This window comes from Streptomyces lacrimifluminis (assembly GCF_014646095.1).
GTDB lineage: Bacteria > Actinomycetota > Actinomycetes > Streptomycetales > Streptomycetaceae > Streptomyces > Streptomyces lacrimifluminis.
On sequence record NZ_BMMU01000021.1, the window covers coordinates 1 to 57671 of the forward strand.

The 57671-nt window shown below is 70.9% G+C and carries 53 protein-coding genes; 33 read left to right on the plus strand and 20 right to left on the minus strand.

The features are described 5' to 3' along the window. Positions 1-250: 250 nt before the first annotated feature. A complete protein-coding gene (locus IEY89_RS27085) occupies positions 251-1366 on the minus strand; it encodes a mechanosensitive ion channel family protein (RefSeq protein WP_189150123.1) in 1116 nt (371 codons plus the stop codon). A 126-nt stretch (positions 1367-1492) separates the two neighbouring features. Here IEY89_RS27085 and IEY89_RS27090 point away from each other — a divergent pair, with 126 nt between their 5' ends. After that, positions 1493-2062, plus strand: a complete 570-nt coding sequence (locus IEY89_RS27090; protein WP_189150124.1) for a dienelactone hydrolase family protein — start codon at positions 1493-1495, stop codon at positions 2060-2062. Between the two features lie 41 nt (positions 2063-2103). On the opposite strand, the gene IEY89_RS27095 is transcribed toward IEY89_RS27090, so the two are convergent. From IEY89_RS27095 to IEY89_RS27110, 4 genes are all read right to left on the minus strand, one after another. Then, positions 2104-3777, minus strand: a complete 1674-nt coding sequence (locus IEY89_RS27095) for an alkaline phosphatase D family protein (protein ID WP_189150125.1) — start codon at positions 3775-3777, stop codon at positions 2104-2106. Between the two features lie 136 nt (positions 3778-3913). Next, positions 3914-4762 (minus strand): thioredoxin domain-containing protein, encoded by an 849-nt coding sequence (locus IEY89_RS27100; RefSeq protein ID WP_189150126.1) that lies wholly within the window; start codon positions 4760-4762, stop codon positions 3914-3916. A 99-nt stretch (positions 4763-4861) separates the two neighbouring features. Beyond that, positions 4862-5554: a hypothetical protein gene (locus tag IEY89_RS27105; protein ID WP_189150127.1), complete on the minus strand. Its 693-nt coding sequence runs from the start codon at positions 5552-5554 to the stop codon at positions 4862-4864. 83 nt (positions 5555-5637) lie between these two features. Beyond that, entirely contained in the window at positions 5638-6987 is a 1350-nt protein-coding gene (locus IEY89_RS27110) for a DUF2252 domain-containing protein (protein WP_189150128.1), read from the minus strand. A 236-nt stretch (positions 6988-7223) separates the two neighbouring features. Here IEY89_RS27110 and dnaE point away from each other — a divergent pair, with 236 nt between their 5' ends. Further along, positions 7224-10763 carry a DNA polymerase III subunit alpha gene (gene dnaE / locus IEY89_RS27115; protein ID WP_189150129.1) on the plus strand — a complete coding sequence of 1180 codons (3540 nt, stop codon included), beginning with the start codon at positions 7224-7226 and terminating at the stop codon, positions 10761-10763. A gap of 103 nt (positions 10764-10866) precedes the next feature. Here dnaE and IEY89_RS27120 read toward each other — a convergent pair whose 3' ends face one another. Continuing rightward, a complete protein-coding gene (locus tag IEY89_RS27120; protein ID WP_189150130.1) occupies positions 10867-11040 on the minus strand; it encodes a hypothetical protein in 174 nt (57 codons plus the stop codon). Positions 11041-11288: 248 nt separating this feature from the next. On the opposite strand from IEY89_RS27120, the gene IEY89_RS27125 reads away from it, so the two are divergent. The 4 genes from IEY89_RS27125 to IEY89_RS27140 all read left to right on the plus strand — a co-directional run bounded on the left by IEY89_RS27125 (position 11289) and on the right by IEY89_RS27140 (position 15286). Further along, positions 11289-12509 carry an NYN domain-containing protein gene (locus IEY89_RS27125; protein ID WP_189150131.1) on the plus strand — a complete coding sequence of 407 codons (1221 nt, stop codon included), beginning with the start codon at positions 11289-11291 and terminating at the stop codon, positions 12507-12509. Positions 12510-12629: 120 nt separating this feature from the next. Continuing rightward, positions 12630-13601: an ABC transporter ATP-binding protein gene (locus IEY89_RS27130; protein ID WP_189150256.1), complete on the plus strand. Its 972-nt coding sequence runs from the start codon at positions 12630-12632 to the stop codon at positions 13599-13601. A gap of 94 nt (positions 13602-13695) precedes the next feature. After that, complete coding sequence (locus IEY89_RS27135; protein WP_189150132.1) at positions 13696-14523, plus strand: ABC transporter permease; 828 nt, start codon at positions 13696-13698, stop codon at positions 14521-14523. A gap of 34 nt (positions 14524-14557) precedes the next feature. Next, complete coding sequence (locus IEY89_RS27140; protein ID WP_189150133.1) at positions 14558-15286, plus strand: hypothetical protein; 729 nt, start codon at positions 14558-14560, stop codon at positions 15284-15286. A gap of 127 nt (positions 15287-15413) precedes the next feature. On the opposite strand, the gene ybaK is transcribed toward IEY89_RS27140, so the two are convergent. The 4 genes from ybaK to IEY89_RS27160 form a co-directional block, all read right to left on the minus strand. Continuing rightward, on the minus strand, positions 15414-15911 hold the full coding sequence (gene ybaK, locus IEY89_RS27145) for a Cys-tRNA(Pro) deacylase (RefSeq protein WP_189150134.1): 498 nt from the start codon (positions 15909-15911) through the stop codon (positions 15414-15416). Between the two features lie 18 nt (positions 15912-15929). Beyond that, the gene (locus IEY89_RS27150; protein WP_189150135.1) at positions 15930-16670 is read right to left on the minus strand and encodes an LON peptidase substrate-binding domain-containing protein; all 741 of its coding nucleotides are present in this window, start codon (positions 16668-16670) and stop codon (positions 15930-15932) included. 11 nt (positions 16671-16681) lie between these two features. Then, on the minus strand, positions 16682-17758 hold the full coding sequence (locus IEY89_RS27155) for a hypothetical protein (protein WP_189150257.1): 1077 nt from the start codon (positions 17756-17758) through the stop codon (positions 16682-16684). 96 nt (positions 17759-17854) lie between these two features. After that, positions 17855-19453, minus strand: coding sequence for an oxidoreductase (locus tag IEY89_RS27160; protein WP_189150136.1), 1599 nt, complete (start codon positions 19451-19453; stop codon positions 17855-17857). Between the two features lie 224 nt (positions 19454-19677). Between IEY89_RS27160 and hisD the strand changes: the two genes are divergently transcribed. Genes hisD through hisF form a run of 8 tightly spaced genes read left to right on the plus strand, consistent with a single transcriptional unit; the run spans position 19678 to position 25405 of the window. Next, positions 19678-21000: a histidinol dehydrogenase gene (gene hisD, locus IEY89_RS27165; protein ID WP_189150137.1), complete on the plus strand. Its 1323-nt coding sequence runs from the start codon at positions 19678-19680 to the stop codon at positions 20998-21000. Positions 21001-21014: 14 nt separating this feature from the next. Beyond that, entirely contained in the window at positions 21015-22124 is a 1110-nt protein-coding gene (locus tag IEY89_RS27170) for a histidinol-phosphate transaminase (RefSeq protein WP_189150258.1), read from the plus strand. Next, positions 22121-22714: an imidazoleglycerol-phosphate dehydratase HisB gene (gene hisB / locus IEY89_RS27175; RefSeq protein WP_006377508.1), complete on the plus strand. Its 594-nt coding sequence runs from the start codon at positions 22121-22123 to the stop codon at positions 22712-22714. Before IEY89_RS27170 ends, hisB begins: the two co-directional genes overlap by 4 nt. A 3-nt stretch (positions 22715-22717) precedes the next feature. Beyond that, positions 22718-22882, plus strand: coding sequence for a CG2302 family histidine operon protein (locus IEY89_RS27180; protein WP_189150138.1), 165 nt, complete (start codon positions 22718-22720; stop codon positions 22880-22882). Then, the gene (gene hisH, locus IEY89_RS27185; protein WP_189150139.1) at positions 22873-23529 is read left to right on the plus strand and encodes an imidazole glycerol phosphate synthase subunit HisH; all 657 of its coding nucleotides are present in this window, start codon (positions 22873-22875) and stop codon (positions 23527-23529) included. The genes IEY89_RS27180 and hisH overlap by 10 nt, the downstream gene beginning before the upstream one ends. Before the next feature lie 3 nt (positions 23530-23532). Beyond that, a complete protein-coding gene (gene priA, locus IEY89_RS27190) occupies positions 23533-24258 on the plus strand; it encodes a bifunctional 1-(5-phosphoribosyl)-5-((5-phosphoribosylamino)methylideneamino)imidazole-4-carboxamide isomerase/phosphoribosylanthranilate isomerase PriA (RefSeq protein WP_189150140.1) in 726 nt (241 codons plus the stop codon). After that, positions 24255-24653: a RidA family protein gene (locus IEY89_RS27195; protein WP_189150141.1), complete on the plus strand. Its 399-nt coding sequence runs from the start codon at positions 24255-24257 to the stop codon at positions 24651-24653. Before priA ends, IEY89_RS27195 begins: the two co-directional genes overlap by 4 nt. Next, positions 24650-25405 carry an imidazole glycerol phosphate synthase subunit HisF gene (hisF, locus tag IEY89_RS27200; protein WP_189150142.1) on the plus strand — a complete coding sequence of 252 codons (756 nt, stop codon included), beginning with the start codon at positions 24650-24652 and terminating at the stop codon, positions 25403-25405. Before IEY89_RS27195 ends, hisF begins: the two co-directional genes overlap by 4 nt. Positions 25406-25513: 108 nt before the next feature. Here the strand turns inward: hisF and IEY89_RS27205 are convergent, their stop codons facing one another. Further along, complete coding sequence (locus tag IEY89_RS27205) at positions 25514-26149, minus strand: TIGR03085 family metal-binding protein (protein ID WP_189150143.1); 636 nt, start codon at positions 26147-26149, stop codon at positions 25514-25516. A gap of 139 nt (positions 26150-26288) precedes the next feature. On the opposite strand from IEY89_RS27205, the gene hisI reads away from it, so the two are divergent. The 11 genes from hisI (at position 26289) to lgt (ending at position 35401) form a co-directional block, all read left to right on the plus strand. Beyond that, positions 26289-26714 carry a phosphoribosyl-AMP cyclohydrolase gene (gene hisI, locus IEY89_RS27210; protein WP_189150144.1) on the plus strand — a complete coding sequence of 142 codons (426 nt, stop codon included), beginning with the start codon at positions 26289-26291 and terminating at the stop codon, positions 26712-26714. Between the two features lie 11 nt (positions 26715-26725). Beyond that, positions 26726-28204 carry an anthranilate synthase component I gene (locus IEY89_RS27215; protein ID WP_189150145.1) on the plus strand — a complete coding sequence of 493 codons (1479 nt, stop codon included), beginning with the start codon at positions 26726-26728 and terminating at the stop codon, positions 28202-28204. Positions 28205-28274: 70 nt separating this feature from the next. Next, a complete protein-coding gene (locus tag IEY89_RS27220) occupies positions 28275-28922 on the plus strand; it encodes a TIGR02234 family membrane protein (protein ID WP_189150146.1) in 648 nt (215 codons plus the stop codon). A gap of 133 nt (positions 28923-29055) precedes the next feature. Then, positions 29056-29310, plus strand: coding sequence for an HGxxPAAW family protein (locus IEY89_RS27225; RefSeq protein ID WP_189150147.1), 255 nt, complete (start codon positions 29056-29058; stop codon positions 29308-29310). A 93-nt stretch (positions 29311-29403) separates the two neighbouring features. Beyond that, positions 29404-29853, plus strand: coding sequence for a DUF2752 domain-containing protein (locus IEY89_RS27230; protein ID WP_189150148.1), 450 nt, complete (start codon positions 29404-29406; stop codon positions 29851-29853). 166 nt (positions 29854-30019) lie between these two features. Next, positions 30020-30829 carry an indole-3-glycerol phosphate synthase TrpC gene (gene trpC, locus IEY89_RS27235; RefSeq protein ID WP_189150149.1) on the plus strand — a complete coding sequence of 270 codons (810 nt, stop codon included), beginning with the start codon at positions 30020-30022 and terminating at the stop codon, positions 30827-30829. A 43-nt stretch (positions 30830-30872) separates the two neighbouring features. Next, on the plus strand, positions 30873-31025 hold the full coding sequence (gene trpM, locus IEY89_RS41990; protein ID WP_373287300.1) for a tryptophan biosynthesis modulator TrpM: 153 nt from the start codon (positions 30873-30875) through the stop codon (positions 31023-31025). Positions 31026-31281: 256 nt separating this feature from the next. Then, positions 31282-32568, plus strand: a complete 1287-nt coding sequence (trpB, locus tag IEY89_RS27240) for a tryptophan synthase subunit beta (RefSeq protein ID WP_189150150.1) — start codon at positions 31282-31284, stop codon at positions 32566-32568. Further along, positions 32565-33383, plus strand: coding sequence for a tryptophan synthase subunit alpha (gene trpA / locus IEY89_RS27245; protein WP_189150151.1), 819 nt, complete (start codon positions 32565-32567; stop codon positions 33381-33383). Before trpB ends, trpA begins: the two co-directional genes overlap by 4 nt. An 89-nt stretch (positions 33384-33472) precedes the next feature. Beyond that, entirely contained in the window at positions 33473-34249 is a 777-nt protein-coding gene (locus IEY89_RS27250; protein ID WP_189150152.1) for a DsbA family protein, read from the plus strand. Positions 34250-34387: 138 nt separating this feature from the next. Next, positions 34388-35401 carry a prolipoprotein diacylglyceryl transferase gene (lgt, locus tag IEY89_RS27255; RefSeq protein ID WP_189150153.1) on the plus strand — a complete coding sequence of 338 codons (1014 nt, stop codon included), beginning with the start codon at positions 34388-34390 and terminating at the stop codon, positions 35399-35401. A gap of 64 nt (positions 35402-35465) precedes the next feature. On the opposite strand, the gene IEY89_RS27260 is transcribed toward lgt, so the two are convergent. Genes IEY89_RS27260 through IEY89_RS27290 form a run of 7 tightly spaced genes read right to left on the minus strand, consistent with a single transcriptional unit; the run spans position 35466 to position 43369 of the window. Beyond that, positions 35466-36302, minus strand: a complete 837-nt coding sequence (locus IEY89_RS27260; protein WP_189150154.1) for an HpcH/HpaI aldolase/citrate lyase family protein — start codon at positions 36300-36302, stop codon at positions 35466-35468. Beyond that, a complete protein-coding gene (locus IEY89_RS27265; protein WP_229695435.1) occupies positions 36299-37531 on the minus strand; it encodes a CaiB/BaiF CoA transferase family protein in 1233 nt (410 codons plus the stop codon). Before IEY89_RS27265 ends, IEY89_RS27260 begins: the two co-directional genes overlap by 4 nt. Beyond that, entirely contained in the window at positions 37528-38424 is an 897-nt protein-coding gene (gene rbsK / locus IEY89_RS27270) for a ribokinase (RefSeq protein ID WP_189150155.1), read from the minus strand. Before rbsK ends, IEY89_RS27265 begins: the two co-directional genes overlap by 4 nt. Continuing rightward, the gene (locus IEY89_RS27275) at positions 38421-39803 is read right to left on the minus strand and encodes an ADP-ribosylglycohydrolase family protein (RefSeq protein ID WP_189150156.1); all 1383 of its coding nucleotides are present in this window, start codon (positions 39801-39803) and stop codon (positions 38421-38423) included. The genes rbsK and IEY89_RS27275 overlap by 4 nt, the downstream gene beginning before the upstream one ends. Further along, on the minus strand, positions 39791-40996 hold the full coding sequence (locus IEY89_RS27280) for an ADP-ribosylglycohydrolase family protein (RefSeq protein WP_373287298.1): 1206 nt from the start codon (positions 40994-40996) through the stop codon (positions 39791-39793). Before IEY89_RS27280 ends, IEY89_RS27275 begins: the two co-directional genes overlap by 13 nt. An 8-nt stretch (positions 40997-41004) precedes the next feature. Then, positions 41005-42339, minus strand: coding sequence for an ADP-ribosylglycohydrolase family protein (locus IEY89_RS27285; RefSeq protein WP_373287301.1), 1335 nt, complete (start codon positions 42337-42339; stop codon positions 41005-41007). Next, the gene (locus IEY89_RS27290; RefSeq protein ID WP_189150159.1) at positions 42254-43369 is read right to left on the minus strand and encodes an ADP-ribosylglycohydrolase family protein; all 1116 of its coding nucleotides are present in this window, start codon (positions 43367-43369) and stop codon (positions 42254-42256) included. Before IEY89_RS27290 ends, IEY89_RS27285 begins: the two co-directional genes overlap by 86 nt. Positions 43370-43688: 319 nt before the next feature. Between IEY89_RS27290 and IEY89_RS27295 the strand changes: the two genes are divergently transcribed. The 8 genes from IEY89_RS27295 (at position 43689) to IEY89_RS27330 (ending at position 55583) form a co-directional block, all read left to right on the plus strand. Beyond that, complete coding sequence (locus IEY89_RS27295) at positions 43689-44420, plus strand: VIT1/CCC1 transporter family protein (RefSeq protein WP_189150160.1); 732 nt, start codon at positions 43689-43691, stop codon at positions 44418-44420. Between the two features lie 363 nt (positions 44421-44783). Continuing rightward, entirely contained in the window at positions 44784-49406 is a 4623-nt protein-coding gene (gene gltB, locus IEY89_RS27300) for a glutamate synthase large subunit (protein ID WP_189150161.1), read from the plus strand. Beyond that, complete coding sequence (locus tag IEY89_RS27305; protein ID WP_189150162.1) at positions 49399-50859, plus strand: glutamate synthase subunit beta; 1461 nt, start codon at positions 49399-49401, stop codon at positions 50857-50859. Before gltB ends, IEY89_RS27305 begins: the two co-directional genes overlap by 8 nt. A 366-nt stretch (positions 50860-51225) precedes the next feature. Then, positions 51226-51978, plus strand: a complete 753-nt coding sequence (locus IEY89_RS27310) for a VWA domain-containing protein (protein WP_189150163.1) — start codon at positions 51226-51228, stop codon at positions 51976-51978. A 27-nt stretch (positions 51979-52005) separates the two neighbouring features. Continuing rightward, positions 52006-52845: an SDR family oxidoreductase gene (locus IEY89_RS27315; protein ID WP_189150164.1), complete on the plus strand. Its 840-nt coding sequence runs from the start codon at positions 52006-52008 to the stop codon at positions 52843-52845. 31 nt (positions 52846-52876) lie between these two features. Beyond that, positions 52877-53491, plus strand: a complete 615-nt coding sequence (locus IEY89_RS27320; protein WP_189150165.1) for a TetR/AcrR family transcriptional regulator — start codon at positions 52877-52879, stop codon at positions 53489-53491. 50 nt (positions 53492-53541) lie between these two features. After that, positions 53542-54699: an acetyl-CoA C-acetyltransferase gene (locus IEY89_RS27325; RefSeq protein WP_189150166.1), complete on the plus strand. Its 1158-nt coding sequence runs from the start codon at positions 53542-53544 to the stop codon at positions 54697-54699. A 68-nt stretch (positions 54700-54767) separates the two neighbouring features. Next, positions 54768-55583: an SDR family oxidoreductase gene (locus tag IEY89_RS27330; protein ID WP_189150167.1), complete on the plus strand. Its 816-nt coding sequence runs from the start codon at positions 54768-54770 to the stop codon at positions 55581-55583. A gap of 275 nt (positions 55584-55858) precedes the next feature. Here the strand turns inward: IEY89_RS27330 and IEY89_RS27335 are convergent, their stop codons facing one another. Next, a complete protein-coding gene (locus IEY89_RS27335) occupies positions 55859-56596 on the minus strand; it encodes an ankyrin repeat domain-containing protein (RefSeq protein ID WP_189150168.1) in 738 nt (245 codons plus the stop codon). A gap of 75 nt (positions 56597-56671) precedes the next feature. Then, on the minus strand, positions 56672-57601 hold the full coding sequence (locus tag IEY89_RS27340) for a hypothetical protein (protein WP_189150169.1): 930 nt from the start codon (positions 57599-57601) through the stop codon (positions 56672-56674). Between the last annotated feature and the right edge of the window lie 70 nt (positions 57602-57671).

Below are 57671 nucleotides of genomic sequence, written 5' to 3' on the forward strand. Positions count from 1 at the left end.
GCCGCTCTCGTCGATCGCGACGCAGTGGTGGTGCGTCTTGCCTGCGTCGATGCCGGCCCAGGTCATGGCCATGTGGTGCCTCCGCGCGGTGTGGTGCGTGCCTCCCGACGGACGACCTCGCTGTCGATTCCCTACTCGGCGATCATTCGCAATTCCTCATTGGCAGCCGAGCCGTCGTGGGGCACCGGGCGGCCAATCGGTCGCCTGTGGGGGTGCGCAACGTTGGCGGCTTTCCGTCCGGGGACGGTATTCAGCCCCGGCCGGCTGCCCTTGGCGTTTCGTGGGCCCTGCGTGGGGCTCCGTCCTGGAAGCGGCGGGCCGCTTCGGTGCCCGGGGGCAGGGACGCGTCCGCCGTGTTGACCCGGGGGAGGGCGTACGGGTGCTGCTCGGCCAGCCAGCGGATCATGCCCTCGCGGACGTGCACCCGGACCTTCCAGACGTCGTCCGCGTCCTTCGCCGTCACCAGGGCGCGTACCTCCATGGTGCTCGGCGTGGCATCCGTGACGCACAGGTCGCAGGCGCGGCCGTCCCAGGCCGGGCACTCGCGCAGGAGGTCACGGAGTTTCTCGCGCATCGCCTCCATGGGCGCGCTGTGGTCCAGGTGCCAGTAGATGATGCCGGTCATCTGGGCCCCGCCCCGCGACCAGTTCTCGAAGGGCTTCGAGGTGAAGTAGGACACCGGCATCGTGATGCGGCGCTCGTCCCAGGTGCGCACGCTCAGGAACGTCAGCGTGATCTCGTCGACCGTGCCCCACTCGCCGTCCACCACGACCGTGTCGCCCAGGCGCACCATGTCGCCGAAAGCGATCTGGAACCCCGCGAACATGTTGCTCAGCGTCGACTGGGCCGCCACACCTGCGACGATGCCCAGAATTCCGGCCGACGCCAGCAGCGAGGCGCCGGCCGCACGCATCGCCGGGAACGTCAACAGCATCGCCGCCACCGCCACGACGCCCACGATCGCCGCGACCACCCGCGTGATCAGCGACACCTGGGTGCGGACCCGGCGGACCCGGGCCGGGTCGCGGTGGACGCGGGCGTAACGGGTGAACGAGGTGTCCACGATCGCCGCCGCGATACGGACGATCAGCCAGGCCGTCGAGCCGATCAGCACCAGCGTCAGGCCCCGGCCGACGGCGACCTGGTGCTCCCTGAGCAGGTCGGCCTGCTTGTAGGACGCTCTGAGCAGCGCCGCGCAGAGGACGAGCTGGTAGGGCACACGGCCCCGGCGCAGCAGTCCCCACAGCGGTGTCTCGGTCCGCCGTTCGTCCGCCTTGCGCAGCAAGCGGTCCGTGGCCCAGCCGATGAGCAGCGTGAGCACGACCGAGCCACCGAGGACGATCAGCGGGCGCAGTACGTTCTCCATGCGGGAGAACGTAACCGGAGAAGGGCGGTCATGAACATGTGACCCCGGGTGTGCTGGCACACATGCCGATGTCTCCGGGGTTGATCTCCGTGGGGTGCTGTCAGTGGTGGCTGGCACGATGTCCTCATGAACGTCATGCTCTTTCACTCGGCCTACGGGCTTCGCCCCGCCGTGCGCGCCGCGGCGGACCGGCTGCGGGCGGCCGGACACGAGGTGTGGACCCCCGACCTCTTCGACGGGCACACCTTCGAGACCGTCGAGGAGGGCATGGCCTTCAAGGACACCATGGGCAAGGACGAACTGCTCAGGCGGGCGATCCTGGCCGCCGCACCCTACTCCGGGCGGGGTCTGGTGTACGCGGGGTTCTCGTTCGGTGCCGCGACCGCGCAGACGCTCGCGCTCGGCGACGACAAGGCGCGCGGGCTGTTGCTGCTGCACGGCACGTCGGACATCGCCGAGACCGCCTCGGTGGACGAGCTGCCGGTCCAGCTGCACGTGGCCGAGCCGGACGCGTTCGAGACCGACGACTGGCTGGGCTCCTGGTATCTCCAGATGGGCAGGGCGGGCGCCGACGTGGAGATCTACCGGTACGCCGGAGCCGGTCACCTCTACACCGACCCCGGCCTGCCGGACTACGACGAGGAGGCGGCCGAGGCCACCTGGCGGGTGGCGCTCGGCTTCCTCGACAGCCTGTAGGGCCGGCTCTTCAGGACCGGCCGTGACGGGTCTCCCGCGGTCTACACCGGGTCGTACGTCCGTTCCATCTTCTGGGTGCCGCTGAGCGTGCGGTAGGAGCGCCACCAGGTCGAGGTGGCGTTCGCCTTCGTGCGGTCGGACAGCACGTAGTAGTCCATCTGCGCGCGGTCGGCGGTGATGTCCAGGACGCCGTAGCCGTGGCGGTCGGTGTCGACCCAGTGGACGTGCCGGTTGGCCGCGCGGATGATCGGCGCGGCGAGCGCGGTGACGGTGCCCTCGGGGACCTTGAGGATGTCGTCGAGGTTGTCGGAGGTGACCGACGTGACAACGAACTCCGTGGCGGCCGAGGGAGACAGCGGGTAGGTGCCGGCGTCCACGGGGACGTCGTTGGCCCAGGCCATGTGGATGTCGCCGGTCAGGAATACGGTGTTGCGGATCGCGTGGGAGCGGAGGTGGGCGAGGAGTTCACGGCGGTCGTCCGTGTAGCCGTCCCACTGGTCGGTGTTGAGGGCGAGGCCCTCCTTGGGCAGGCCGAGCAGTTCGGCGAGCGGCTTCAGCAGGTCGGCGGTGAGGGAGCCGATGACGAACGGCGAGATCATCACCGAGTTCCCGACCAGCCGCCAGGTGGTGTCGGAGGCCTTCAACCCGGCCTTCAGCCAGTCCAGTTGGGCCCGGCCGGTGATCGTACGCGCCGGGTCGTCGACCGTCCCGCTGCCCGTGGACACCTGCTGCGAGCGGAAGGAGCGCAGATCGAGGAGGGAGAGGTCGGCGAGCTTGCCGAAGCGCAGGCGCCGGTAGGTGGTGCCCGCGATCGCCGGGCGGACCGGCATCCACTCGAAGTAGGCCCGCTTCGCGGCCGACTGCCGGCTCGACCAGGTGCCCTCCGTGCCCTCGGTGTGGTTTTCGGCGCCGCCCGACCAGGCGTCGTTGGCGATCTCGTGGTCGTCCCAGATCGCGATGACGGGGGCTGCGGCGTGGAGAGCCTGGAGGTCGGTGTCCGTCTTGTAACGCCCGTGCCGTACGCGGTAGTCGGCGAGCGTGAGGATCTCGTGCGCGGGGGAGTGCGGGCGTACGACGGTGTCGCGGGTGCCGTACTCGCCGGTGCCGTACTCGTAGATGTAGTCGCCGAGGTGCAGCCAGGCGTCCAGGTCGCCGCGGGCCGCGAGGTGGCGGTACGAGGAGAAGTAGCCGGCCTCCCAGTTGGCGCACGAGACCACGCCGAAGCGCAGGCCCGTCACCGTCGCGTCCGCTGCGGGCGCGGTGCGGGTGCGGGCGGCGGGGGAGTCCGTGCCGCCGGCCGAGAAGCGGAACCAGTAGTCCGTGGCGGGCGCCAGGCCACGGATGTCCGCCTTGACCGTGTGGTCGGAGGAGGCCGTCGCGGTGGTCGAGCCCTTGGAGACGACGTTCGTGAACGCCTTGTCGCGGGCGACGATCCAGCTCACCTCGGTGTCCGGGCCGAGCCCGGAGCCGGGTATCGCCTCGGCGGTGGGCGTCACGCGTGTCCACAGCAGGACGCCGTCCGGCAGCGGATCGCCGGAGGCGACGCCGTGCAGGAAGGCGGGGACCTCGGCAGCGGCACGGGCGGGCAGAGCGGCGGCCAGCGGGCCGGCCAGTACGGCGGTGGCCGCGGCGGCCTTGACGACCGTACGGCGGCGTGGGGCGGGGGAGTTGACCCGGGCGCCCGTGGACTCGGAGGAGGAGCTTCGACTCGTCACGGGCGCTGAGATTACTGATCAGTAGGCCTGTGGAGCGGGCGAACGGCAAAAGTTCGCCCGCTCTTCGGCTGATCGTCCACCGGGGCTGAGCGGCGGACCGTACGACAAGTGCTTTGAACGCCCCGGAATCCGCTGCTCAGGCCTTCAGCGCGGCCTCGATCGCCGTGGTGAACTCGGCGGCCGTCATGGGCGCGTTCTCGCTGTTCGGGGCCGTGAGCTTCTTGCCGTCCATCACCAGGCTCGGAGTGCCGTTCACGCCGTCCTTGTTGGTGCTGAACGTCTGGGACATCGCCAGCGCCCAGGCGTCGTACGTGCCGTTCTTGACGGCGTTCTGGAACTTCGTGTTGTTCTTGAGCGCGCCGACCGAGTTCGCCACCTCGATCAGGTAGTCGTCGCTCTTGAACTGGTCGTCCGTCTCCTCGGGGTGGTACTTCGCCGAGTAGAGCGCGGTCTTGTACTCCAGGAACGCCTCCGGGCTCACGTTCAGCGCGGCACCCATGGCGCTCATCGCGTTCTTGGAGCCCTCGCCGCGAGAACCGATCCGGATCTTCCCGTTGTCGTCGGTGTCGCCGTCGAGGAAGGTGCCGCCGATGTACTGGATCTTGAACTTGCCCGCGTCGTAGTCCTGCTTGAGGGTCGGGCCGACCGTCTCCTCGAATGTGGCGCAGATCGGGCAGCGCGGGTCCTCGTACAGCTTGAGGGTCTTCTTGGCGGTGCTCTTGCCGAGGACCACCGTCGTGCCGTTCGTGCCCGTGGTGTTGGCCGGCGCGACGACCTTCGCGTCCTTCGCCGTGTCCCAGTAGCCCGGCTTGTTGTTCTGCACGACCGCGTAGCCGATACCGCCGGCTATCGCGAGGACGCCGACGACGGCGCCGGCCACGATGACCTGCCGCTTGACCTTGTCGCGCTTGGCCTGGCGCTCGCGCTCCTCGCGCAGACGTTCACGGGCCGCGCTCTTGGACGCCTGGCTGTTCCGCTTGCTCATGCTGGTGATCTCCCTGGGGAACGCGCACGCGTGGGCGGCGTGCACGGAGGTGAACTGAGGGACCTGCCGGTGCTCGGTGCTGCGCGGGCGGGTTGTCGCTCAGGCGCAGGCGAGCGGGCTCGGGCGCGGCGGCCCTCGTCGTCCCAGGGAGTGCACGAGCAGACGCGTGCGGAGGGCGGCCACACGCCGAGCCGGTCGCGGCAGACGGCGCACCGCCGGGGCGGACCGGACCGTCACGGCGGCGGCCAGCAGCAGCGGGCGGAAGGCGGCGGTGGCGAGCGCGCCCAGCAGCTGGGCCAGAGCCCGCTCGCCCCGGCGCAGCCAGGCGGCGGCCAGCAGCCCCACGCCGACATGTGCGGCCAGCAGCAGCCAGGCGGTCTGGGGGCCCGCGTGGGCGAGCAGCGCCGCCACCCGGTCGGTGTCGGTGCCCGCCACCCGGGCCAGCGGGGTGCCCACGCCGTCGCCGGCGCACAGCACGTCGAAGCCGACCGAACGCAGCGGGCCGGCGACCGGGCCGCCCGCCCGGCCGTAACACACCGTCTGGCCGGTGGTGAAGACCGTGTCGGCGGCCAGCTCCAACGGGATCAGCAGGGCCGCGATCCGGGCGAAGCCCCGCTCACGGCCGGCCAGCGCGTACGCGACGACGAAGACGGCGGCGGCGATCACGGCCACCGTCCCCATCGGCAGCGGAACCCGGGACAGCAGCACGTGCGACGCGCTGCTGAGCGTCACGACGAGCGCCGTGAACAGTGCCGCGCGTACGGCTCTGAGGTGGGTTCCGGATATGTCCATAGCGGAGGAGAGTGTGCCACGGACTCCCGTAAGAGCCCCCTAAAAGGTCCCTGTGAGCCCGTGCAACTGTCCGAAAGGGTTGTCTACAGGCCCGGGATCCGGCCGTTGCGGAACAGGTCCACGAAGACCTGGTGGTCGCCGCGCGCGCGTGCGCCGTACTCGTGGGCGAAGTCCACCAGGACGTCCGCGAAGCCCGCCTCGTCGGCCGCGATCACCGCGTCGATGGCCCGCTCCGTGGAGAAGGGCACCAGGGACTCGCCCGACTGGTCGTCCGCCGCCGCGTGCATCGTGGCCGTCGCCCGGCCCAGGTCGGCGACGACGGCGGCGATCTCCTCCGGGTCGTCGATGTCGCCCCAGTCCAGGTCCACGGCGTACGGCGAGACCTCGGCGACCAGCTGACCGCGGCCGTCCAGCTCGGTCCATCCGAGCCACGGGTCGGCGTGGTCCTGGAGGGCGCGCTGCGAGATCACCGTGCGGTGGCCCTCGTGCTGGAAGTAGCCGCGGATCGCCGGGTCGGTGATGTGCCGGGAGACGGCCGGGGTCTGGGCCTGCTTGATGTAGATCACCACATCGTTCTCCAGGGCGTCCGTGGCGCCCTCCAGAAGGATGTTGTACGAGGGCAGCCCGGCCGAGCCGATGCCGATGCCGCGACGGCCGACGACGTCCTTCACCCTGTACGAGTCCGGGCGGTCCAGGGACGACTCGGGCAGTGTCTCCAGGTAGCCGTCGAAGGCGGCCAGCACCTTGTAGCGGGTGGCCGCGTCCAGCTCGATGGAACCGCCGCCCGGCGCGAAGCGGCGTTCGAAGTCGCGGATCTCCGTCATCGAGTCGAGCAGGCCGAACCGGGTCAGCGAGCGCGCGTCGCGCAGGGCGTCCAGCAGCGGGCCCTGGGCGGTGTCCAGGGTGAACGGCGGTACCTCGTCGCTCTTCGCGCCGGTCGCGAGGGCACGGATGCGCTCGCGGTAGGCGTTCGCGTACGTCCGCACGAGCCCGGTGATCTGCTCGTCGGAGAACGCCTTCGCGTACCCGATGAGGGCCAGGGAGGCGGCGAGGCGCTTGAGGTCCCAGGTGAAGGGGCCGACGTACGCCTCGTCGAAGTCGTTGACGTTGAAGATCAGCCGGCCCTGGGAGTCCATGTACGTGCCGAAGTTCTCCGCGTGCAGGTCGCCGTGGATCCACACGCGCGCGGTGCGGTCGTCCAGGTAGGGTCCGCTCAGTATTTTCCCACCGTCCCGCCCGGCGCTCTCCGCCTCCAGGTCGTGGTAGAAGAGGCACGCCGTACCCCGGTAGAACGCGAACGCGGAGGCCGCCATCTTGCGGAACTTCACACGGAACGCGGCCGGGTCGGCGGCCAGGAGCTCGCCGAACGCGGTGTCGAAGACGGTGAGGATCTCCTCGCCGCGGTGCTCGGCGCTGAGCTGCGGAACCGACATCGCTGGGTGCCTCCTGGTGCGGGTGGTGCAAGACGAATGGGCCCGAACGGGCCGACCGGGGAGACGGATGACTCCGTCGTCCCTCCAACGTCCGAAGGTACGCCGGAGTGCCCACGACCCACCCACGACGGTACGGGGGAGACCCCTCCGGCTGTCAGTGCCGAGGCATAGACTTCGTCGCTGTCCCCCAGACTGCCCGCAGCCTGTCGCCGAGTGTTTTCCATGGAGGCCACGTCGTGTCAAAGCCGCCGTTCACGCACCTGCACGTCCACACCCAGTACTCGCTGCTGGACGGTGCCGCGCGGCTCAAGGACATGTTCGACGCGTGCAACGAGATGGGCATGACCCATATCGCCATGTCCGACCACGGCAACCTCCATGGCGCGTACGACTTCTTCCACACCGCCAAGAAGGCCGGCGTCACGCCGATCATCGGCATCGAGGCGTATGTGGCGCCCGAGTCGCGGCGCAACAAGCGGAAGATCCAGTGGGGTCAGCCGCACCAGAAGCGCGACGACGTGTCCGGTTCCGGCGGTTACACCCACAAGACGATCTGGGCGGCCAACGCGACGGGCCTGCACAACCTCTTCCGGCTGTCCTCGGACGCGTATGCGGAGGGCTGGCTGCAGAAGTGGCCGCGCATGGACAAGGAGACCATCTCCCAGTGGTCCGAGGGGCTCATCGCCTCCACCGGCTGCCCGTCCGGCGAGCTCCAGACCCGACTGCGCCTCGGCCAGAAGGAGGAAGCGCTCAAGGCGGCCTCCGAGTACCAGGACATCTTCGGCAAGGACCGCTACTTCCTGGAGCTGATGGACCACGGCATCGAGATCGAAAGCCGGGTCCGTGACGGCCTCCTGGAGATCGGCAAGAAGCTCGGCATCCCGCCCCTGGTGACGAACGACTCGCACTACACGTACGCGCACGAGTCGGTCGCGCACGACGCGCTGCTGTGCATCCAGACCGGCAAGAACCTCTCCGACCCCGACCGCTTCCGCTTCGACGGCACCGGCTACTACCTGAAGTCCACGGACGAGATGTACGCCATCGACCAGTCGGACGCCTGGCAGGAGGGTTGCGCCAACACCCTCCTGGTGGCCGAACAGATCGACACCGCCGGCATGTTCGAGGCGAAGAACCTCATGCCGAAGTTCGAGATCCCGGACGGCTTCACCGAGATCACCTGGTTCCAGGAGGAGGTCCGGCGCGGCATGAACCGCCGCTTCAACGGCGACGTCCCGGACGACCGCCAGAAGCAGGCCGAGTACGAGATGGACGTCATCATCCAGATGGGGTTCCCGGGCTACTTCCTCGTCGTCGCCGACTTCATCATGTGGGCGAAGAAGCAGGGCATCGCGGTCGGCCCGGGCCGTGGCTCGGCGGCCGGTTCGATCGTCGCGTACGCCATGGGCATCACCGACCTCGACCCGATCCCGCACGGGCTGATCTTCGAGCGGTTCCTCAACCCCGAGCGCGTCTCCATGCCCGACGTCGACATCGACTTCGACGAACGTCGGCGCGTCGAGGTGATCCGGTACGTGACCGAGAAGTACGGCGCCGACAAGGTCGCCATGATCGGCACGTACGGCAAGATCAAGGCGAAGAACGCCATCAAGGACTCCGCGCGCGTGCTGGGTTACCCGTACGCGATGGGCGACCGGCTGACCAAGGCGATGCCCGCCGACGTCCTCGGCAAGGGCATCGACCTCAACGGCATCACCGACCCCTCGCACCCGCGTTACAGCGAGGCCGGCGAGATCCGGGCGATGTACGAGAACGAGCCCGACGTGAAGAAGGTCATCGACACCGCCAAGGGCGTCGAGGGACTGGTCCGGCAGATGGGTGTGCACGCGGCCGGCGTCATCATGTCCAGCGAGCCCATCGTCGACCACGCCCCGATCTGGGTGCGCCACACCGACGGTGTGACCATCACGCAGTGGGACTACCCGCAGTGCGAGTCGCTCGGCCTGCTCAAGATGGACTTCCTGGGCCTGCGCAACCTGACCATCATGGACGACGCCGTCAAGATGGTGAAGGCCAACAAGGGCGTCGACCTGGACCTGCTGGCCCTGCCGCTGGACGATCCGGCGACGTTCGAACTGCTCCAGCGCGGCGACACCCTCGGGGTGTTCCAGTTCGACGGTGGCCCCATGCGCTCGCTGCTGCGCCTGATGAAGCCCGACAACTTCGAGGACATCTCCGCCGTCTCGGCGCTCTACCGTCCCGGCCCGATGGGCATGGACTCGCACACCAACTACGCGCTGCGCAAGAACAAGCTCCAGGAGATCACCCCGATCCACAAGGAACTGGAGGAGCCTCTCCAGGAGGTCCTCGCGGTCACCTACGGTCTGATCGTCTACCAGGAGCAGGTGCAGAAGGCCGCCCAGATCATCGCCGGGTACTCCCTCGGCGAGGCCGACATCCTGCGCCGCGTGATGGGCAAGAAGAAGCCCGACGAACTGGCCAAGAACTTCACCATCTTCCAGGCCGGCGCCAAGAAGAACGGCTACAGCGACGAGGCGATCAAGGCCCTGTGGGACGTCCTGGTCCCCTTCGCCGGATACGCCTTCAACAAGGCCCACTCGGCCGCGTACGGACTGGTCTCGTACTGGACCGCCTATCTGAAGGCCAACTACCCGGCCGAGTACATGGCGGGTCTGCTCACCTCGGTCAAGGACGACAAGGACAAGTCCGCGATCTATCTGAACGAGTGCCGGCGCATGGGCATCAAGGTGCTCCCGCCCAACGTCAACGAGTCGATGTCCAACTTCGCCGCGCAGGGCGACGACGTGATCCTCTTCGGCCTCTCCGCGGTGCGCAACGTCGGTACGAACGTCGTCGAGTCGATCATCAAGTCCCGCAACGCCAAGGGGAAGTACGCCTCCTTCCCCGACTACCTCGACAAGGTCGAGGCCGTCGTCTGCAACAAGCGGACCACGGAGTCGCTGATCAAGGCCGGCGCGTTCGACAGCATGGGGCACACCCGCAAGGGCCTCACCGCGCACTTCGAGCCGATGATCGACAACGTGGTCGCGGTGAAGAGGAAAGAGGCCGAGGGGCAGTTCGACCTTTTCGGCGGGATGGGCGAGGCGGAGACCAGCGAGCCCGGGTTCGGCCTCGACGTCGAGTTCACCACCGACGAGTGGGACAAGGCCTATCTGCTCGCCCAGGAGCGGGAGATGCTCGGCCTGTACGTCTCCGACCACCCGCTCTTCGGTCTGGAGCACGTCCTCTCCGACAAGGCCGACGCCGGCATCTCCCAGCTCACCGGAGGTGAACACGCGGACGGCGCGGTCGTCACCATCGGTGGCATCATCTCCGGCCTCCAGCGCAAGATGACCAAGCAGGGCAACGCCTGGGCCATCGCCACCGTCGAGGACCTCGCCGGTTCCATCGAGTGCATGTTCTTCCCGGCGACCTACCAGCTGGTGTCGACCCAACTCGTCGAGGACGCCGTCGTCTTCGTCAAGGGACGCCTCGACAAGCGCGAGGACGTGCCCCGGCTGGTCGCGATGGAACTCCAGGTCCCCGACCTGTCGAACGCGGGCACCAACGCGCCCGTGATCCTCACCATCCCGGCGCTGAAGGTCACCCCGCCGATGATCAGCAGGCTCGGCGAGATCCTCAGCCACCACAAGGGGGAGAGCGAGGTCCGCATCAGACTCCAGGGACCGAGCAAGACCACCGTGCTGCGGCTCGACCGGCACCGGGTGAAGCCTGACCCGGCGCTCTTCGGCGACCTGAAGGTGCTCCTCGGACCGTCCTGCCTGGCAGGCTGACCACGGAGATGAGTGAGGGGCGCACCCGGTTCCGGGTGCGCCCCTCACTGTGTCAGGGCTTCAACAGCCCGTTGTTCAGATGTCTGTCGTACTCGGTAGTGGCTCAGTTGTGGCCGAAGCGCTTCTGCCTGCCCTTGCGTGCCATATCACCGGGAGTCACCTGGGTGGCGTGCTGCTCGGCCTGCGTCTCCATCGAGGAGGACTTCGCCTGCTCGGTACCGCGCTCGGCCTGCGACGCCTGTTCGTGCGGGCGACTCTGCTTCTTGTTCTTGGCCATGGTGATCTTCCTCCTGAGGGGGATCTAGGGGCCAAATCCGGAATCAGATTCACATGGCCCGGCACAGCGCGCATGTCGGAGAATCACCGTGCGTAATGCCATGCGTAATAGGGTCGAGTCGTGCGGTGGGCCCCGGGCCGACGCGGGGAACGCCACGCCGATGATCGAGTTCGGGCCGTTAACCCCCGCACGGTCGGGCAGACTCGAAGCAAGCCCGAAGCAAACCTCCCGGAAAGAGGGTGGATCGCGTGGACCGCTGCATCGTCCTGGTGGACGCCGGGTATCTGCTGGGGGCCGCCGCGAGTCTTCTCGCCGGAGAGCCCTCACGGTCCCGCATCACCGTCGACCACCCCGCCCTCATCCAGGGCCTGCGAGAACGCGCCGAATCGGACACCGAACGGCCCCTGCTGCGCATCTACTGGTTCGACGGCGCCCCCGACCGGGTGCCCCAGCCCGAGCACCGCAGACTCCGCGTGATGCCCCGTGTCACCGTCCGGCTCGGTGCCCTGACCCGCAGCGACGGACGGTGGGCCCAGAAGGGCGTCGACGCCGCCATGCACGCCGAGCTGACCGAGCTGGCCCGCAACCGCGCCTGCTCCGACATCGTCCTGGTCACCGGCGACGGCGATCTGCTGCCGGGAATGATGGCTGCCAAGGAGCACGGAGTCGCCGTACACCTGTGGGCCGTGCAGGCCGCCGACGGCGACTACAACCAGTCCGAGGACCTGGTCGCCGAGGCCGACGAGCGGCGCGTCCTCGACCGTGCGTGGATCACCAAGGCCGTACGGGCCAAGGAACTCGGCGGGGTCTGCGCGCCGCAGCCCGTGCCCCGCCCCGAGATCGCCGCGATCCTGTCCGCACCGCTGCCCGAGTCGGCGCACGCGCGGTCGCCCGAGCGGGCCGCCGACGAGCAGCAGGAGCACTCCGCGGCGCCCGCCGAGCAGAACGGCGAGCAGGAGCGCGTACCCGCCGCGAAGGGCGTGCCGACCCCCAAGGACCTGGCCGCGTTGCGGGCCCCCGGTGCCCAGCCCGCCCCGCATCCCGCCAACGCGACCCTGCGCTGGTCCTCCGACAAGGGCTGGGTCGACCGGCCGGGCGTGGTCGCCGAGCCCCCCGAGATCGCCTCCATGCCGACGCTCGCCCAGCTCACCTCGGCCGAGCAGCGCTGGGCGGACCGCGAGGAGGACATCACCACGGTCGGCGGTGATCCGTACGAGGTCGGACAGGTGTTCTCACGCCGCTGGATGGAGCGCCTCCCGGAACCCGCCCAGGTGCAGAAACTGTCCACGATGTACCCCCGGATCCCGCACCGCATCGACGGCGAACTGCTGCGCTACGCCGCACGCTTCGGCCTGCTCGCCCACAAGGACGACCAGATCGACGAGCACGACCGGTACGCGATCAGGGCCGGTTTCTGGCGCGAGATCGACGTCCGTACGACCGCGGAACACGCGCCCGCCGGGGAGTGAGCCTCCCCCGCGGGGGAAGAGCGGGGCGGGGGTTGGATTTCAGGCGGAGTCGGGCACCCCGTACTCTCGTCCTTCGTGAGTACCCGCACGGCACACGAAGCCCGACACGGTGACGACGTCGTGTGCGCGGTGCGCGATCTCACCAAGACGTACCGGGCGGTACGCGGCCGACGCGGCGCCCCCGGAACACCCGAGGTCCAGGCCACGGACGCCGTGGACCTGGACGTCCGGCGCGGCGAGATCTTCGGCCTGCTCGGGCCGAACGGCGCGGGCAAGTCGACCCTGGTCCGGCAGATCACCGGCCTGATGCGCCCCGACCGGGGCAGCGTCGAGATCCTGGGACACGACGTCGTGCGCCACCCCGAGCGGGCCGCACGCATCCTCGCCTACCTCGGCCAGGAGTCCAGCGCCCTCGACGAACTGACCGTCTCACTCGCCGTGGAGACCACCGCGCGACTGCGCGGCCTGGAGGTACGGCAAGCGCGGGCGGAACGGGACGCGGTCCTGGAGGAGCTCGGGCTCACCGCACTGGCCGCCCGGCCCATCCGCAAGCTGTCCGGCGGGCAACGGCGGCTCGCCTGCTTCGCCACCGCACTCGTCGGGGAACGCCCGCTGCTCGTCCTCGACGAGCCGACGACCGGGATGGATCCGGTGGCGCGGCGAGCGGTGTGGTCGGCGGTCGACCGGCGGCGCGCCGAGCGAGGTACGACGGTCCTGCTGGTGACGCACAACGTGATCGAGGCCGAGACGGTTCTCGACCGGGTCGCCGTCCTGGACCGGGGGCGGGTGATCGCCTGTGACACGCCCGCCGGGCTGAAGGAGCAGGTGGCGGGCGAGGTCCGGGTCGATCTGGTCTGGCGGGAGGCGGCACCGCTGCATGTCCCCGAGGTCGCCGCGCTGCGGGACCGGGCCGTCGAGTCGGGGCGCAGATGGACGTTGCGGCTGGCCCCCGAGGAGGCCCGCGCGGCCGTCGCCACCGTCACCGGCGGGGCCGCCTTCACGGCGCTGGACGACTTCACGCTGGCCACGCCGAGCCTGGAGGACGTGTACCTGGCGCTCGGGGGGAATGTGCAGGGGCTGGTGAAGGCGTGAGCGCGGGGGGCCCTGGATCCGTACGGGTAGGTGTGCGGACGCTGGTGGGGGAGAGGGCGGCTGTCGTGACCGGGACGAAGAGGAGCAGCTCGACGTGAGTGTCGTACCAGCCGAGGTGCTGCCGGGCAGCGCCCTGGCCATGGAGGAGACGCCCGCGCGCCGCGCGACGGCCGAGCTCGGGCCGCGTGCGCGGCTGTGGCCGGCGCTCGTCGCCGTGTACCGCGCGCAGTTGTCCCGGGCCCGGGTCGCGCGGATTCCGCTGCTGTTCGTGGCGACCTTCCAGTCCGTCGGGATCATGATCCTGATGCGGGGGGTCGTGGAGGGGGGCGGAGAGGCCCGGGCCGTGGTGGCCGGGGCTTCGGTGCTGGTCGTGGCCTTCGTCGCACTGAATCTGCTCGCCCAGTACTTCGGACAGCTGCGGGCCAGCGGGGGGCTCGACCACTACGCGACACTGCCGGTGCCGCCCGCGGCCGTGGTGCTGGGGGCGGCTGGGGCGTACGCCTCCTTCACCGTGCCGGGGACCGTCGTGACGGCGGTGTTCGGGTGCCTGCTGTACGGGCTGCCGCTGACGCACCTGTGGGTGCTCGCCCTGGTGATCCCGCTCGCGGGGGCCGCGCTCGCCGGGCTCGGCGCCGCGTTCGGGCTGCTCGCGCCGCGGCCGGAACTCGCCACGCTGCTCGGGCAGTTGGGCATGTCGGCGGCGCTGCTGCTGGGGGTGCTGCCGGCGGACCGGATGCCGGGAGTCGTGCGGTTCGCGCGGGATCTGCTGCCTTCGACGTACGGCGTGGAGGCCTTCGCCCGGACTTTCGGGCCCGACCCCGACTGGGCTTTCGTGTTCGGTGACCTCGCCGTGTGCGCGGGGGTCGGGGTGGTCTCGCTGGCCGTCGCGACCTGGGCGTACCGTCGGGCGGCCGTCCGGTGACGCGCCGCACAGACGGGCCTGGCACGATGTCAGAGTGACCGCACCGCTGACTCCGCCTCCGCCGCCGCATCAAGAGCCCTCGCGTGAACGTGAAGAGGCCTCGCGGCCCCAGCAGCCCCTGCAGCAGCAGCCCTCGCTCCAGCAGGCCCCGGACGGCCGCTCCTGGCAGGCCTGGCCGGAGGCGTCCGGGGGAAGCGGGTTCGGAGCGGCGTACGGACAGGACGGCCCCGGGATGAAGACCGAACTGCGGGAGGCCGCCGTCGTCACGGTGGCCGTGGCGCTCGGTGGGGTGCTGCTCGGGCTGCTGTGGTGGTGGCTGGCGCCGAATGTGCCGCTGATCGGTGACATCGTCGCCGACAGGTGGGTCGTCTACGTCAGGGACAGCGAGGGCGAGCAGGCGATCGGGGTCGACGGAACGTTCACTCTGCTGGCGCTGGCCCTGGGGGCGCTGAGTGCGCTGGGCGCGTTTCTGGTGCGGCGGCGCGGGGGTGTGCCGCTTGTGGTGGCGCTGACGGTCGGGGGGCTGCTCGGGTCGGTGCTGGCGTGGCGGCTGGGGGTGTGGCTCGGGCCCGCCCAGGATGTGATCGCCCACGCGAAGGATGTGGGTAAGGGGGTCGAGTTCTCGGCGCCGTTGAAGCTGGGGGCCAAGGGGGCGTTGCTGGTGTGGTCCGTGGCGGCGCTGGTGGTGCATCTGGGGCTGACGGGGTTGTTCGGGCCCCGGGACCCGGAGGTGGGGGGTTACGAGCAGGTGCCTCCGGCCTGACCCGCGGTTTCTTCGCCCCCGCCGCCCCTACCCGTCCCATCCCGTTCCTGGGGGCCGCGCCCCCAGACCCCAGTTCGCGCTGAAGGCGCTCGTTTTCAATCGCCGGACGGGCTGAAGGTGTGAGAGGTCATCCCCGGGCGATCGGGGCCCTCACCGCGTCCGTGAGGCTGGTGAGGTCCCCGGGGGACAGTTCGACCTCCAGGCCCCGTCGGCCCGCCGAGACGCAGATCGTGGCGTGGGCGTCCGCCGACGAGTCCAGGACCGTCCGGAGCTTCTTGCGCTGGCCCAGGGGGGAGATACCGCCCCTGACATAGCCCGTCGTGCGTTCCGCCAGGGTGGGGTCGGCCATCGACGCCCGTTTGCCCGACACCGCCGTCGCCAGCGCCTTCAGGTCCAGCTGGCCCGCCACCGGGACCACCGCGACCGTCAGTACCCCGTCCACGTCCGCCACCAGGGTCTTGAAGACGCGCTCCGGTGACACCCCCATCGCCTCGGCGGCCTCCTCGCCGTACGAGGCATGCGCGGGGTCGTGCTCGTACGCGTGCACCGTGTACGTGACGCCCGCCGCCGTCAGTGCCACCGTCGCCGGCGTGGCGCCCGACTGCTGTTGCTTCTTCTTCGCCATCCGGAGTCCTGGTCCCCCTCAGTTGAGACTTGTCCGGCCGCGCGTCAGTTCCGACGCCGGCAGCGACGGGAGACTGCGGATGATCGCCGTCTCCGTGCGCAGGAGCTTCAGTTCCTCGCGGAGGCGGGACGACGTGTCCGGTGCCTGGAGCAGACGCTGCTTCGACGGGGTGTCCAGCATCATCGCCGCCGCCACCAGATACGACACCACGGACGGTTCGTCGGGAAGGTCGGCGCCCGTCGACAGGGAGCGTTCCCGCGCGCCGGCCAGGCGCTTCTGGTACTGGCGGAAAGCCCTCAGGACGCCCTCTGCCAGCGCGCCCGCCCCGTCGCCTGCGGACTCCTCCAGCTCCTCCACCTCCGCCGTCAGGAACGGGCCGGAGGCCTCCACCGACACCAGCCGCACCCGGGTCGTACCGGTGGCCAGGACCTCGAACGTGCCGTCAGCCCGTTCCCTGATCGTCGCCGCGTCGGCCACGCACCCCACGGAGTGGAACGCCTTGACCGGGTCGTCGCCGAAGCCCGCCGTGGGCCCGGGTTCGGGCACCGCCGTCTGGTCGGGCAGGCCCTGCGAGCTGGGCGCCACCTCGTGGCCGTCGCGGATCGTCACGACGGCGAACCGGCGTGGTTCGTCCTCGGGGGTCTTCAGGAGTTCGCGCATCATGGCGCGATATCGCTCCTCGAAGATGTTCAGCGGGAGGACGAGTCCCGGGAACAGCACCGAGTTCAGCGGAAAGAGCGGCAGCCGGACGATGGTCACGACGGGAAAGCCTAATGGTCGCCGGAGTGATCGCGTCCGCCGTGCTCACTCCGTGGATGACCGGCGCAGGCCGTACAGCGTTCGGAGGGCGCGGTCCGGCGGACCTCCTCGCGTGCTTCGAGGAACGTGCCGAGGGGGTCGTCCGAGAACCGGTCCCAGGGGAAGGACGTGGCGTACGGGCCGGTCAGGCGCAGTTGGACGAGGGCGTCCTGCCTGCGGTCGAGCCCCACCAGGACGTACACCAGCAGGTTGCGCAGCTCGGCGGGCCAGGGGTCTGCCGCCGGGTGCGTCGCCGACAGGGCGACGGCGGCGTCCGCCGCCGAGTCCAGGCGGGCCCGGTCCACCACCGTCCTGCCGTCGCCCCCGGTCAGACAGGCGAAGGCGGCGTGCAGGGGCAGCGCCTGGACGAGGGAACCGGGCAGGGCGTCCTGCGCGGCCCGCTCGGCGAAGTCGAAGCACTCACGGTGCGAGCCGCGTCCGCCCGAGGCCCGGAAACGGCTCGTGGACAGGTACTGGAGCGCCGCCACATGGCAGCCGTAGTGGTGCGGGGAGCGGCGCACGGCCTCGCCCCACAGCCTCTCGAACTCGCCGTGGTCCGCGTCGCTGCCCCGGGCCCGGTCCAGCGCGATGCGCCAGGGCACCGGGTCGCGCGGGTCGCCCGCCGCGGCGGCCTCGACCAACGGCCCGGTCTGGTGGAGGAGCTCGGCGCGGGCCGGGGAGGCCCAGGCGCGGGTCACCGCCAGTTCGGCGCCGACCAGCAGCGCGTCCGGGTCGTGCGGGTCGGCGGCGCGCCAGGACGTGAACCACTCGGCCCGGGAGTGCGCGAACGCGGCCAGGCGGATCACGTATCTGTCGCGGCTCTCCCACTCGGCCGTGGCGCGGGTGGCGGCCAGCAGTTCGGCGGCCGGTCCGTACTCGCCCCGGCCCGCCGCGACGAGCGCGGGGCCGAGGCGGGCGTCGGGCGCGTCGAGCAGTACCTCGTCGTCGGCGGGCAGCCCGGCGGTGGCGAGTCGTGGAGACGGCGGAGTGTTCCGTTCCGCCCTGGTGGCACGGAGGAACGCACGCAGCGAAGCCATGGTGTCGACCATTGAAAGGCGCAGGTCGGAGTCGCGCCAGAGCAAACGCGCACCCTGTTTTTAGTTGTACGGTCGGAGGTGAGGGGATGGTGAAGAAATGAGCACCGCTCAGTTTCGGCGCAGCGTCCGGGTGGCCCCCGCCGCGACCGTCGTCGCCAGGATCCAGCCCAGCATGATGATCGCCGCGGACAGCCACTGCCAGCCGCCGCGCATCTGCCAGAAGCCGACCTGACCCAGGTCGATCACCGGGAGAAGCAGGTCGAGGGCGAAGAGGGAGGGGTTCCACGGCGGGTGCTCCCCGCTCCTCAACGGCGGATGACTCGCGTGCGCGAACGCCACCGACGTCACCGCCCACAGCACCGCCATCCACACGGCGGCCCGGCCGGGCCGGTACCCGTAGGCGACCGTCCAGTCCTGCACGTACCCCCACAGCTTCGCCGCCGGCGGCAGGGTCTCGCGGCGCCGGCGCTGCTTGGCGAGCAGCACCTCGCGCGCGTCCTCGTCCTCGCCGCCGTTGCGCAGCACGGTGGCCAGCCGCTCGTACGGCTCCGGGCTGTACTCGGCGGTCGCCGCCGCCACCCACGCCAGCCGCTCCGCCGGCGGGAACGGCCCCTGCGGTACGAGGTTCTCGTACCCGAAGCCACCCATGTGCAGGTTGCCCGGCCCCGGCCAGCTGTCCGCCCGGTCCACGAGGTTGACGACCTTGGCGCCCGACAGCACCACCTTGCCGCGCTCCGGCCGCTCCCCGAGGAAGCGCAGTTCGGGCGTCTGCACCCGGAGCAGTGACAGCTGCTGATCGTCGGTGAAGACGAGGCGGGCGCGCTCCAGGTCGACGGCGTCGCCGAACCGGCCGTCGTCGAGCCGGATCCCGCCCTCGCACTCGAAGCGCTGGATGCGCGTCCCGCGCGCGGGGGTCGTACCGCTGGTCAGGATGGGGTTCCAGACGCCCGCGGGGGTCAGATACAGCGTGCGGCCCACGGTCAGCTGGGGGGCGTTGAGCGCGAGTCTCCCGTAGGGGTTGGCGAGACGGGCGCCGCGCAGGCTCAGCGAGACGCCGATCGTCGCCCCGCGCAGGCTCAGTTCGCCGTGCGACTCCAGCATCTCGGCCTGGAGGTCCTGGCCGACGCTCATGCCGTCCGCGACGATCGAGCGACCGCGCCGGTCCCGGTAGACGATGGCCTGGTTGAGCAGCAGGTCCGTACCGATCTGCGCGTCGGTGAGCCGTGCGCCGTTGTGGAAGCGGCAGCGGGGGAGATGCAGGTCGCCCTCGGTGTGGACCCGGGCCGCCTCCAGCCGCGGCACCGAGCAGTTCACCAGCCGTACGGTCGTGAAGCGGGCCTCCGGCAGCAGGATCTCCTTCTCGAACCGGCAGCTCTTCAGCTCCACGTACGGCTCGACCGTGCCGCCCGCCAGATCCAGCGTGCCGTTGATCTGCACGCCGGTGAGCTTGAGGGACGACACGCGCCCGGCGAGCGCCTGCGGGCCGTCGAGGAGCAGCCAGCACACGATGCGGGCCCGTACGGTGCGTTCGGCGCCCCACGGATGGCCGCCGTGCGGATCGTCGACGACGGTGTCGCCGCTGCTGAGGTCGTACACGCTGCCGTTGCGGAAGGCCAGCCACATGCCGAGTTCGGCTGCGCTCAGGTCGTCCGGTGGTTCCCCCGTGTTCGCCGAGCCCCCCGTGCGGATGCCGGCACCCTCTGTCACGACTTTTCCTACTCCTCCCCGCGTCATCAAGCACTACCAGCGGGTTTCGTACAACCGTTGTGCCCGCTCAGTAACTCTCTGAACTCAAGACGTGAAGGTGATCTTCCGGGTTCCCGGATGCGGTCCGTGGAACGGTTCGAAACGCTCTGTATCAGCCACTGATACGCGCGAACGGCGCCCGATCGCCGTCTGAGAGAATTGACCTCGTGCTGCAACATTTCTCGATGGCTCGAATCGATCTGCGCGGCGACGCCCTCCCTGAGGGACCCGCCCTGCGCGACCTGCTGCCCCGAGCGGACTTCGACGTCTCGGCCGCCCTGGAGAAGGTGCGTCCGATCTGCGAGGCCGTGCATCATCGGGGCGACGCGGCGCTGATCGACTTCGCCGAGAAGTTCGACGGAGTCCGGCTGGAATCCGTACGCGTGCCCGCTCAGGCCCTGGCCGACGCGCTGGAACAGCTCGACCCGGCCGTCCGCGCGGCCCTGGAGGAGTCCATCCGGCGCGCCCGTCTCGTCCACCGCGAGCAGCGCCGCACGACGCACACGACCCAGGTCGTGCCCGGCGGCTCGGTCACCGAGAAGTGGGTGCCCGTGGACCGGGTCGGGCTGTACGCGCCCGGCGGGCGGTCCGTCTACCCGTCCTCCGTGATCATGAACGTCGTGCCCGCGCAGGAAGCGGGCGTCGAGTCGATCGCCCTCGCCTCCCCGGCCCAGGCCGAGTTCGACGGGCTCCCGCACCCCACCATCCTGGCCGCCTGCGCGCTGCTCGGCGTCGACGAGGTGTACGCGGCCGGGGGCGCCACCGCCGTCGCGATGTTCGCGTACGGCACCGAGTCCTGCGCACCCGCCAACATGGTGACCGGCCCCGGCAACATCTGGGTCGCCGCCGCCAAGCGGTACTTCGCGGGGAGGATCGGCATCGACGCCGAGGCCGGCCCGACCGAGATCGCGATCCTCGCCGACGACACCGCCGACCCGGTGCACGTCGCCGCCGACCTGATCAGCCAGGCCGAGCACGACCCGCTGGCCGCCGCGGTCCTCGTCACGGACTCCGTGGCGCTCGCGGACGCGGTCGCGAAGGAGCTGGAGCCGCAGGTCGCGGCCAGCAGGCACATCGAGGACCGGATCGCCCCGGCGCTGGCCGGCCGGCAGTCCGCGATCGTCCTCGTGGACGGCGTGGAGGAGGGGCTGCGGGTCGTCGACGCGTACGGCGCCGAACACCTGGAGATCCAGACCGCGGACGCGGCGGCCGTGGCCGACCGGGTGCGCAACGCCGGCGCGATCTTCGTCGGGCCCTGGTCGCCGGTCTCGCTGGGCGACTACGCGGCCGGGTCCAACCACGTCCTGCCGACCGGCGGCTGCGCCTGCCACTCCTCCGGCCTCTCCGTCCAGTCCTTCCTGCGCGGCATCCACATCGTCGACTACACACGGGACGCGCTGGCCGACGTCGCACATCACGTGGTGACGCTGGCGGAGGCGGAGGACCTGCCCGCACACGGCGCGGCGGTCAAGGCCCGGTTCGGGTGGAAGGTACCTGAAGGCAAGTGACTGACAACCCCTCTTTGTCCCCTTGGGACGAGCTCCCCGTCCGGGACGAGCTGCGCGGCAAGTCGCCGTACGGCGCGCCCCAACTCGACGTCCCCGTACGGCTGAACACCAACGAGAACCCCTACCCGCTGCCCGACGCGCTCGTCGAGCGGATCACCGAGCGGGTGCGCGAGGCGGCCCGGAACCTCAACCGCTACCCTGACCGGGACGCCGTGGAGCTGCGCACGCAGCTCGCCAGGTACCTGACGGACACCTCGGGCCACGAGGTCGGCCTCGCCAACGTCTGGGCCGCCAACGGCTCCAACGAGGTCATCCAGCAGCTGCTCCAGACCTTCGGCGGGCCCGGCCGCACCGCGATCGGCTTCGAGCCGTCGTATTCCATGCACGGCCTCATCGCGCGCGGGACGGGCACCGGATGGATCTCCGGTCCCCGCAACGAGGACTTCACCATCGATCTCGCGGCGGCCGAGAAGGCCATCGCCGAGCACCGGCCCGACGTCGTCTTCGTCACCACCCCCAACAACCCCACCGGGAACGCGGTCCCGCCCGGGACGGTCCTCGCGCTGTACGAGGCCGCGCAGGCCGCGAAGCCCTCGATGGTCGTGGTCGACGAGGCGTACGTCGAGTTCAGCCATGGCGACTCGCTTCTGCCGCTGATCGAAGGACGGCCGAATCTCGTCGTCTCGCGGACCATGTCGAAGGCGTTCGGCGCGGCCGGCCTGCGCCTCGGCTATCTCGCCGCGCACCCGGCCGTCGTCGACGCCGTACAGCTCGTACGGCTGCCCTACCACCTGTCGGCCGTGGCGCAGGCGACCGCCCTGGCCGCCCTGGAGCACACCGACACGCTGCTCGGTTACGTCGAGCAGCTGAAGTCCGAGCGGGACCGGCTGGTCGCCGAACTGCGTGCCATCGGGTTCGACGTCACCGAGTCCGACGCCAACTTCGTGCAGTTCGGCACCTTCGCCGACTCCCACGCGGCCTGGCAGCGGATCCTCGACCGGGGCGTCCTGGTCCGGGACAACGGTGTACCGGGATGGCTGCGGGTCACCGCGGGAACTCCCGCCGAAAACGACGCGTTCCTCGACGCGGTACGTGAACTGAAGAAAGAGCAGGGCAAGTCATGAGCCGCGTCGGACGCGTGGAGCGCACCACCAAGGAGACGTCGGTCCTCGTCGAGATCGATCTCGACGGCACCGGCAAGGTCGAGGTGTCGACGGGCGTCGGCTTCTACGACCACATGCTCGACCAGCTCGGCCGGCACGGTCTGTTCGACCTGACCGTGAAGACCGAGGGCGACCTGCACATCGACTCGCACCACACCATCGAGGACACCGCCCTCGCGCTCGGCGCCGCCTTCAAGCAGGCGCTCGGCGACAAGGTGGGGATCTACCGCTTCGGCAACTGCACGGTCCCCCTGGACGAGTCCCTCGCCCAGGTGACGGTGGACCTGAGCGGCCGCCCGTACCTCGTGCACACCGAGCCCGAGAAGATGGCGCCGATGATCGGCGAGTACGACACCACGATGACCCGGCACATCCTGGAGTCCTTCGTCGCCCAGGCCCAGATCGCGCTGCACGTGCACGTGCCCTACGGGCGCAACGCGCACCACATCGTGGAGTGCCAGTTCAAGGCCCTCGCACGGGCGCTGCGGTACGCCTCCGAGCGCGACCCGCGCGCGGCGGGCATCCTCCCCTCCACGAAGGGCGCCCTGTAAGCCATGAGCGGCCTCTCGACCATCCTGATCGTCGTCGGACTCTTCCTGGTCGGCGGGATCTACTCCTTCGTCAAGCAGAAGATGCCGATGAGCCTCATCGTGCTGCTCTCGATAGGCGCCGCGATGTGTCTGGTCGCCGGCGTCATGAGGCTGGAGGTATGGAATTGAGCGCGTCCAAGGCATCCAAGAAGGTCGTCGTCTTCGACTACGGCTTCGGGAACGTGCGGTCGGCCGAACGTGCCCTCGCGCGCGCGGGTGCCGACGTCGAGATAACGCGTGACTTCGACACGGCCATGAACGCGGACGGGCTGCTGGTGCCGGGCGTCGGCGCCTTCGCCGCCTGTATGCGGGGCCTCAAGGAGGCGCGCGGCGACTGGATCGTCGGGCGCCGGCTGTCCGGCGGGCGTCCCGTGATGGGCATCTGCGTGGGCATGCAGATCCTCTTCGCGCGCGGGATCGAGCACGGCGTCGAGACCGAGGGCCTCGACGAATGGCCCGGCTCCGTCGAGCCGCTCCAGGCCGACATCGTGCCCCACATGGGCTGGAACACCGTCGAGGCCCCGGCGGACTCCCAGCTCTTCGCGGGGCTGGGGGCCGACGCGCGCTTCTACTTCGTCCACTCGTACGCCGTCCACGACTGGTCCCTGGAGATCACGAACCCGACGATGCGCGCCCCCAAGGTCACCTGGTCGACGCACGGCAAGCCCTTTGTCGCGGCCGTCGAGAACGGTGCCCTGTGGGCCACCCAGTTCCACCCCGAGAAGTCCGGCGACGCCGGAGCGCAGCTGCTCACCAACTGGATCGGAACCCTGTAGACCATGGCCAAGCTCGAACTCCTCCCCGCCGTCGACGTCCGCGACGGCCAGGCCGTCCGCCTCGTGCACGGCGAGTCCGGTACGGAGACTTCGTACGGCTCCCCCCTGGAGGCCGCCCTCGCCTGGCAGCGCTCGGGCGCCGAGTGGCTGCACCTGGTCGACCTGGACGCCGCCTTCGGCACCGGTGACAACCGCGAGCTGATCGCCGAGGTCGCCGGGGCGATGGACATCAAGGTGGAGCTGTCCGGTGGCATCCGCGACGACGACACGCTGGCCGCGGCCCTCGCCACCGGCTGCACCCGGGTGAATCTCGGCACGGCCGCGCTGGAGACCCCGGAGTGGGTCGCGAAGGTCATCGCCGAGCACGGCGACAAGATCGCGGTCGGTCTGGACGTCCGCGGAACCACGCTCCGCGGACGCGGCTGGACCCGGGACGGCGGCGACCTCTACGAGACGCTGGAGCGCCTCAACTCCGAAGGCTGCGCGCGGTATGTCGTGACCGACATCGCCAAGGACGGCACGCTCCGGGGCCCGAACCTGGAACTGCTGCGCGACGTCTGCGCGGCGACCGACCGCCCCGTCGTGGCCTCCGGCGGTGTGTCGTCCCTGGACGACCTGCGGGCCATCGCCGAACTGGTACCCCTCGGTGTCGAGGGGTCCATCGTCGGGAAGGCCCTGTACGCGAAGGCGTTCACCCTGGAAGAGGCCTTGGAGGCGGTGGCCAAGTGAGTGACGTACGGCGTGTCACGACCGGTGCGCCCTGGGAGGAGACCTTCGGGTACTCCCGCGCGGTGGAGCTGCCGAACGGACTGGTGCTGGTCTCCGGCTGCACCTCGATCGTGGACGGGGAGATCGCCGGCGGTGGTCCCTACGAGCAGACGGTCAACGCCTTCAACGTCGCCTTCACGGCGCTGGAGCAGCTGGGGCTCGGCCGCGACGACGTCGTGCGCACGCGCATGTACATCACCCACGCGCGGGACGTGGACGACATCGGACGCGCCCACAAGGAGCTGTTCGACGCCGTCCGGCCCGCCGCATCCATGATCATCGTCGCTGGCCTCGTGGACCCCAGTCTGGTCGTCGAGGTCGAGGTGGAGGCGTTCCGAGGGGTGTCCGCAGCATGACCCTTGCCGTACGAGTCATCCCCTGCCTGGACGTCGACAACGGCCGGGTCGTCAAGGGCGTCAACTTCCAGAACCTCCGCGACGCGGGCGACCCCGTCGAGATGGCCAAGGTCTACGACGCCGAGGGCGCCGACGAACTGACGTTCCTGGACATCACCGCCTCCTCGGGCAACCGCGAGACCACCTACGACGTGGTCCGGCGCACCGCCGAACAGGTGTTCATCCCGCTGACCGTGGGCGGCGGGGTGCGCGCGGCCGAGGACGTCGACAAGCTGCTGCGCGCCGGCGCCGACAAGGTCGGCGTCAACACGGCCGCCATCACGCGTCCGGAGCTGATCCGCGAGATCGCCGAGCGGTTCGGCCGACAGGTGCTGGTGCTGTCCGTGGACGCCCGCCGCACCGACTCCGGCTCCTTCGAGGTCACCACCCACGGCGGCCGACGCGGCACCGGCATCGACGCCGTCGAGTGGGCGCACCGGGCCGCCGAGCTGGGCGCCGGTGAGATCCTGCTCAACTCGATGGACGCGGACGGCACGAAGGACGGCTACGACATCGAGATGATCGAGGCCGTACGCAGGCACGTGAGCGTGCCGCTGATCGCCAGCGGGGGAGCGGGCCGCCTGGCCGACTTCGCGCCGGCCGTCGGGGCGGGCGCGGACGCCGTCCTGGCCGCCTCCGTCTTCCACTTCGGGGATCTGCGGATCGGGCAGGTGAAGGACGCGCTGCGCGCGGCTGGGCATCCGGTTCGCTGACACGCGGTTCTTCGACCGCGCGTCCGGCGGGGGCTGGTCGCGCCCCGCGGCGGAGCCGCAGATCAAATACAGCCCAGCGCCGCTGTCGGGGGCGCGGGGCGCCCCGACTTAGATGCCCAGCTGCTTCGACTCGTGCAGCTTGGCGATCGCGTCCTTGTCGCCCTCCAGCTCCACGTCGGCGACGCTCTGGCGGCCGTACGCGAACAGCAGCAGTTCGGACGGTTCGCCGGTCACCGTGACCACCGGGGTGCCGCGGTGGGCGACCGCCGTCTGGCCGTCCGGGCGGCGCAGCACCAGGCCCGTCGCCGCGCCCCGGCCCGTCAGCCGGGCGGTGCGCTCCAGACGGGACCACAGGGCGTCCTGGAAGACCGGGTCCAGCTCGCGGGGCGTCCAGTCGGGCCGCGCCCGGCGGACGTCCTCCGTGTGGACGTAGAACTCGACGGTGTTCGACGCCTCGTCCACCTGCTTCAGCGAGAACGGCGAGAAACGCGGCGGGCCGGTACGGATCAGCTGTATCAGCTCCTCGTACGGCTTGTCGGCGAACTCCGCCATCACCCGCTCAAGACGGGAGCCGAGCTGTTTGATCAGCAGGCCACCGGCGGCGTCCGGGCGGCGCTCGCGCACCACCACGTGCGCGGCGAGATCACGGGTCCGCCAGCCCTCGCACAGGGTCGGGGCGTCGGGACCCTCGGTCTCCAACAGGTCGGCGAGAAGAAGTCGTTCACGCTTCGCGTAGGTAGACATGTCAGCAAGCGTACGACTGTCCCCGCGGTCCGCCCACCCGTCGCCCGGCCACCCCCCCCCACCGAGACGCTCGGCGCCGCCCCCATCCATTCAATGGACATCCCGGAGGAGTGTCGGTGGGGCGCGGCACAATGGCCCCATGACCAGCAGCACGCCCCCGCCCAGCAGGACCGGCGGCCCCAGCCCCCTGGCCCCGGAGATCGCCGCGCGCCTCAAGCGCGGCCCCGACGGGCTCGTCCCCGCCGTCGCCCAGCAGTACGACACCGGTGAGGTGCTCATGCTCGGCTGGATGGACGACGAGGCGCTGCACCGCACCCTGACCACCGGCCGCTGCACCTACTGGTCGCGCAGCCGCCAGGAGTACTGGGTCAAGGGCGACACGTCCGGCCACTTCCAGCACGTGAAGTCCGTCGCCCTCGACTGCGACGCCGACACCGTGCTCGTCAAGGTCGACCAGGTGGGCGCCGCCTGCCACACCGGCGCGCGGAACTGCTTCGACGCCGACATCCTGCTCGACGTGTCGTTCGAGGACGCCGATTCCGGCGTACTCCCACCGGGTCAGTAAGGTCAGCCGCCATGGACCTCGAGACCTTCCGCAAGCTGGCCATCGACCGGCGCGTCATCCCCGTCACCCGCAAGCTCCTCGCCGACGGCGACACCCCGGTCGCGCTGTACCGCAAGCTCGCCGCCGAGCGTCCCGGCACCTTCCTGCTGGAGTCCGCCGAGAACGGCCGGTCCTGGTCCCGCTACTCCTTCGTCGGGGTCCGCTCCAGCGCCACCCTCACGGCCCGTGACGGCGAGGCCCACTGGCTCGGCACCCCGCCCGTCGGCGTGCCCGTCGAGGGCGACCCGCTCGCCGCCCTGCGCGCCACCATCGAGACCCTCCACACCCCCCACCAGGAGGGCCTGCCGCCCTTCACCGGCGGTATGGTCGGCTACCTCGGGTACGACATCGTGCGCCGCCTGGAGAAGATCGGCCCCGGCGAGCGCGACGACCTGCGGCTGCCCGAGCTGACCATGCTCCTCACCAGCGATCTGGCCGTCATGGACCACTGGGAGGGCTCGGTCCTGCTGATCGCCAACGCGATCAACCACAACGACCTCGACACGGGCGTCGACGAGGCCCACGCCGACGCCGTGGCCCGGCTCGACGCGATGCAGGCCGACCTCTCGCGCGCGGTCGCCCAGCCGCCCGCCGCGCTCCCGCCCTCCGAGCTCCCCGAGTACACGGCCCTGTGGGGCGGCCCCGACTACCAGGTGGCCGTCGAGGACATCAAGGAGCGCATCCGGGCCGGGGAAGCCTTCCAGGTGGTCCCCTCCCAGCGTTTCGAAACACCGTGCACGGCAAGCGCGTTGGACGTCTACCGGGTTCTGCGGGCCACCAATCCGTCCCCGTACATGTACCTGTTCCGCTTCGACGGGTTCGACGTCGTCGGATCGTCCCCCGAGGCCCTCGTCAAGGTCGAGGACGGGCGCGCGATGGTCCACCCCATCGCGGGCACCCGGCACCGCGGGGCGACCCCGCAGGAGGACCAGGCCCTCGCCGAGGAACTGCTCGCCGACCCCAAGGAGCGCGCCGAGCATCTCATGCTCGTCGACCTCGGGCGCAACGACCTCGGGCGGGTCTGTGAGCCCGGTTCCGTCGAGGTCGTCGACTTCATGTCCGTCGAGCGGTACTCGCACGTCATGCACATCGTCTCGACCGTCACCGGCCGTGTGGCGTCCGGCCGCACCGCCTTCGACGTCCTGACGGCCTGCTTCCCGGCCGGCACGCTCTCCGGGGCGCCCAAGCCGCGCGCGATGCAGATCATCGACGAACTGGAGCCGTCCAGGCGGGGGTTGTACGGCGGAGCCGTCGGTTACCTCGACTTCGCGGGCGACTCCGACACCGCCATCGCCATCCGCACGGCCCTCCTGCGGGACGGCACCGCGTACGTCCAGGCGGGCGCCGGTGTCGTCGCCGACTCCGACCCGGTCGCGGAGGACAACGAGTGCCGCAACAAGGCGGCGGCGGTCCTGCGGGCGGTCCACACGGCGAACCGCCTCGGACAGTAGGGCGTTTCCCGCGAATGGGGCGCTTCTCACGTGAGCCCCGGGTGACGGTACGCCCGGGGTTCAGGCGATAGTGGGATACGTGACTGCCGTACCCGTACCTTCCCCGCGTTCCGAAGCCCCCCTTCCCGGCCGGGCCGGCCGGCTCAGCCTCGCCGTCGCCCTGCTGGCCGGTGCGCTCGGCGCGGCCGTCGCGCTGCTCGCCACCCGCCAGCAATGGTCCGAGGGCACCACGACGGTGGCCGGCGGCGCCTTCCCGCTGACCGCCAGCGGCAGCGACGTCACGGGCGTGCCCGCGGCCCTCGCCATAGTGGGCCTCGCCGCGCTCGTCGCCGTCTTCGCCGTCCGCCGCTCCGGCCGCCTCCTGGTCGCCGCCCTGCTCGCGCTGTCCGGCGCCGGTACGATCGCCGCGGCCGTCCTCGGCGCATCCGACAGCTCCGCGCTCGACGAGAAGGCCGCCCGGGCCACCGGCGACACCGCCGCCACGGTGAGCACCCTCAGCCACACCGCCTGGCCGTACGCGGCTGCCGTCGGCGGCGCGCTGATCCTCCTCGCCGGACTCCTCGCCCTGCGCTACGGCCGCCTGTGGCCCGCCATGTCCGGACGGTACGAGCGCGGCGGCGCCCCCCGCCCGCGCCCCCGGGCGAGGGCCGCCGACCCCGACCGGCCCGAGGAGATCTGGAAGGCCCTCGACCGCGGCGAGGACCCCACCGGCGCATAGAGCCCTCCGGGCGACTCGCTGGGTCGACCCCCGGGGTCCCGCACGCGTGCGCGTGCGGGACAATGGACGACGAGCGTCCGGCTCACCACGTACTGCATCTAGCAACCAGCAACTCAGCAACGAGGAGCAAGTCATGGCGGGCACTAGCCACGGTCACACTCTGGCCGCCTGGACCGGCGTCACCATCGCCATCATCGGTTTCTGCGTATCGGGCGCCTTCATGGTGATGGCCGAGCCGCTGGGCTTCTGGGCCGGCATGGTGATCGTGGTCCTCGGCGGTGTCGTCGGCTGGATCATGGCCGCGATGGGCCTCGGCAAGCAGAAGCCGATCACCCGGGGCCGCGAGGGCCACCAGGTCACGCGCGAAGCGGCGGGTGCCGAGAGCTGAACCCCGTAGGGGACCGGTTCTCAGACTGTCAGGGGCGGCCCGGCGACATCGCCGGGGCCGCCCTTCGCGCGTGTACGCCCCGCAGGGGGCAGAATGCGTGGGGTGAACACCGAGCGGGCTCAGCAGGGCGTGCCGTCGGGCGCCGGTGCCGTGGCGGCACGGGTGGCCGTGCCCGCCGGGGTGCTCGCGGCCGTGGTCGCGGCCTTCGCCTACGTCGGGACGGTCGACCCCAACGAACCCGGCCACTACCCCGTGTGCCCGCTGCTCCGGCTGACCGGCGTGTACTGCCCCGGCTGCGGCGGTCTGCGCAGCGCCCACGCCTTCGTGCACGGCGACTGGGTGACGGCCCTGGGGGCCAACGCGCTCGCCGTGACGGGCTACCTGGCCTTCGCCGTCCTGTGGACCGTCTGGGTGGTCCGTGCGGTGCGCGGGCGGCCGATACGGATCGATCTGGGGTCGACGCAGCTGTGGAGCCTGGGCGCATTGCTGCTGGTCTTCACGGTTGTCCGGAACCTGCCGTTCGGTGGCTGGCTTCATCCTTGATCAAATGATGAATGTCCAGGTAGTGGGACCGGTGTCAACCGGATGTGAGGGGTGTGCCCTCCTCCGGATACCATCGGAGTGACCGGCTTTGACAGTTTGTGCAGCTTCAATTGGTGTGAATGGCTTGAACAGCCAATCGCCTACCGTCTGGAAGGGGGCCGCTCGCGTGAGCGTGCTCGACGAGATCATCGACGGAGTCCGTGCCGACCTCGCGGAGCGACAGGCGCGCGTCAGCCTCGACGAGCTCAAGGAGCGCGCGGCGAAGGCTCCCGCTGCCAAGGACGGGGTCGCCGCCCTGCGTGGCGACGGCGTCAAGGTCATCTGCGAGGTCAAGCGGTCCAGCCCCTCGAAGGGCGCGCTGGCGGCGATCGCCGACCCGGCAGGCCTGGCGGCGGACTACGAGGCGGGCGGTGCGGCCGTCATCTCCGTCCTCACCGAACAGCGCCGTTTCGGCGGCTCGCTGGCGGACCTGGAGGCGGTGCGCGCCCGAGTGGACATCCCGGTGCTGCGCAAGGACTTCATCGTCACGTCGTACCAGCTGTGGGAGGCGCGGGCGTACGGTGCCGATCTGGCCCTGCTGATCGTCTCCGCCCTGGAACAGTCCGCCCTGGAGTCCCTCATCGAGCGCGCCGAGTCCATCGGGCTCACCCCGATCGTCGAGGTGCACGACGAGGACGAGGTCGAGCGGGCGGTGGACGCGGGGGCCCGGGTCATCGGTGTCAACGCGCGCAACCTGAAGACCCTGGAGGTCGACCGCGCCACGTTCGAGCGGGTCGCCCCCGAGATCCCCGACAGCATCGTCAAGATCGCCGAGTCCGGTATCCGCGGCCCGCACGATCTGATCGCGTACGCCAACGCGGGCGCCGACGCGGTGCTCGTCGGCGAGTCCCTCGTCACCGGCCGTGACCCCAAGTCCGCGGTGTCGGACCTGGTGGCGGCGGGCGAGCACCCGGCGCTGCGGCACGGCCGCGGCTGATCCCCCGCTAGAGTTGGCCCCGATGACACTCACCCTGACACCCATGGACCGGTACGCCCGCCTCGCGCGCGGCTGCCGGCCGCGTGGTTGCCGTGCGCCCGCGAGGCGTGTGCACGGGCGGCGGGTTCGCTATGTCATCGGGGACGAGCCTGGACAGGTCAACGGGATGCGATGGCCCTGCGGGGCTCGGCGGTAGGGATGCGGCTCGTCTGATCCGGGCTGCGCCCTGCGCCGAGCGCTTCGCGAGGGGTCGTTCTTTGGCTGCGGGCCCGTTGTGGCTGGTCGCGCCCACGCGGCGGAGCCGCAGATTGACACCGCCCCGCGCCCCTGAAGGGCGCGTCCTGGGCAGCGGAGTTCTCATGGACCCCCTGTCGGCCCCTCGTCGCGCCGCACGCCATAAACGTGACCCCTGTCCGATCGACCCCGGGGCTCTGCCCCTGCGAGGTAGCCGTATGTCCAGTGAGTTCTTCATTCCTGACCCTGAGGGTCACGTACCCAGCGTCGACGGGTACTTCGGTGCCTTTGGCGGCAAGTTCATTCCGGAGGCGCTCGTCGCCGCCGTGGACGAGGTCGCCGTCGAGTACGACAAGGCGAAGTCCGACCCGGAGTTCGCCCGAGAGCTCGACGATCTGCTCGTCCACTACACCGGCCGGCCCAGCTCCCTCACCGAGGTGCCCCGGTTCGCCGAGCACGCCGGTGGCGCCCGGATCTTCCTCAAGCGGGAGGACCTGAACCACACCGGGTCCCACAAGATCAACAACGTGCTCGGGCAGGCCCTCCTCACCAAGAGGATGGGCAAGACCCGCGTCATCGCCGAGACCGGTGCCGGTCAGCACGGGGTCGCCACCGCGACCGCCTGTGCGCTGTTCGGGCTCGAGTGCACCATCTACATGGGCGAGATCGACACCCAGCGCCAGGCCCTCAACGTCGCTCGGATGCGCATGCTCGGCGCCGAGGTCATCGCCGTGAAGTCCGGCTCGCGCACCCTCAAGGACGCCATCAACGAGGCGTTCCGCGACTGGGTCGCCAACGTCGACCGTACGCACTACCTGTTCGGAACCGTGGCCGGGCCGCACCCCTTCCCGGCCATGGTGCGCGACTTCCACCGGGTGATCGGTGTCGAAGCCCGGAGGCAGCTCCTGGAGCGGGCCGGGCGGCTGCCCGACGCCGCCGTCGCCTGTGTCGGCGGCGGGTCCAACGCCATCGGACTCTTCCACGCCTTCATCCCCGACGCCGATGTCCGGCTCATCGGGTGCGAGCCCGCCGGGCACGGTGTCGAGACCGGCGAGCACGCCGCCACCCTCACCGCCGGTGAGCCCGGCATCCTGCACGGCTCGCGGTCGTACGTCCTGCAGGACGAGGAGGGGCAGATCACCGAGCCCTACTCCATCTCCGCCGGACTCGACTACCCGGGCATCGGGCCCGAGCACTCCTACCTCAAGGACAGCGGTCGCGCCGAGTACCGCGCGGTCACCGACGACGCCGCCATGCAGGCGCTGCGTCTGCTGTCCCGTACCGAGGGCATCATCCCGGCCATCGAGAGCGCGCACGCGCTGGCCGGCGCCCTGGAGGTCGGCAAGGAGCTCGGCAAGGACGGGCTGATCGTCATCAACCTCTCCGGGCGCGGCGACAAGGACATGGACACCGCCGCCCGGTACTTCAACCTGTACGACACCGACGCCTCGGTCGCGGCCGACGCGGACAGTGAGATCGCCGAGATCGAGGGGGACGTCAAGTGAGCGGCAACATCCAGTTGTTGAGCGACACCCTCGCCGGTGCCAGGGCCGAGGGGCGCTCCGCGCTCATCGCGTACCTCCCCGCCGGGTTCCCGACCGTCGACGGCGGGATCGACGCCGTCAAGGCGGTGTTCGAGGGCGGCGCCGACATCGTCGAGGTCGGGCTGCCGCACAGCGACCCGGTGCTCGACGGGCCCGTCATCCAGACCGCCGACGACATCGCCCTGCGTGGCGGAGTCAAGATCGCGGACGTGATGCGCACGGTCCGGGAGGCGTACGGGGCCACCGGGAAGCCGGTGCTCGTCATGACGTACTGGAACCCGATCGACCGCTACGGCGTCGAGCGGTTCACCGCCGAGCTCGCGGAGGCGGGCGGCGCCGGGTGCATCCTGCCCGACCTGCCCGTGCAGGAGTCGGCGCTGTGGAGGGAGCACGCCGAGAAGCACGGGCTCGCCACCGTGTTCGTCGTCGCGCCCAGCAGCAGGGACGCGCGGCTCGCCGAGATCACGGCGGCGGGCAGCGGGTTCGTGTACGCCGCCTCGCTCATGGGCGTCACGGGGACCCGGGCGTCGGTCGGCGCCCAGGCCCATGACCTGGTCCAGCGCACCCGGGCCACCGGCACCGACCTGCCGGTCTGTGTCGGGCTCGGCGTCTCCGACGCGGCGCAGGCCGCCGAGGTCGCCGGCTTCGCCGACGGTGTGATCGTCGGCTCGGCCTTCGTCAAGCGGATGCTCGACGCCCCGGACCACGCGGCCGGTGTCGAGGCCGTTCGGGAACTCGCCGCCGACCTCGCGAAGGGCGTGCGCGGCACCGCGTGAACGGGCGGGACATTTCGTACAGGTCGCCCGAACGGGTGGACCTGGGGCCGGGGAGGCGCAATGCGTCTCCCCGGTTCGTTCTGCGGGGTGTGAGCGAGAAGAATCGTGACGGAAAGCGCACCGCCCGCGAGCGGCTGGCGGTCGAGCGTGAGAAGCAGAAGTCCGCGGAGAAGCGGCGACGGGCGTTGGTCGTGGGCGTCAGTGTCGTCTGCGTGCTGGGACTCGCGGCGGTGATCGGTGTCGTCGCCGCGAACTCCGGAAAGGACAGCAAGAGCGAGAGCGCCGGCCCGGTGGTGGCGCCCTCGGGCGCACAGGGCAAGGACAGCCTCGCCATCCCCGTGGGCGAGGAGAGCGCCAAGTCGACGCTCACGGTGTGGGAGGACTTCCGCTGTCCCGCCTGCCAGTCCTTCGAGACCAACTACCGCGCGGTCATTCATGAGTTGACGAACGCGGGCAAGCTGAAGGTGGAGTACCACCTGGCGACCATCATCGACGGCAACATGGGCGGCAGCGGCTCCCGGCACGCGGCCAACGCAGCCGCCTGCGCCCAGGACGCGGGCAGGTTCACCGCGTACCACGACGTGCTGTACGACAACCAGCCGCAGGAGACCGACGACGCCTTCGCGAAGGACAGCGAGCTCATCGAGCTGGCGGCGAAGACCGACGGGCTCGACACGCCCGCGTTCCGGACCTGTGTCGAGGACGGCACGCACAACAGCTGGGTCGCGAAGTCGAACCAGGCCTTCCAGAGCGGCGGTTTCAGCGGCACACCGACCGTCCTGCTCAACGGGAAGAACATCTACCAGGACCAGACGATGACCCCGGCGAAGCTCAAGCAGATGATCGAGGCCGCCGACAAGGCGTAGGGGTCCAACCGTTCCCGGGGCCTCCCGAGTGCCTCCGGTTCACCGCCGTGAGCGGAACCGGAGGCGCAGCCCGTTATGGAGCCGTTGCCCGGGGCGGCTCACATCCGCCGCGTCCGTCAAGGTAGCGTCGGGACTGCCATGGAAATCGCCTACATTCCCAGTCCGTCGCGCGGGGTGCTGCACCTTGGACCCATTCCGCTGCGCGGCTACGCGTTCTGCATCATCATCGGTGTCTTCGTCGCGGTCTGGCTCGGCAACAAGCGCTGGCTCGCCCGCGGTGGCCGACCCGGCACGGTGGCCGACATCGCGGTCTGGGCCGTGCCCTTCGGCCTGGTCGGTGGCCGCCTCTACCACGTGATCACGGACTACGAGCTGTACTTCAGCGAGGGCCGCGACTGGGTGGACGCCTTCAAGATCTGGGAGGGCGGCCTCGGTATCTGGGGCGCGATCGCCCTCGGCGCGCTGGGCGCGTGGATCGGCTGCCGCCGACGCGGAATCCCGCTGCCCGCGTGGGCCGACGCCCTCGCACCCGGTATCGCGCTCGCACAGGCGATCGGGCGATGGGGCAACTGGTTCAACCAGGAGCTGTACGGGCGGGAGACCACCGTCCCCTGGGCCCTGCACATCACCTCCTCGACCGACGGCCGGGTCCCGGGTTACTACCACCCGACGTTCCTGTACGAGTCGCTGTGGTGTGTCGGTGTCGCGCTGCTGGTCATCTGGGCCGACCGCCGCTTCACGCTCGGGCACGGACGAGCGTTCGCGCTGTACGTCGCCACCTACTGCGTAGGCCGCTTCTGGATCGAGTACCTGCGCGTCGACGACGCCCACCACATCCTGGGCATGCGGCTGAACAACTGGACCGCGATCTTCGTCTTCATCCTCGCGGTCGTCTACTTCGTGCTCTCGGCGAAGAAGCGGCCGGGCCGGGAGGAGGTCGTGGAGCCGGGTGCGGATGTCCCCGACGGTTCGGCGGCGGACGGTGCCGAGGGCGACAAGGGTGACGGTGCATCGGCGGAGGTGAAGGCCGAGTCCGATACGGACTCCGATACGGATCCCCGTACGGGGGCCGATCCCGACGGCAGGGCCGACTCCGAGGCCCAGGACAAGACAGAGGACAAGGCCGGAGCGGAGCCGACCAAGAAGAGCTGAGTGTCGGTCGTACGACGATGAGGGCGCCCCGGTCGGACCGGGGCGCCCTCGTTCGTTGTGCGGGTCAGGGGCGGTCGCGGTCGGCCAGGGACAGGGTTCTGCGGGCCGTCGCGACCACCGCCGCGTCGATGAAGCGGCCGTCCGGCAGGGCCTGGGCACCCTCGTCCGTGGTCGCCGCCTTGACGATCTGCTCGGCGTTCTCGATCTCCTCCGGGCTGGGGAGGTAGGCGCGTTCGATCACCGGGAGCTGGCGGGGGTGGATGGCCGCCCGGCCCAGGAAGCCCAGGGCGCGGCCGTGGGCGCAGGAGGCGGCCAGGGTGTCGAGGTCCCGGGTGTCCGGGTGGACCGACTGGGGCGGCGGGGCGAGTCCGGCCGCCCGGGCGGCCACGACGAGCCGGGAGCGGCACCAGTCGAGGCCCGCGTCGTCGCGTACCCCCAGATCGGCCCGGAGGTCGGCCTCGCCGAGCGCGATGCCGTGCAGGGCGGGGTGGGCGGTCGCGATGGCGAAGGCGTGTTCGATGCCGAGGGCGGTTTCGAGCAGCGCGTGGAGCGGGAGGCCGGCCCCGGTGGTCCCAGCCGTGCGGGTGGCCACGTGGACGACCTCCTGCGGTGTCGTCACCTTCGGGAGCCGTAGGCCCGAGATACCGGGGAGGCCTTCGAGGGCCCGCAGGTCGCAGGGGACCAGCGGGCCGTCCAGGGCGTTGATCCGGACGTGGACCGGGACCGGCTGGGGGTCGGTGAGGCGCTCGGCGGTGGCTGCGCGGGCGTACTCCTTGCGATCGGGGGCGACCGCGTCCTCCAGGTCGACGACGACCACGTCCGCGCCGGACGTCAGAGCCTTGGTGACCACCTCGGGGCGGTCACCGGGGACGTACAGCCAGGTCAGGGGATGGTCCTTCACAGGGCCCCCTCGGTGCGCAGGGCGTCGATCTCGGGTGCGGTCAGGCCCAGTTCGGTGAGGACGGCCGCGGTGTCCGCGCCGTGCGGGCGGCCCGCCCAGCGGATCGCGCCGGGGGTGGCGGAGAGCCGGAAGAGGACGTTCTGCATACGGATCGGGCCGAGATCGGGGTCGTCGACCGTGGTGATGGTGTCGAGGGCCTGGTACTGCGGGTCGGTCATCACCTCCCGCACGTCCTGGACCGGGGCCACCGCCGCCTCGGCCTTCTCGAAGGCCGCGATGACCTCGGAGTGGGAGTGGCGGGCGATCCACGAGCCGACCGCCTCGTCCAGGACGTCCGCGTGGCGGGCGCGGTCGGCGCCGGTGGCGAACCAGGGCTGGTCGATCAGTTCGGGGCGGCCGACCAGGCGCATCACGCGCTCGGCGATCGACTGGGCCGAGGTCGACACGGCGACCCAGGTGCCGTCGGCCGTGCGGTAGGTGTTGCGGGGGGCGTTGTTCTGCGAGCGGTTGCCGGTGCGCGGCTGGACATGGCCCAACTGGTCGTACCAGAGCGGCTGCGGGCCGAGGACGGTGAGGATCGGCTCGATGATCGCCATGTCGACGACCTGCCCCTCCCCGGTGCGGTCGCGGGCGGACAGGGCCGTCATGACGGCGTACGCCGTGGCCAGGCCCGCGATCGAGTCGGCGAGGCCGAAGGGCGGGAGCGTCGGGGGTGCGTCCGGTTCGCCGGTGATCGCGGCGAAGCCGCTCATCGCCTCGGCGAGGGTGCCGAAACCGGGACGATGAGAATGTGGCCCGAACTGGCCGAAGGCGGTGACCCGGGCGAGGACCAGGCGCGGGTTGGCGGCGGACAGCTCCGGCCAGCCCAGGTCCCACTTCTCCAGGGTGCCAGGGCGGAAGTTCTCGATGACGACGTCGGCGGTGGCGACGAGTCGGAGGAGAGTGGTCCGGCCGCCGGGCCGGGAGAGGTCGAGGGTCATCGTGCGCTTGTTGCGGCCCAGCAGCTTCCACCAGAGGCCGATGCCGTCCTTGGACGGGCCGTGGCCCCGGGAGGGATCCGGCTTCACCGGGTGCTCGACCTTGATCACCTCGGCGCCGAAGTCACCGAGCATGGTGGCGGCGAGCGGCCCGGCGAAGAGGGTGGCCAGGTCGAGAACGCGAAGGCCGGTGAGAGGGGCTGCGGTTGAGGGGATGCGGGGCTCGGGTGCGGTCATCTCCGGTGCTTTCATGACGTGTACCTGGCCTCGATCTCCGGGCGGTACGGCATCGACGCGGACGCGCCCGGCCGTTGCACGGAGAGTGCCCCCGCCGCCGCGGCCCACGCCAGGGCGTCCGGCATCGGGCGGCCCTCGGCCAGGGCCACCGCGAGGGCGCCGACGAAGGTGTCGCCGGCGCCGGTCGAGTCCACGGCGGTGACGGACGGCGCCGGGACGGCGACCGGTTCGGCGAGGCTCCGGGCCGCGTGGAGGCTGCCGGCCGCGCCCAGGGTGACGACGACCTCCGGCACCTGGTCGAGGAGCGCGGTGGCCGCCTTGTGCGGGTCGGTCAGACCGGTGAGGGCCGCCGCCTCGTGCTCGTTCGGCACCAACAGGTCGGTGACGACGAGGAGTTCGGGTGGCATCGGCTGGACGGGGGCCGGGGTGAGGATCGTACGAACACCGTGGCGGTGAGCGGCCCGGGCTGCCTCGACGACGGCCGTGAGCGGGATCTCCAGCTGGAGCAGCAGCGCGTCTGCGGTGGCGATCAGGCTCTCGTCGCCGGGGGCGAGACCGGTGACGGTGCCGTTGGCGGCGGGGATCACGACGATCGCGTTGCCGCCCTCGTCGTCCACGACGATGTGCGCGGTGCCGGAGGCGTCCTCGGCGGTGCGGAGATGGCCGGTGCCGACGCCCGAGTTCTCCAGCGTGGAACGGAGTTGGCTGCCGTACGCGTCGTTGCCCACCGCGCCGATCATCGAGACGTCGGCGCCCGCGCGGGCCGCGGCGACGGCCTGGTTGGCGCCCTTGCCGCCGGGGATCGTACGGAACTCCCGTCCTGTCACGGTCTCCCCGCGCTGCGGGGCCCTGGAGACGTACGCGACGAGGTCCATGTTCGTGCTGCCCAGCACGACGATATGGGTCATGGGTGGACTGCCTCCAAGTGGGTGAGGGAGTGGGTCAGTTGGGCGAGGGTGTCGAAGCCGGTGCCGTTGAAGTCCGCGACGGAGGTGGCGAGTCGGTTCTTCAGGGGGCTGGTCCAGCGGTCGGGGAGGGCGGCGGGGGAGCCCGCGAGGAGGGCGGCGACGCTTCCGGCGGTCGCGCCGTTGGAGTCGGTGTCCCAGCCGCCGGACACGGCACGGCAGACGGAGCCGGTGAAGTCGCCGCCGGCGTGGGTTAGGGCGGCGGCGATCAGGGCGGTGTTGGGGATGGCGTGGACCCAGTGGTAGGTGGCCGCGTGGGTGGCGTGGAGTTCGTCGACGACCGTGGCGAAGTCGCCGTGGGCATCGGCCAGTTGGATGCCGTGACGGACGGCCTTGGCGAGGCGGGAGCGTGGGGGGACGACCGTCAGGCCGGCGCGCAGGCAGGCGTGGATGTCGTGGGTGCCGGTGGCGGCCTGGGCGATGGTGGCCGCCGTGAACATCGCCGCGTAGACGCCGTTGGCGGTGTGAGTGAGGGTGGCGTCGCGGTACGCCTGTTCTGCGGCGCAGGCCGGGGCACCGGGGTTGGTCCAGCCGTGGACGTCGGCGCGGATCAGGGCGCCGATCCATTCACGGAACGGGTTGCGGTGGTGGGCGGTGAGCGGGGGTTCGAGGCCGGAGAGGAGGTTTCGGTAGGCGACGCGTTCGGCCGTGAAGGTCCGGCCCGCGGGGAGTTCGTCCAGCCAGAGTTTCGCCACGTCCGTGGTGGTGAAGCGGGGGCCGTGGCGTTGGAGCAGGAGCAGGTTGAGCAAGGGGTAGTTGAGGTCGTCGTCCTCGGGCATGCCGTCGATGTTCTCGGCGAGGGAGGTGGCCGCCGACCGGCGGTTCCAGGGATGTGCCGTCGCCAGTTCCTCGGGGACTCCTCTGGCGGTGAACCAGGTGTTCAGGGGCCAGTTGCCGGTTGCCCGGGCGAGTTGGCGGATGGCGGTGAGGGGGAGTTTCTCCACCGGCTTGCCCAGGAGGCAGCCGGCTGCTCTGCCCAGCCAGGCGGCTTCCAGGCGGAGGGGGGTGGGGGCAGGCGGGGCGGACGGGGCGGGCTGTGCGGGCCAGTCGGAGCACAGCGCGTGGATCCGGAGCAGGTCTGTCGGCTCGTCGTCCGCCAACCTGCTGGGCAGGTCGGCCAGTTCGTCCAGGAGGTCTTCGGCCAGTTGCCGCAGGTAGCGGGAGACCGGGGCGGGGGACGCGCCCGCACGCTGCGGAGCTTCCGAGCCGCCCGCCGCTCGCCAGCGGGCGGCGATCCTGCTGGGCTCGCGGCCGTCCTGGGCCGCCTGGCGCAGCTCGTGGCCGATCAGGTCCTCCGGCTGGACCCAGGTCAGTCGGAGCATCCCGCGCTCCTGAGCCGGGCGAACGCCCCTTCGTGGGAACGGCGTTGGCGTACGTCCCGTTCGAAGATCTCCCGGGTCACCTCGGTCAGTGTCCGGGCGGGTTCCCACAGGTCCAGGCGGCTCGCCTCCGCGACCGTCTTCGACCAGTCGGACGGCACCTCGGAGCCCAGCGCGCCGGCGAGCGCCCCGGCCATCGTGGCGATCGAGTCGCAGTCGCGGCCGTAGTTCACCGAACCCAGCACCGCATGCCGGAAGTCGCCGCCCGACACCACCAACATGCCGAGCGCCACCGGGAGTTCCTCGATCGCGTGGAGACGGGACGGCCGACGGGCGCCCAGGGACGGAGTGCGGTAGTCCGTGCCCACCGTGTCGTACGGAGCCACCGCCTCCCGCAGGGGCCGCAACGCCGACTCGAAGTCCGTGCAGCGGGAGGCCACTTCGCCCACCGCCTCGATCGCCGCCCGGGTGCCGTCCTTCGCCAGGGAGAGGCACGTTCCCATCACCGAGTCGGGCGTCGCGTCCGGAGCGCACGCCGCCGCCACCGCCGCCGCGAAGACCGCCGCCGCCTCCCTGCCGTACGAGGACTGGTGGGCGCCCGCGAGGTCGGCGGCCTCGGCGTAGGCACCCGCCGGGTTGGCCGCGTTGACCAGGCCGACCGGGGCCATGTACATCGCCGCACCGCAGTTGACGATGTTGCCCACGCCTGCCTCGCGGGGGTCGACGTGGCCGTAGTGGAGCCGGGCCACCAGCCACTTCTCCGCCAGGAAGATGCGCTGGAGGGGGAGTGCCTCGGCCTCCAGCTCGGGGATCCAGCGCGGGTTCGTCATCAGGTCCGGGACCAGGTGGTCGGCGACCGCGTACGCGTCCAGGTGGTCGCGGACCTGGGCGTACACCCGTACCAGCGCATGCGTCATCAAGGTGTCGTCGGTGACGTGGCCGTCGCCCTTGTGGTACGGGGCGATCGGTCGGGCGGTGCGCCAGGCGTCGCCGTTCCAGGGGCCGACGATGCCGTGGACGCGGCCCGCGTGGCGTTCGAGGATCTGCTCGGGGGTGTAGCCCTCGACGGGCCCGCCTAGCGCGTCACCGACGGCCGCGCCGACCAGGGCACCGGTGATCCGCTCGTCCAGCCCCGCCACTTGACCTTCTTGACCTTCTCGACCCTCTTGGTCTTGTTCTTGGTGTTTGGGTGTCATGTCGCGAATCATCCTCCTGGGGTGACCCGTTGTGTGGCTTCCAGCAGTTCGGCGAGTTCCACGAGATCGGTGCCGGTAAGCCGGGGAAGGGCGCAGCCGGAGAGGGTGCGGCAGGCGTCCCGCCAGGCCGCCGGGATCGCGGCGCCACCGCCCAACGCCCCGGTGAGGGCACCGGCGAGTGCGGGGGCCGAGTCCGCGACCCGCGACAGACAGGCGGCGGCCGGCACCGCTTCGGCGATCCGGCCCCGCGCCGCTGTGGCCAGCGCGAGGGCGACCGGGACCGTCTCGGCGGCGGCGATGCCGTAGCTGTAGACGTGGTCGACGATCTGGTGTTCCAGGAGCGGGACCAGGGCGAATGCCCCGTCTGCGCTGTCTGCGTCCCGCGCGAGCTTCAGTGCGTGGCGGGTGTTCCGGCCGATCTCCGTGCACTCGGGCAGTTCCGCCAGCGCCGCGTTCACGCAGGCCTCCACCTCCTCGCCGGCCAGCGCCAGTGAGAGCGCCGCCGCCATCGCGCGGGCGCCGTGCACGCCGTCGCCGTCCTGGGTGTAGCGGGCGTCGAACTCGGCCAGTTCGGCGGCGAGCCGGGGGTCGCCGGGGTGGGCCACCGCCAGCACACAGGCCCGTACGCAGGCCGCGTCGTCGAAGTAGTGCGGGTTGTCGTGACCGGTGGCGGGCGGGCGCAGACCGGCGGCCAGGTTGCCGAGGCCGGCCCGTACGGAGATACGGGCGCGCAGTGGCAGCACCGCCGACTCGACCTCGGGGGCGCGTTCCGCGGCGGCTGCCACCTCGCTGGCGACCGCGTTCCAGGACAGGTCGATGGCGGCCCGTGCCCGGCGCTCCCGGCTCAGGTCGCCCAAAACGCTGTGGTCCCCGGCCCGCAGCAGGGCCTCGGCCGCGAACGCCGCCCACTCCGCGTCGTCCGAGGGGCCGAGCCGTAGCGGTTCCGGGGGCTGGTTGAGGGCGATCGGCACGGGGAGGGTGGTGGTCGCGTTCTGCTCGGCGAAGGTGTCCAGTTCGCGAGTGAGGCGGCGGGTCCAGTCGGGCATCCGGGCGGCCCGGTGCCGGGCGGCGGGCCAGCCGGCGGCGTCGCCTGCGGCCAGGCCCAGCAGCAGGCCCTCGATGCGGCGGGGGTTCATCAGTGGACCCCGGCTCCGGCTCGGGTGGTGTCTTTCGCCCCCGCCGCCCCTACCCGTCCCTCCCCCAGAGGGGGGACCCCCGGACGGGCTGAAATGCCCGGGCTTGGGGCTGTGCGTGGGCTCACGGTTGTACCTCCGTTGTGGGTGTCGGGGCGTCGTCCGGGGCCAGGACGTACGCGGTCCGGTCCGGTGTCGGAGGCGCGGGATCCCGTACGACCGGCTTCGCGCCCCACTTGCCGCCCTCGCCCGGTGTCAGGAGTTCCGCGACGTCGAGGATGTGGTGGCCCGCCATGGAGGGGAGGCAGGTGCCGCGGGCCGGGCCGATCGCCTCCGCCCACTCGGGCGGGATGGCCGAGGCGCCGCGGGTCGCGCCTGCCAGGGCGCCCGCCACCGCTGCCGTCGTGTCCGCGTCGCGGCCCATGTTGACGGCTGTCAGTACCGATTCCGTGAAGTCGCCGTCGGCCACCGCGTACGCGCCGAAGGCGAGGGCGACCGCCTCGGGGGCCAGGTCGGTCCAGGGGTAGCCGCCGATCACCACCGCGGAGCGGACCGCGCGTTCGCCCCGGTGGGCGACCGCCACCGCGCGGCGCAGGGAGCGTGCCGTCCAGGAGTCCTCGGGGATCACCGCCAGGGCGGAGGCCACCACGGCGATGGTCGGCGCGCCCGCCATCGCCGCGGCCACGCCCGCCGCCACCGCCTGACCGCCGTAGATGCCCTCGCCGTCATGGCTCACCGAGCCGTCGATCGCCACCAGGCGGGCCGCCTCGGTGGGGCGGCCCGCCGCGAAGACACCGAAGGGGGCCGCTCGCATCGCGAGGCCGTCGCTCCAGGCGTGCCGGTGCTGGGCCGAGATCGGGGCCGCGAGACCCCGGCGCAGGTTCTCCAGGGTGCCGCGTTCGCTGAAACCGGCACCCCGGAAGGGACCCTCGTCGAGGTCGGCGATCCACTGGTGCCAGGCCGCCTCCACATGCGCCGGGGTGAGGGCCGAGCCGTGCCGGGCGAGGAGGAGGCCCGAGAAGATCGCGTACTCCGTGTCGTCCGTGCCGGCGGGGTTCTCGGCGACGTATCCGGTGATGCGGCCCCAGCGGGCGCGGATCTCCGAGGGCTTCATGTTCTCGGCGGGGGCGCCGAGCGCGTCCCCCACGGCCAGACCGAGCAGGGCGCCGCATGCTCTGTCGCGGAGCAGGGCGGCGTCCTGGTGCGCCGGGACCGAGGGAATGCAGGCGATCGATGCCATACGCGGCCTCTCCTCCGGAGGGTTCCGGGGGCTCCCTCCCGGGGAGCGGAACCCTTTGCGGAACTGTCCCATCGGAGGGGTTCACGTGCGCCTCAGGCGCCCCAATCATCACCCGGTCGACATTTGTGCGAGTACACCAACGGATGAGCGATCATCATGAACGTGCAGGTGAGGGCAGCCTTTCCTTGCTGGCGGAGGGGGAATTCGGGGCGTATTTTTGGTGATGTCGAAAAGTGGAACAAGTCCAAGTGCGGTCCGGTCGGATCGGCTCGGAAAACTTCCGGAAGCAACGCCCGAAGCGAACGAACTGGGGGACGGCATGGCCATCATCGAGACCGAGGCGGCGCTGCACGAGGCGCACCGTGACAACCACACCCACCGGGATGTCACCGGCGGCTGGTTGCGGCCGGCCGTTTTCGGGGCGATGGACGGGCTTGTCTCCAATCTCGCCCTGATGACAGGTGTGGCGGGCGGGGCGGTCTCGCATCGGACCGTCGTTATCACCGGGCTCGCCGGCCTTGCCGCCGGCGCCTTCTCCATGGCTGCCGGCGAGTACACCTCCGTCGCCTCGCAGCGCGAGCTGGTCGAGGCCGAACTCGACGTCGAGCGACGGGAGTTGAGGAAGCACCCCAAGGACGAGGAGCGTGAGCTCGCCGCGCTCTACGAGTCCCGGGGCGTCGAGTCGAAGCTCGCCCGTGAAGTGGCCCGGCAGCTCTCGCGCGACCCCGACCAGGCGCTGGAGATACACGCCCGCGAGGAGCTGGGCATCGACCCCGCCGACCTGCCCTCGCCCGGCGTCGCCGCGGTGTCGTCCTTCGGGGCGTTCGCACTGGGTGCGCTGCTGCCCGTGCTCCCGTACCTCCTGGGGGCGACCGCGCTGTGGCCCGCCGTGCTGATCGCCCTCGTCGGGCTCTTCGGATGTGGTGCGGTGGTGGCGCGGGTGACCGCCCGGAGCTGGTGGTTCAGCGGGTTGCGGCAGCTCGCGCTGGGCGGGGCCGCGGCCGGTGTGACGTACGCCCTGGGCAACCTGTTCGGTGCGGCCGTAGGATAGGGCGTCGTGCACTTATGCGATGGGCCGCATAAGTAGCCGTTACTCGCTGGTTTCGAACGCTTAACCACCGGGCATGAGCCGTACGCGCTGTGGGTAACGAAGCCTGCGGCGCACCTGCGGAGAGGGCGACGACGCTCTCCTTGCCATGGGTCGAGGGACATCGATCTGTCCGCTTCGGCCCCCATTACTTCCACCGCAGCGCGGTCACCATGCCGCGCGCTGCGGTGTCCGCATGTTGGTACGCAGTATCCGGTTCCCGAGAACCGTCCCATCATGTAACCTGCACGAAATTTTGCACTCCAAGAGGGCCAACGTCGTCCCTCGGCTTAATGCATATGCCACACGACGACGACGGGAGAGCCGATGCGTACGCCGCGCCAGCCGTCCCAGCATTCTGAGATTGGCCAGAAGTGGTCCTTCATGGATGCTCGCCCTGCTGCGCAGGGTATGTACGACCCCCGCAACGAGCACGACGCCTGTGGCGTCGGCTTCGTGGCCACCCTCACCGGCGAGGCGAGCCATGCGCTGGTCGAGCAGGCGCTCACGGTTCTCCGCAACCTGGAGCACCGCGGTGCCACCGGCTCCGAGCCCGATTCCGGCGACGGCGCCGGCATTCTCTCGCAGGTTCCGGACGGGTTCTTCCGCGAGGTGGCCGAATTCGAGCTGCCCGAGGCCGGCTCCTACGCGGTGGGTATCGCCTTCCTCCCGGAGGAGACGGCGACGGACGCCGTCCCGACAACCGCCGAGGCCGTCTCACTTATTGACACGATCGCCGCCGAAGAGGGCCTGACCGTCCTCGGCTGGCGCGACGTGCCGGTCGCCCCCGGACTCCTCGGCGCCACCGCCCGTTCGACGATGCCCGCCTTCCGGCAGATCTTCGTCGCGGACAGCGCCGCGGTGCCCGCCACGGGCATCGACCTCGACCGCAAGGCCTTCGCGCTGCGCAAGCGCGCCGAGCGCGAGGTCGGCGTCTACTTCCCCTCGCTCTCCGCGCGGACCATCGTCTACAAGGGCATGCTGACCACCGGCCAGCTGGAGCCCTTCTTCCCGGACCTGTCCGACCGCCGCTTCGCGTCGGCCATCGCGCTCGTCCACTCGCGCTTCTCCACGAACACCTTCCCGTCGTGGCCGCTCGCCCACCCGTACCGCTTCGTTGCCCACAACGGCGAGATCAACACCGTCAAGGGCAACCGGAACTGGATGCGGGCGCGTGAGTCGCAGCTCGTCTCCGACCTCTTCGGGGACAAGGGCCTGGAGCGGGTCTTCCCGATCTGTACGCCCGACGCCTCCGACTCGGCGTCCTTCGACGAGGTGCTCGAACTGCTCCACCTCGGTGGCCGTTCGCTGCCCCACTCCGTGCTGATGATGATCCCGGAGGCGTGGGAGAACCACACCACCATGGACCCGGACCGGCGCGCCTTCTACCAGTTCCACGCCACGATGATGGAGCCCTGGGACGGCCCGGCCTGTGTCACCTTCACCGACGGCGTCCAGGTCGGCGCGGTCCTCGACCGCAACGGACTGCGCCCCGGCCGTTACTGGGTCACCGACGACGGTCTCGTCGTCCTCGGCTCCGAGGTCGGCGTCCTCGACATCGACCCCGCGAAGGTCGTCCGCAAGGGCCGCCTCCAGCCCGGCAAGATGTTCCTCGTCGACACCGCCGAGCACCGCATCATCGAGGACGACGAGATCAAGGCCGGCCTCGCCGCCGAGAAGCCGTACGCGGAGTGGCTGGAGGCCGGCGAGATCGAGCTCTCCGACCTGCCCGAGCGCGAGCACATCGTGCACACCCACGCCTCGGTCACCCGCCGCCAGCAGACCTTCGGCTACACCGAGGAAGAGCTGCGCGTCATCATCGCGCCGATGGCCAAGACCGCCGGCGAGCCGCTCGGCTCCATGGGCACCGACTCGCCGATCGCCGCGCTGAGCGAGCGCCCGCGCCTGCTCTTCGACTACTTCACCCAGCTGTTCGCGCAGGTCACCAACCCGCCGCTGGACGCCATCCGCGAGGAACTGGTCACCAGCCTGCGCTCCTCCCTCGGCCCCGCCAGCAACCTGCTGGAACCGACCGCCGCCTCCTGTCGCAGCGTCACCCTGCCCTTCCCGGTGATCGACAACGACGAGCTGGCCAAGCTCATCCACATCAACGCCGACGGTGACATGCCCGGCATGAAGGCCGCGACCCTCTCCGGCCTCTACCGGGTCAGCGGCGGCGGCGACTCCCTCGCCGCCCGCATCGAGGAGATCTGCACCGAGGCCGACGCGGCCATCGACAACGGCGCCCGCCTCATCGTCCTGTCGGACCGCCACTCGGACGCCGAGCACGCCCCGATCCCGTCACTGCTGCTCACCTCCGCCGTGCACCACCACCTCATCCGCACCAAGCAGCGCACCCAGGTGGGCCTGCTGGTCGAGGCCGGTGACGTCCGCGAGGTCCACCACGTCGCCCTGCTCATAGGCTTCGGCGCCGCCGCGGTCAACCCGTACCTGGCGATGGAGTCCGTCGAGGACCTGGTCCGGGCCGGCACCTTCCTGCCCGGCATCGAGCCCGAGCAGGCCATCCGCAACCTGATCTACGCGCTCGGCAAGGGCGTCCTCAAGGTCATGTCCAAGATGGGCATCTCGACGGTCGCCTCCTACCGGGGCGCCCAGGTCTTCGAGGCCGTCGGTCTCGACACCGCCTTCGTCGAGAAGTACTTCAACGGCACCGCCACCAAGATCGGCGGCGTCGGCATCGACGTCATCGCCAAGGAGGTCGCCGCCCGGCACGCCAAGGCGTACCCCGCCTCCGGCATCGCCCCGGCGCACCGCGCCCTCGACATAGGCGGCGAGTACCAGTGGCGCCGCGAGGGCGAACCGCACCTGTTCGACCCGGAGACGGTCTTCCGCCTCCAGCACTCCACGCGCACCCGCCGCTACGACATCTTCAAGAAGTACACGGACCGGGTGAACGAGCAGTCCGAGCGCCTCATGACGCTCCGCGGGCTCTTCGGCTTCAAGTCCGACCGCCCGTCGATCTCCATCGACGAGGTCGAGCCCGTCAGTGAGATCGTCAAGCGGTTCTCCACCGGCGCCATGTCGTACGGCTCCATCTCCCTGGAGGCGCACGAGACCCTCGCCATCGCCATGAACCAGCTGGGCGCCAAGTCCAACACCGGTGAGGGCGGCGAGGACGCGGAGCGCCTGTACGACCCGGCGCGCCGGTCCAGCATCAAGCAGGTCGCGTCCGGCCGCTTCGGAGTCACCTCCGAGTACCTGGTCAACGCGGACGACATCCAGATCAAGATGGCCCAGGGCGCCAAGCCCGGCGAGGGCGGCCAGCTGCCCGGCCACAAGGTGTACCCGTGGGTCGCCAAGACCCGGCACAGCACCCCCGGTGTCGGCCTGATCTCGCCGCCGCCGCACCACGACATCTACTCCATCGAGGACCTCGCCCAGCTCATCCACGACCTGAAGAACGCGAACCCGCAGGCGCGGATCCACGTGAAGCTGGTCTCGGAGGTCGGCGTCGGCACGGTCGCCGCCGGTGTGTCCAAGGCACACGCGGACGTCGTCCTCATCTCCGGCCACGACGGCGGTACGGGCGCCTCGCCGCTCACCTCGCTCAAGCACGCCGGTGGTCCCTGGGAGCTCGGCCTCGCCGAGACCCAGCAGACGCTCCTGCTCAACGGCCTGCGCGACCGGATCGTCGTCCAGACCGACGGCCAGCTCAAGACCGGCCGTGACGTCGTCATCGCCGCGCTGCTCGGCGCCGAGGAGTTCGGTTTCGCGACCGCGCCGCTCGTCGTCTCCGGCTGCGTCATGATGCGCGTCTGCCACCTGGACACCTGCCCGGTGGGCATCGCCACCCAGAACCCGGTGCTCCGCGACCGGTTCGCCGGCAAGGCCGAGTACGTCGTGAACTTCTTCCAGTTCATCGCCGAAGAGGTCCGCGAGATCCTCGCCGAGCTGGGCTTCCGCACCATCGAGGAGGCCGTCGGCCACGCCGAGACCCTCGACGTGGAGCGGGCGGTCACGCACTGGAAGGCGCAGGGCCTTGACCTGTCCCCGCTCTTCTACGTGCCGGAACTGCCCGAGGGCACCCCGTTGCACCAGGTCATCGAGCAGGACCACGGCCTGGAGAAGGCGCTCGACAACGAGCTGATCAAGCTCGCCGCCGACGCCCTCGCCGCGAACAGCGCGACCGACGCCCAGCCGGTCCGCGCCCAGGTCGCCATCCGCAACATCAACCGCACGGTCGGCACGATGCTCGGCCACGAGGTGACGAAGAAGTTCGGCGGGGCCGGTCTGCCCGACGACACCATCGACATCACCTTCACCGGCAGCGCCGGCCAGTCCTTCGGCGCCTTCCTGCCGCGCGGTGTCACGCTGCGCCTCGAAGGCGACGCCAACGACTACGTCGGCAAGGGCCTCTCCGGCGGCCGGGTGATCGTCCGTCCCGACCGGGGCGCCGACCACCTCGCCGAGTTCTCGACGATCGCGGGCAACACCATCGCGTACGGCGCGACCGGCGGCGAACTGTTCCTGCGCGGTCGTTCGGGCGAGCGGTTCTGCGTCCGCAACTCCGGTGCCACGGTGGTGTCCGAGGGCGTGGGCGACCACGGCTGCGAGTACATGACCGGCGGTCACGCGGTCGTCCTCGGCGAGACGGGCCGCAACTTCGCGGCCGGTATGTCGGGCGGCATCGCGTACGTCATCGACCTGGACCGCGACAACGTCAACGTCGGCAACGCGGACGCCGTCGAGGCGCTCGACGACGCCGACAAGCGGTGGCTGCACGATGTCGTGCGCCGGCACCAGGAGGAGAGCGGCTCGACGGTCGCCGAGAAGCTCCTGGCCGAGTGGGACGTCGCGGTGGAGCGCTTCAGCAAGATCATCCCCAGCACGTACAAGGCAGTGCTCGCCGCCAAGGCCGCCGCCGAGCAGGCCGGTCTCACCGAGACCGAGATCACCGAGAAGATGATGGAGGCGGCGACCAATGGCTGATCCCAAGGGCTTTCTCAACCACGGCCGCGAGGTCGCCAAGTCCCGCCCGGTGGACGTCCGTCTCAAGGACTGGAACGAGGTCTATGTCCCCGGCTCCCTGCTGCCGATCATCAGCAAGCAGGCCAGCCGCTGCATGGACTGCGGTATCCCGTTCTGTCACAACGGCTGTCCGCTGGGGAACCTGATCCCCGAGTGGAACGACTACGCCTACCGCGAGGACTGGACGTCGGCGTCCGAGCGGCTGCACGCCACCAACAACTTCCCGGAGTTCACCGGCCGCCTGTGCCCGGCTCCGTGCGAGTCGGCGTGCGTGCTGGGCATCAACCAGCCCGCGGTCACCATCAAGAACGTCGAGGTCTCGATCATCGACAAGGCCTGGGAGGGCGGCGATGTCGCCGCCCAGGCCCCGGAGCGCCTCTCCGGCAAGACGGTCGCGGTCATCGGCTCGGGTCCCGCGGGTCTCGCGGCGGCCCAGCAGCTGACACGGGCCGGCCACACGGTCGCGGTGTACGAGCGCGCGGACCGCATCGGCGGCCTCCTGCGCTACGGCATCCCCGAGTTCAAGATGGAGAAGCGGCACATCAACCGCCGTATCGAGCAGATGCGCGCGGAGGGCACCCGCTTCCGTACGGGCATCGAGATCGGCCGGGACCTCAAGGCGACGGACCTGCGCAGGCGGTACGACGCCGTCGTGATCGCCGCCGGTGCGACGACCGCCCGTGATCTCCCCGTCCCCGGGCGGGAGCTGAAGGGCGTCTACCAGGCGATGGAGTACCTGCCCCTGGCGAACAAGGTGCAGGAGGGCGACTTCGTGGCCCCGCCCGTCACCGCCGAGGGCAAGCACGTCGTGGTCATCGGCGGCGGCGACACGGGCGCGGACTGCGTGGGCACCGCCCACCGGCAGGGCGCGGCCTCCGTCACCCAGCTGGAGATCATGCCCCGCCCGGGCGAGGACCGCAGCCCCGGGCAGCCCTGGCCGACCTTCCCGATGCTCTACAAGGTCACCTCGGCGCACGAGGAGGGCGGCGAGCGCGTCTACTCCGTCTCGACGACCCACTTCGAGGGCGACGAGCACGGCAACGTGCAGTGGCTGCACCTCACCGAGGTCGAGTTCATCGACGGCAGGCTGACCCCGAAGCCGGGCACGGAGCGGAAGATCCCCGCCCAGCTGGTCACCCTCGCCATGGGCTTCACGGGCACCGACCGCGACAACGGTCTCGTCGACCAGTTCGGCCTGGACCTCGACGAGCGCGGCAACATCGCCCGCGACGCCGACTTCCAGACCAACGTCCCCGGCGTGTACGTCGCCGGTGACGCCGGCCGCGGCCAGTCGCTCATCGTCTGGGCCATCGCCGAGGGCCGTTCGGCGGCCCGCGGAGTCGACCGCTTCCTCACCGGCGCGAGCGACCTCCCGGCCCCGATCCGCCCGACGGACCGTTCCCTGATGGTCTGACGGGGTACCCCACCAAAGACGTCCCGTACAACGGCGTACGGAACGAACAAACCACGGCGCTCGCCACAGTCCCCGACCGGACACGGCGGGCGCCGCGGCGCGTCCGGAGCCGGACGGGCACCGTGTTCACGCCAGGCCTCTTGTCCAGCCCTCGCCGTGCGGCGGGCGTCGAGGACCGCGTTCCAGGTACGTCTTCTCGTCGCCGCCCTCCGCCGGGCTGTCGGCCTCCTCCAGGGCGGCGGCGCGGATGCCGCCCAGGCTGAACGCGTCGCTGCCCGGCAGAAGGGTACGTGGGGCGGTCGCTCGTCCGGGTGACGTACCCTCAGGATCTCGTCAGTCCGGCACATTCCGGGAGGGGAGCCACGCATGGCCGCGATCAGTCTCACCAAGGTGGAGGAGGCCGCGCCCGCGCTGGTCAGCCTCTACAAGAGTGCCGGGGCGGCCGTGGACCGGCACGGGCTCGACGGTCAGCGGGCGGCCGTCTACCTGGTGGTCGACTACTCCGGTTCCATGAAGCCGTACTACCGGAACGGCAGTGTGCAGGCGCTCGCCGACCGGGTGCTGGGGCTGGCGGCCCACTTCGACGACGACGGGACGGTTCCCGTCGTCCTCTTCTCCACCGACGTCGACGCCGTGACCGGTATCGCCCTCGACGACCACGCGGGGAGCGTCGACCGGATCGTCGCCGGGCTCGGGCACATGGGCAAGACCAGCTATCACCTCGCCATGGACGCGGTCATCGAGCACTACCTCGACAGCGGGTCCACGGCCCCCGCACTCGTGGTCTTCCAGACCGACGGCGGCCCGATCAACAAGCTCGCCGCCGAACGCTACGTGTGCAAGTCGGCGCGGCTGCCGCTGTTCTGGCAGTTCATCGGCTTCGGGGACGCCACGAGCAAGCAGTTCGACTTCCTGCGCAAGCTCGACGAGTTGGCGGTGCCGCAGCGACGGGTCGTCGACAACGCCGGGTTCTTCCATGCCGGTTCGGACCCGCGCGCCGTGTCCGACGACGAGTTGTACGACCGTCTGGTGGGCGAGTTCCCGAAGTGGCTGGTCGCCGCCCGGGCGGAGGGAATCGTCGTCGAACGGGACGGTCCCCCACCCACCGACCTTCCCTAACAAGTGTTTGGTAGATACTGTGGGTGCATGGGAGACGTCGAGAGTCCGGCGTACGTAACCGGACACGGGCTGCTCAAGGGGCGCACCGCCGTCATCACGGCAGCCGCGGGCGCGGGCATCGGTGGGGCCACCGCCCGCCGGTTCCTGGAGGAGGGCGCGCGCGTGCTGATCAGCGACGCGCACGCGCGGCGGCTCAAGGAGTACGAGGGGGAGCTGGCCGGGGAGTTCGAGGGCGTCGGCTCGCTGCCCTGTGACGTCACCGACGAACGCCAGGTGCGGGCCCTCTTCGACGCGGCCGTGGACGTACACGGGCGGCTCGACATCGTCGTCAACAACGCGGGCCTCGGCGGTACTTCGTCCCTCGTCGACATGACGGACGAGCAGTGGTCGAGGGTGCTGGACGTGACGCTCAACGGCACGTTCCGGTGTGTGCGGGCCGCGTTGCGGATCTTTCGCGAGCGCGGGTCCGGAGGAGCGGGAGAGTCCGGACGGACAGGGAGGCCAGAAGGACCAGGAAGACCAGGAGGCGTGATCGTCAACAACGCGTCCGTCGTCGGCTGGCGGGCCCAGGCCGGGCAGGCGCACTACGCCGCAGCGAAGGCCGGCGTGATGGCGCTGACCCGGAGCGCGGCGATCGAGGCCGCCGAGTACGGGGTCCGGGTCAACGCGGTGTCACCGAGCCTCGCCATGCATCCCCACCTCGTGAAGGTGACCACCCCCGAACTCCTGGCCGAACTCACGGCCCGCGAGGCATTCGGGCGGTACGCCGAGCCCTGGGAGGTGGCCAACGTGATCGTGTTCCTGGCGTCCGGCTACTCCTCGTACCTGACGGGGGAAGTCGTCTCCGTCAGCAGCCAGCACCCCTAGGACGGCACATGTCTGGGACCACAATGGACGCGTGCCTCCTACGAAGAAGAAGCCCCAGGTGACCGCCGTGCCCGCCCGCCGCCGCGAAATCCTCGACACCGCCGCCGAGGTCTTCGCCGAACAGGGCTACAACGCCACCACCGTACGCAAGATCGCGGACCACGCCGGCATGCTCGCGGGCAGCCTCTACTACCACTTCGACTCCAAGGAATCGATGCTGGAGGAGATCCTGCGCACGTTCCTCGACGAGCTGTGGGAGGGCTACGACACCGTCCTGGGCGCCGAGTCCGGGCCGCGCGAGACGCTGGAGGCACTGGTCACCGAGTCGTTCCGGGAGATCGACCGGCACCGCGCAGCGGTCGCGATCTATCAGAAGGAGTCCAGGCAGCTCGTCGCGCAGGAGCGGTTCGCGTTCCTCGCGGAGTCGCAGCGCAGATTCGAGAAGGCGTGGCTGTCCACGCTGGAACGCGGAGTCGCCGCGGAGGTCTTCCGCGCCGACCTCGACATCCGCCTCACCTACCGCTTCGTGCGCGACACCGTCTGGGTCGCCGCGTCCTGGTACCGGCCCGGCGGACAGCACAGCCCGGAGGAGATCGCCCGCCAGTACCTGTCGATGGTGCTGGACGGGATCGCCGTACGTGCATAGCCGTACCTGACAGCCCTATGTGAACAGCTCTTTTCTGTGAGGGAGTTGCCATGGCCGAGGCCTACATCGTCGAAGCGGTCCGTACGCCCGTCGGGCGGCGTGGAGGTGGTCTGAGCGGTGTCCATCCGGCGGACCTGGGCGCGCACGCGCTGACGGCGCTCATATCGCGGGCCGGGGTGGATCCGGCCGCCGTGGAGGACGTCGTCTTCGGGTGTCTGGACACGGTGGGGCCGCAGGCGGGTGACATCGCCCGCACCAGCTGGCTGGCCGCCGGGCTGCCCGAGGAGGTGCCGGGGGTGACCGTCGACCGGCAGTGCGGATCCTCGCAGCAGGCCGTGCACTTCGCCGCGCAGGCCGTGCTGTCCGGCACGCAGGACCTGGTCGTCGCGGGTGGCGTCCAGAACATGTCGATGATCCCGATCGCCTTCGCCTCCCGCCAGGCGGCCCTGCCCCTGGGGCTCACGGAGGGCCCGTTCGCGGGCAGCGCGGGCTGGCGGGCCCGGTACGGGGAACGACCGGTGAACCAGTTCGCCGGCGCCGAGATGATCGCCGCCAAGTGGGGCATCAGCAGGCAGGACCAGGAGGAGTTCGCGCTGCGCTCGCACGAACGCGCGGTCCTGGCCATCGACGAGGGCCGCTTCGCCCGCGAGACCGTGGCCTACGAGACGGTGACCGTCGACGAGGGCCCGCGCCGGGACACCTCACTGGCGAAGATGGCCGGCCTGAAACCCGTCATCGATGGCGGCACCATCACCGCCGCGGTCTCCTCACAGGTGTCCGACGGCGCCGCCGCGATGCTGCTCGCCTCCGAGCGGGCGGTACGCGAGCACGGGCTGCGGCCCCGGGCCCGCGTCCACCATCTGTCCGTACGGGGCGAGGACCCGATCCGGATGCTGACGGCGCCGATCCCGGCCACCGCCCACGCCCTCAAGAAGACCGGCCTGTCCATCGACGACATCGACCTCGTCGAGATCAACGAGGCCTTCGCGCCGGTCGTCCTGGCCTGGCTGAAGGAGACCGGCGCCGACCCGGCCCGGGTCAACGTCAACGGCGGCGCGATAGCCCTCGGCCACCCCCTCGGCGCGACCGGCGTCAAGCTGATGACGACCCTTCTGCACGAACTGGAGCGTACGGGCGGGCGGTTCGGGCTCCAGACGATGTGCGAGGGCGGGGGACAGGCGAACGTGACGATCATCGAACGGCTTTGAACGGCCCGGGGGACAGGACGGTGAACGGCGCTGGGAACGGCACTGGGAACGGCGTGGTGAACAGCTCCATGAGCGGTCGTCTGAGTGGTCGTGTCGCCCTTGTCACCGGCGGCACCCGCGGAGTCGGGGCGGGCATCGCGCGAGCCCTCGTCGAGGCGGGGGCGGAGGTGGTGGTCTGCGCTCGCCGGCCGCCTGAAGTCCCTTTGCCCGGCGTGGAGTTCAGGGCGGTCGATCTGCGGGACCGGGCCGCCGTGTACGACTTCGTCGGGGGGCTGCCTCGCCTCGACGTGCTCGTCAACAACGTGGGGGGAAGTCCTTATCGGGCGTTGGGTGGTGCCGGTGCCGGTGCCGGTGCCGGTGCCGGTGCCGGGGGTGGGCGTGGAGGTGGAGACGGGGGTGCTGATGTCGAGCGGCATGTTCGGGTGATCGAGCTGAATCTGATCACGCCGCTCACCGTCTCCCTCGCCGCTTACGAGCATCTGAAACGGGCTCGGGGGTCCGTCGTGATGGTCGGCAGCGTGAGCGGGAGCCGTCCCTCGCCGGGGACCGCCGCGTACGGCGCCGCCAAGGCCGGGCTGGAGAACCTGGCCCGGTCGATGGCCGTGGAATGGGCGCCCGACATACGGGTCAACACCCTCGTCGTCGGCATGGTCCGCACCGAGCTGTCCCATCTGCACTACGGGGGTGACGACGGCCTCGACGCCGTCGCCCGCACCGTGCCGGCGGGCCGCCTCGCCGAGCCGTCCGACATCGGTGCCGCCACGGTGTTCCTCGCCTCCGATGCCGCCGCGTACATCAGCGGGGCGAGTCTGCTGGTGCATGGTGGGGGGGAACGGCCCGCGTTTCTGGACGCGGCGACCGTGAACAGGGGTGGTGGTCGATAGCGGGTTTCTTCTCGCCCCCGCCGCCCCTACCCGTCCCATCCTTGGGGGCTGCGCCCCCAGACCCCCGCTGTCGGTCCTGAACGGGCCTCGTCCTCAAACTTCCCCAGAGGGGGACCCCCAGACGGGCTGAGGGTGCGGGCCGGTGCCGGAGGGGTTCGGGGTGGTGCTGGAGAGGTGTCGGCTGGGCTGGGGTCGTCGGGTACGTGGGGGTGTTTCGGTCGGTGGTGGTGAGACGCGGTGAATGGGCGGGTGGGAAACACGGCCCGAGCCGCGCCTCACCCCATCCCCAGCGCCCCCTCCAACATCGCCACGATCTCCGCGTGCCCGGTCCCCTGATCAACCCCCGCCACCACGTTCCCGTCCCGCACGAGCTCGACGGTCACCCCCTCCGCCCAGCGCCGCATCACATACTCCCCGCCGAACCCATGCGCACGCCCCAGCCCTGCCCGAAGCTCCGACGCCACGTCCAACCAGGTCCAGCGGCGGGCCTCCGCCAGCGCCTCCCCCCTCGACCCGGCGCCGTGCGCCAGCAGGGACCGTACACAGGCGGGGGAGCCCCGGCGGGCGGCCGTGACCAGTGGGGGTTCGCCGGTCGGGCCGGGGCGGTTCGGGTCCGCGCCCGCTGTCAGCAGTGCCTCGGCCACCGCCGCGTGACCGCATCGCAGGGCCCAGGTCAGGGCGGTGAAACCGAACGCCTCCATCGCGTCGGGAGCGGCCCCCGAAGCCAACAGCGCGCGAACGACCTCGGCGTGTCCGCCGCAGGCCGCCCCGCACAGAGGGAGGTCCGACCCCGTACTCAGCCGGTCGGGCGCGGCGCCGGCGGACAGCAGCAGCCGTACGATGCCGGGCTCGTCGCCCACCGCCGCCGCGTACAGGGCGGTCTGGCCGTCCTCGTCCACCGCTTCCGGGCTCATACCGAGACGCAGCAGCCGTACGACCGCGTCCTCGTCACCCGCGTACACCGCTGTGAAGAGATCGCGCTCACTGCCGATAGGCGGTTCTTGCCCGTTCATACCTTCCGACCTTCGCTCGCGAAGGGCCGGTGAGGCAAAGGGTTTCGGGGTGAGGTGCCCCACGCCTCCCCGACGTCAGGTGTCGCACTCCAGCACCGTCCGGCACACCCCGCACCGCGCCCGTACCCGCCCCCGCACCGGCACCCTGATCCGCTGGTGGCAGGTCGGACAGGGGAAAGAGACCCGCAGCGGACCGGGGCCGTCATGGTCACCAGGGGGGTCGGTGGAGTCCGGGGTGAAGCTGTAGGGAACACCGCCCGGCTGTGACGCGTCCGGCGAGGGGTGATCCTGGGCATGGCGGCGGTCGCGCGCGTACCGTCGCCGGCCCGCCCAGCCCGCCGCCGTCAGCGGGGGCCGGCGGGTGTCGCGGCGGGCCAGCTCCATGCCCGCCGTGTACGCCGTGTACGCCTGCGGACTGGTGAACCAGATCGCGGGATCCTCGTCGAAGAGCAGCGCACGCTTGGCCAGGACGTACCCGAACTCCTCCGGTGTGAGATAGCCGAGCTTCTGCGAGGAGGCCGCGTCCTCGCGGAAGGCGTCGAGGAGCAGCCAGCCCGCACCCAGGTACGCCGCCGCCGTGTCCGTGAGGATCTCGTTGTCCCGGGTCCCGGGGAAGGACAGGTCCAGGCGGTGCAGATAGACGTGCATCACCTCGTGCGCGAGGGCCGCGCCGATGTCCCTGCGATGGGTGCGGAAGCGGTCGTTCAACTCGATGAAGTACTCGGGGCCCGCAGCCAGTTCGACGTTCGCCGCGTGGGTCATCTCGCGGAAGCCGACGATCATGCGCGCGTCCGGCAGCCGGTAGTGGCGCACCATCTCGTGGGCCACGCGCTGCGCGCCGAGATACAGGTCGTCGGTGTCGCAGAAGGCCACGTCGGCCGGGGCCACGCTGGTGGCGAAGGTCTGGACGGTGTCGTACGACAGCCTCTTGTAGAGCGCGTTGATCGCGGCCCGCACCGTCTCCAGGTGCGGATAGCCGTGCTCGACCGGTCCGCCGTTCGCCACGTCCGTACCCCCAAGACGCCTGAACTCTCTTCCACTCTACGTGCGGGGGAGCTGTCGGTAAGAGCGGGTT

Coding starts and splice junctions, on each gene's coding strand:
- IEY89_RS27085 (WP_189150123.1), bottom strand. CDS start 1,366: ATGGAGAACGTACTGCGCCCGCTGATCGTCCTCGGTGGCTCGGTCGTG.
- IEY89_RS27090 (WP_189150124.1), top strand. CDS start 1,493: ATGAACGTCATGCTCTTTCACTCGGCCTACGGGCTTCGCCCCGCCGTG.
- IEY89_RS27100 (WP_189150126.1), bottom strand. CDS start 4,762: ATGAGCAAGCGGAACAGCCAGGCGTCCAAGAGCGCGGCCCGTGAACGT.
- IEY89_RS27105 (WP_189150127.1), bottom strand. CDS start 5,554: ATGGACATATCCGGAACCCACCTCAGAGCCGTACGCGCGGCACTGTTC.
- IEY89_RS27110 (WP_189150128.1), bottom strand. CDS start 6,987: ATGTCGGTTCCGCAGCTCAGCGCCGAGCACCGCGGCGAGGAGATCCTC.
- IEY89_RS27120 (WP_189150130.1), bottom strand. CDS start 11,040: ATGGCCAAGAACAAGAAGCAGAGTCGCCCGCACGAACAGGCGTCGCAG.
- ybaK (WP_189150134.1), bottom strand. CDS start 15,911: ATGGCGAAGAAGAAGCAACAGCAGTCGGGCGCCACGCCGGCGACGGTG.
- IEY89_RS27155 (WP_189150257.1), bottom strand. CDS start 17,758: ATGGTCGACACCATGGCTTCGCTGCGTGCGTTCCTCCGTGCCACCAGG.
- hisD (WP_189150137.1), top strand. CDS start 19,678: ATGGCTCGAATCGATCTGCGCGGCGACGCCCTCCCTGAGGGACCCGCC.
- hisB (WP_006377508.1), top strand. CDS start 22,121: ATGAGCCGCGTCGGACGCGTGGAGCGCACCACCAAGGAGACGTCGGTC.
- IEY89_RS27180 (WP_189150138.1), top strand. CDS start 22,718: ATGAGCGGCCTCTCGACCATCCTGATCGTCGTCGGACTCTTCCTGGTC.
- hisH (WP_189150139.1), top strand. CDS start 22,873: ATGGAATTGAGCGCGTCCAAGGCATCCAAGAAGGTCGTCGTCTTCGAC.
- priA (WP_189150140.1), top strand. CDS start 23,533: ATGGCCAAGCTCGAACTCCTCCCCGCCGTCGACGTCCGCGACGGCCAG.
- hisF (WP_189150142.1), top strand. CDS start 24,650: ATGACCCTTGCCGTACGAGTCATCCCCTGCCTGGACGTCGACAACGGC.
- IEY89_RS27205 (WP_189150143.1), bottom strand. CDS start 26,149: ATGTCTACCTACGCGAAGCGTGAACGACTTCTTCTCGCCGACCTGTTG.
- hisI (WP_189150144.1), top strand. CDS start 26,289: ATGACCAGCAGCACGCCCCCGCCCAGCAGGACCGGCGGCCCCAGCCCC.
- IEY89_RS27215 (WP_189150145.1), top strand. CDS start 26,726: ATGGACCTCGAGACCTTCCGCAAGCTGGCCATCGACCGGCGCGTCATC.
- IEY89_RS27225 (WP_189150147.1), top strand. CDS start 29,056: ATGGCGGGCACTAGCCACGGTCACACTCTGGCCGCCTGGACCGGCGTC.
- IEY89_RS27230 (WP_189150148.1), top strand. CDS start 29,404: ATGCGTGGGGTGAACACCGAGCGGGCTCAGCAGGGCGTGCCGTCGGGC.
- trpM (WP_373287300.1), top strand. CDS start 30,873: ATGGACCGGTACGCCCGCCTCGCGCGCGGCTGCCGGCCGCGTGGTTGC.
- trpB (WP_189150150.1), top strand. CDS start 31,282: ATGTCCAGTGAGTTCTTCATTCCTGACCCTGAGGGTCACGTACCCAGC.
- lgt (WP_189150153.1), top strand. CDS start 34,388: ATGGAAATCGCCTACATTCCCAGTCCGTCGCGCGGGGTGCTGCACCTT.
- IEY89_RS27265 (WP_229695435.1), bottom strand. CDS start 37,531: ATGAAAGCACCGGAGATGACCGCACCCGAGCCCCGCATCCCCTCAACC.
- rbsK (WP_189150155.1), bottom strand. CDS start 38,424: ATGACCCATATCGTCGTGCTGGGCAGCACGAACATGGACCTCGTCGCG.
- IEY89_RS27275 (WP_189150156.1), bottom strand. CDS start 39,803: ATGCTCCGACTGACCTGGGTCCAGCCGGAGGACCTGATCGGCCACGAG.
- IEY89_RS27280 (WP_373287298.1), bottom strand. CDS start 40,996: ATGACACCCAAACACCAAGAACAAGACCAAGAGGGTCGAGAAGGTCAA.
- IEY89_RS27290 (WP_189150159.1), bottom strand. CDS start 43,369: ATGGCATCGATCGCCTGCATTCCCTCGGTCCCGGCGCACCAGGACGCC.
- IEY89_RS27295 (WP_189150160.1), top strand. CDS start 43,689: ATGGCCATCATCGAGACCGAGGCGGCGCTGCACGAGGCGCACCGTGAC.
- gltB (WP_189150161.1), top strand. CDS start 44,784: ATGCGTACGCCGCGCCAGCCGTCCCAGCATTCTGAGATTGGCCAGAAG.
- IEY89_RS27305 (WP_189150162.1), top strand. CDS start 49,399: ATGGCTGATCCCAAGGGCTTTCTCAACCACGGCCGCGAGGTCGCCAAG.
- IEY89_RS27310 (WP_189150163.1), top strand. CDS start 51,226: ATGGCCGCGATCAGTCTCACCAAGGTGGAGGAGGCCGCGCCCGCGCTG.
- IEY89_RS27315 (WP_189150164.1), top strand. CDS start 52,006: ATGGGAGACGTCGAGAGTCCGGCGTACGTAACCGGACACGGGCTGCTC.
- IEY89_RS27325 (WP_189150166.1), top strand. CDS start 53,542: ATGGCCGAGGCCTACATCGTCGAAGCGGTCCGTACGCCCGTCGGGCGG.
- IEY89_RS27330 (WP_189150167.1), top strand. CDS start 54,768: ATGAGCGGTCGTCTGAGTGGTCGTGTCGCCCTTGTCACCGGCGGCACC.
- IEY89_RS27335 (WP_189150168.1), bottom strand. CDS start 56,596: ATGAACGGGCAAGAACCGCCTATCGGCAGTGAGCGCGATCTCTTCACA.